The sequence below is a fragment of the Streptomyces sp. NBC_01317 genome (genome assembly GCF_035961655.1).
In the GTDB taxonomy this organism is placed as follows: Bacteria; Actinomycetota; Actinomycetes; order Streptomycetales; family Streptomycetaceae; genus Streptomyces.
The window spans coordinates 2680778-2736812 of record NZ_CP108393.1 but is presented as its reverse complement, the minus strand read 5'-3'; the positions used below and the strand labels follow the sequence as shown (position 1 = coordinate 2736812).

57 protein-coding genes, 1 tRNA gene and 3 pseudogenes (2 of these 61 cut by a window edge) are annotated in these 56035 nt (G+C 69.9%); 40 read left to right on the top strand and 21 right to left on the bottom strand.

Translation table 11 applies throughout. The features are described 5' to 3' along the window. Positions 1-860, top strand: the 3' portion of a protein-coding gene (locus tag OG349_RS11425; RefSeq protein WP_327234508.1) for a nuclease-related domain-containing protein. 4 nt of this gene lie to the left of the window's left edge; 860 of the gene's 864 nt are visible here — the last part of the coding sequence; the start codon falls outside the window, past its left edge; it ends in the stop codon at positions 858-860. Positions 861-894: 34 nt separating this feature from the next. Here the strand turns inward: OG349_RS11425 and ligD are convergent, their stop codons facing one another. Continuing rightward, positions 895-1791 carry a non-homologous end-joining DNA ligase gene (gene ligD / locus OG349_RS11420; RefSeq protein ID WP_327234507.1) on the bottom strand — a complete coding sequence of 299 codons (897 nt, stop codon included), beginning with the start codon at positions 1789-1791 and terminating at the stop codon, positions 895-897. Between the two features lie 68 nt (positions 1792-1859). On the opposite strand from ligD, the gene ku reads away from it, so the two are divergent. From ku to OG349_RS11405, 3 genes are all read left to right on the top strand, one after another. After that, a complete protein-coding gene (ku, locus tag OG349_RS11415; protein ID WP_327234506.1) occupies positions 1860-2834 on the top strand; it encodes a non-homologous end joining protein Ku in 975 nt (324 codons plus the stop codon). 51 nt (positions 2835-2885) lie between these two features. Next, positions 2886-3518 carry a LuxR C-terminal-related transcriptional regulator gene (locus tag OG349_RS11410; protein WP_442806378.1) on the top strand — a complete coding sequence of 211 codons (633 nt, stop codon included), beginning with the start codon at positions 2886-2888 and terminating at the stop codon, positions 3516-3518. A 77-nt stretch (positions 3519-3595) separates the two neighbouring features. Then, positions 3596-3670: transfer RNA gene (locus OG349_RS11405), tRNA-Arg, on the top strand. Between the two features lie 115 nt (positions 3671-3785). On the opposite strand, the gene OG349_RS11400 is transcribed toward OG349_RS11405, so the two are convergent. Further along, complete coding sequence (locus tag OG349_RS11400) at positions 3786-4526, bottom strand: SDR family NAD(P)-dependent oxidoreductase (protein ID WP_327234505.1); 741 nt, start codon at positions 4524-4526, stop codon at positions 3786-3788. 94 nt (positions 4527-4620) lie between these two features. On the opposite strand from OG349_RS11400, the gene OG349_RS11395 reads away from it, so the two are divergent. After that, positions 4621-5238, top strand: a complete 618-nt coding sequence (locus OG349_RS11395) for a TetR/AcrR family transcriptional regulator (RefSeq protein ID WP_327234504.1) — start codon at positions 4621-4623, stop codon at positions 5236-5238. Between the two features lie 19 nt (positions 5239-5257). On the opposite strand, the gene OG349_RS11390 is transcribed toward OG349_RS11395, so the two are convergent. Further along, complete coding sequence (locus tag OG349_RS11390) at positions 5258-5656, bottom strand: hypothetical protein (protein ID WP_327234503.1); 399 nt, start codon at positions 5654-5656, stop codon at positions 5258-5260. An 88-nt stretch (positions 5657-5744) separates the two neighbouring features. On the opposite strand from OG349_RS11390, the gene OG349_RS11385 reads away from it, so the two are divergent. The 24 genes and pseudogenes from OG349_RS11385 (at position 5745) to OG349_RS11270 (ending at position 31514) form a co-directional block, all read left to right on the top strand. Continuing rightward, complete coding sequence (locus OG349_RS11385; protein ID WP_442806233.1) at positions 5745-6227, top strand: response regulator; 483 nt, start codon at positions 5745-5747, stop codon at positions 6225-6227. A gap of 238 nt (positions 6228-6465) precedes the next feature. Beyond that, positions 6466-8199 (top strand): ArgS-related anticodon-binding protein NrtL, encoded by a 1734-nt coding sequence (nrtL, locus tag OG349_RS11380; protein WP_442806232.1) that lies wholly within the window; start codon positions 6466-6468, stop codon positions 8197-8199. A 91-nt stretch (positions 8200-8290) separates the two neighbouring features. Continuing rightward, positions 8291-9682: a diaminopimelate decarboxylase gene (gene lysA, locus OG349_RS11375; protein ID WP_327234500.1), complete on the top strand. Its 1392-nt coding sequence runs from the start codon at positions 8291-8293 to the stop codon at positions 9680-9682. 95 nt (positions 9683-9777) lie between these two features. After that, positions 9778-11067: a homoserine dehydrogenase gene (locus tag OG349_RS11370; RefSeq protein ID WP_327238530.1), complete on the top strand. Its 1290-nt coding sequence runs from the start codon at positions 9778-9780 to the stop codon at positions 11065-11067. 7 nt (positions 11068-11074) lie between these two features. After that, positions 11075-12175 carry a threonine synthase gene (gene thrC / locus OG349_RS11365; RefSeq protein WP_327234499.1) on the top strand — a complete coding sequence of 367 codons (1101 nt, stop codon included), beginning with the start codon at positions 11075-11077 and terminating at the stop codon, positions 12173-12175. A gap of 296 nt (positions 12176-12471) precedes the next feature. After that, positions 12472-13398, top strand: a complete 927-nt coding sequence (gene thrB / locus OG349_RS11360; RefSeq protein ID WP_161309053.1) for a homoserine kinase — start codon at positions 12472-12474, stop codon at positions 13396-13398. A 437-nt stretch (positions 13399-13835) separates the two neighbouring features. Further along, positions 13836-15947, top strand: coding sequence for a transcription termination factor Rho (gene rho / locus OG349_RS11355; protein WP_327234498.1), 2112 nt, complete (start codon positions 13836-13838; stop codon positions 15945-15947). A gap of 229 nt (positions 15948-16176) precedes the next feature. Continuing rightward, positions 16177-17277 carry an LCP family protein gene (locus OG349_RS11350; RefSeq protein WP_327234497.1) on the top strand — a complete coding sequence of 367 codons (1101 nt, stop codon included), beginning with the start codon at positions 16177-16179 and terminating at the stop codon, positions 17275-17277. A gap of 204 nt (positions 17278-17481) precedes the next feature. Then, positions 17482-17703 (top strand): 50S ribosomal protein L31, encoded by a 222-nt coding sequence (rpmE, locus tag OG349_RS11345; protein ID WP_161309761.1) that lies wholly within the window; start codon positions 17482-17484, stop codon positions 17701-17703. A 120-nt stretch (positions 17704-17823) separates the two neighbouring features. Next, a complete protein-coding gene (gene prfA / locus OG349_RS11340) occupies positions 17824-18903 on the top strand; it encodes a peptide chain release factor 1 (protein WP_327234496.1) in 1080 nt (359 codons plus the stop codon). Positions 18904-19008: 105 nt separating this feature from the next. Continuing rightward, positions 19009-19848, top strand: coding sequence for a peptide chain release factor N(5)-glutamine methyltransferase (prmC, locus tag OG349_RS11335; protein ID WP_327238529.1), 840 nt, complete (start codon positions 19009-19011; stop codon positions 19846-19848). Between the two features lie 55 nt (positions 19849-19903). Next, complete coding sequence (locus OG349_RS11330; protein WP_327234495.1) at positions 19904-20551, top strand: L-threonylcarbamoyladenylate synthase; 648 nt, start codon at positions 19904-19906, stop codon at positions 20549-20551. Next, positions 20548-21213 carry an arsenate reductase/protein-tyrosine-phosphatase family protein gene (locus OG349_RS11325; protein WP_327234494.1) on the top strand — a complete coding sequence of 222 codons (666 nt, stop codon included), beginning with the start codon at positions 20548-20550 and terminating at the stop codon, positions 21211-21213. The genes OG349_RS11330 and OG349_RS11325 overlap by 4 nt, the downstream gene beginning before the upstream one ends. 215 nt (positions 21214-21428) lie before the next feature. Continuing rightward, a complete protein-coding gene (locus OG349_RS11320; RefSeq protein ID WP_327234493.1) occupies positions 21429-22760 on the top strand; it encodes an MraY family glycosyltransferase in 1332 nt (443 codons plus the stop codon). 273 nt (positions 22761-23033) lie between these two features. Beyond that, positions 23034-23471 carry a hypothetical protein gene (locus tag OG349_RS11315; RefSeq protein ID WP_161309766.1) on the top strand — a complete coding sequence of 146 codons (438 nt, stop codon included), beginning with the start codon at positions 23034-23036 and terminating at the stop codon, positions 23469-23471. Between the two features lie 213 nt (positions 23472-23684). Continuing rightward, a pseudogene (atpB, locus tag OG349_RS11310) lies at positions 23685-24524 on the top strand (F0F1 ATP synthase subunit A); the annotation flags it as partial. Positions 24525-24670: 146 nt separating this feature from the next. Next, on the top strand, positions 24671-24907 hold the full coding sequence (locus tag OG349_RS11305) for a F0F1 ATP synthase subunit C (RefSeq protein ID WP_327234492.1): 237 nt from the start codon (positions 24671-24673) through the stop codon (positions 24905-24907). A gap of 42 nt (positions 24908-24949) precedes the next feature. After that, the gene (locus OG349_RS11300) at positions 24950-25507 is read left to right on the top strand and encodes a F0F1 ATP synthase subunit B (RefSeq protein WP_327234491.1); all 558 of its coding nucleotides are present in this window, start codon (positions 24950-24952) and stop codon (positions 25505-25507) included. Beyond that, positions 25504-26319, top strand: coding sequence for a F0F1 ATP synthase subunit delta (locus tag OG349_RS11295; RefSeq protein ID WP_327234490.1), 816 nt, complete (start codon positions 25504-25506; stop codon positions 26317-26319). Before OG349_RS11300 ends, OG349_RS11295 begins: the two co-directional genes overlap by 4 nt. Before the next feature lie 137 nt (positions 26320-26456). After that, complete coding sequence (gene atpA, locus OG349_RS11290) at positions 26457-28049, top strand: F0F1 ATP synthase subunit alpha (protein WP_327234489.1); 1593 nt, start codon at positions 26457-26459, stop codon at positions 28047-28049. Positions 28050-28069: 20 nt separating this feature from the next. Then, positions 28070-28987, top strand: coding sequence for a F0F1 ATP synthase subunit gamma (locus OG349_RS11285; RefSeq protein WP_327234488.1), 918 nt, complete (start codon positions 28070-28072; stop codon positions 28985-28987). Continuing rightward, positions 28987-30429 carry a F0F1 ATP synthase subunit beta gene (atpD, locus tag OG349_RS11280; protein WP_327234487.1) on the top strand — a complete coding sequence of 481 codons (1443 nt, stop codon included), beginning with the start codon at positions 28987-28989 and terminating at the stop codon, positions 30427-30429. Before OG349_RS11285 ends, atpD begins: the two co-directional genes overlap by 1 nt. A gap of 134 nt (positions 30430-30563) precedes the next feature. Then, positions 30564-30938 (top strand): F0F1 ATP synthase subunit epsilon, encoded by a 375-nt coding sequence (locus OG349_RS11275; protein WP_327234486.1) that lies wholly within the window; start codon positions 30564-30566, stop codon positions 30936-30938. Between the two features lie 129 nt (positions 30939-31067). Next, the gene (locus OG349_RS11270; RefSeq protein WP_161309773.1) at positions 31068-31514 is read left to right on the top strand and encodes a DUF2550 domain-containing protein; all 447 of its coding nucleotides are present in this window, start codon (positions 31068-31070) and stop codon (positions 31512-31514) included. Between the two features lie 78 nt (positions 31515-31592). Here OG349_RS11270 and OG349_RS11265 read toward each other — a convergent pair whose 3' ends face one another. From OG349_RS11265 to OG349_RS11255, 3 genes and pseudogenes are all read right to left on the bottom strand, one after another. After that, entirely contained in the window at positions 31593-33365 is a 1773-nt protein-coding gene (locus OG349_RS11265; RefSeq protein ID WP_327238528.1) for a glycoside hydrolase family 18 chitinase, read from the bottom strand. 231 nt (positions 33366-33596) lie between these two features. Continuing rightward, positions 33597-33810: pseudogene (locus OG349_RS11260) on the bottom strand (response regulator transcription factor); the annotation flags it as partial. Positions 33811-33838: 28 nt separating this feature from the next. Continuing rightward, the gene (locus OG349_RS11255; RefSeq protein ID WP_327234485.1) at positions 33839-34411 is read right to left on the bottom strand and encodes a cob(I)yrinic acid a,c-diamide adenosyltransferase; all 573 of its coding nucleotides are present in this window, start codon (positions 34409-34411) and stop codon (positions 33839-33841) included. A gap of 225 nt (positions 34412-34636) precedes the next feature. On the opposite strand from OG349_RS11255, the gene OG349_RS11250 reads away from it, so the two are divergent. The 3 genes from OG349_RS11250 (at position 34637) to OG349_RS11240 (ending at position 38860) form a co-directional block, all read left to right on the top strand. Then, positions 34637-35485: a 3-hydroxyacyl-CoA dehydrogenase family protein gene (locus OG349_RS11250; protein WP_327234484.1), complete on the top strand. Its 849-nt coding sequence runs from the start codon at positions 34637-34639 to the stop codon at positions 35483-35485. A 172-nt stretch (positions 35486-35657) separates the two neighbouring features. Next, positions 35658-35981: an STAS domain-containing protein gene (locus OG349_RS11245; protein WP_327234483.1), complete on the top strand. Its 324-nt coding sequence runs from the start codon at positions 35658-35660 to the stop codon at positions 35979-35981. 287 nt (positions 35982-36268) lie between these two features. Continuing rightward, entirely contained in the window at positions 36269-38860 is a 2592-nt protein-coding gene (locus OG349_RS11240; protein ID WP_327234482.1) for an ATP-binding protein, read from the top strand. 94 nt (positions 38861-38954) lie between these two features. Here the strand turns inward: OG349_RS11240 and OG349_RS11235 are convergent, their stop codons facing one another. Both OG349_RS11235 and OG349_RS11230 read right to left on the bottom strand, forming a co-directional pair. After that, complete coding sequence (locus OG349_RS11235) at positions 38955-39197, bottom strand: hypothetical protein (RefSeq protein WP_327234481.1); 243 nt, start codon at positions 39195-39197, stop codon at positions 38955-38957. Next, complete coding sequence (locus tag OG349_RS11230; RefSeq protein ID WP_327234480.1) at positions 39194-39466, bottom strand: hypothetical protein; 273 nt, start codon at positions 39464-39466, stop codon at positions 39194-39196. Before OG349_RS11230 ends, OG349_RS11235 begins: the two co-directional genes overlap by 4 nt. 180 nt (positions 39467-39646) lie before the next feature. Here OG349_RS11230 and OG349_RS11225 point away from each other — a divergent pair, with 180 nt between their 5' ends. Then, complete coding sequence (locus OG349_RS11225) at positions 39647-40342, top strand: type 1 glutamine amidotransferase domain-containing protein (RefSeq protein ID WP_327234479.1); 696 nt, start codon at positions 39647-39649, stop codon at positions 40340-40342. An 18-nt stretch (positions 40343-40360) separates the two neighbouring features. Here the strand turns inward: OG349_RS11225 and OG349_RS11220 are convergent, their stop codons facing one another. Both OG349_RS11220 and OG349_RS11215 read right to left on the bottom strand, forming a co-directional pair. Beyond that, on the bottom strand, positions 40361-41074 hold the full coding sequence (locus tag OG349_RS11220) for an SDR family NAD(P)-dependent oxidoreductase (protein ID WP_327234478.1): 714 nt from the start codon (positions 41072-41074) through the stop codon (positions 40361-40363). Positions 41075-41212: 138 nt separating this feature from the next. After that, positions 41213-41680, bottom strand: a complete 468-nt coding sequence (locus OG349_RS11215; RefSeq protein WP_327234477.1) for a MarR family winged helix-turn-helix transcriptional regulator — start codon at positions 41678-41680, stop codon at positions 41213-41215. A gap of 62 nt (positions 41681-41742) precedes the next feature. On the opposite strand from OG349_RS11215, the gene OG349_RS11210 reads away from it, so the two are divergent. Next, positions 41743-42111 carry a VOC family protein gene (locus OG349_RS11210; RefSeq protein WP_327234476.1) on the top strand — a complete coding sequence of 123 codons (369 nt, stop codon included), beginning with the start codon at positions 41743-41745 and terminating at the stop codon, positions 42109-42111. Between the two features lie 342 nt (positions 42112-42453). Further along, positions 42454-42815 (top strand): annotated as a pseudogene (locus OG349_RS11205) (hypothetical protein); the annotation flags it as partial. A 25-nt stretch (positions 42816-42840) separates the two neighbouring features. Here OG349_RS11205 and OG349_RS11200 read toward each other — a convergent pair. Further along, the gene (locus tag OG349_RS11200; RefSeq protein ID WP_327234475.1) at positions 42841-43134 is read right to left on the bottom strand and encodes a hypothetical protein; all 294 of its coding nucleotides are present in this window, start codon (positions 43132-43134) and stop codon (positions 42841-42843) included. Between the two features lie 292 nt (positions 43135-43426). On the opposite strand from OG349_RS11200, the gene OG349_RS11195 reads away from it, so the two are divergent. Further along, entirely contained in the window at positions 43427-44206 is a 780-nt protein-coding gene (locus OG349_RS11195; RefSeq protein ID WP_327234474.1) for a hypothetical protein, read from the top strand. 569 nt (positions 44207-44775) lie between these two features. Here the strand turns inward: OG349_RS11195 and OG349_RS11190 are convergent. Next, a complete protein-coding gene (locus tag OG349_RS11190) occupies positions 44776-45342 on the bottom strand; it encodes an ATP-binding protein (RefSeq protein ID WP_327234473.1) in 567 nt (188 codons plus the stop codon). Positions 45343-45346: 4 nt separating this feature from the next. Continuing rightward, entirely contained in the window at positions 45347-45697 is a 351-nt protein-coding gene (locus OG349_RS11185) for a hypothetical protein (RefSeq protein WP_327234472.1), read from the bottom strand. 385 nt (positions 45698-46082) lie between these two features. Between OG349_RS11185 and OG349_RS11180 the strand changes: the two genes are divergently transcribed. Together OG349_RS11180 and OG349_RS11175 are read left to right on the top strand one after the other, a co-directional pair. Beyond that, positions 46083-46901, top strand: a complete 819-nt coding sequence (locus OG349_RS11180; protein WP_327234471.1) for a helix-turn-helix domain-containing protein — start codon at positions 46083-46085, stop codon at positions 46899-46901. A 14-nt stretch (positions 46902-46915) separates the two neighbouring features. Next, entirely contained in the window at positions 46916-47122 is a 207-nt protein-coding gene (locus OG349_RS11175) for a DUF397 domain-containing protein (RefSeq protein ID WP_327234470.1), read from the top strand. A 66-nt stretch (positions 47123-47188) separates the two neighbouring features. On the opposite strand, the gene nucS is transcribed toward OG349_RS11175, so the two are convergent. After that, a complete protein-coding gene (nucS, locus tag OG349_RS11170; protein ID WP_327234469.1) occupies positions 47189-47848 on the bottom strand; it encodes an endonuclease NucS in 660 nt (219 codons plus the stop codon). A 213-nt stretch (positions 47849-48061) separates the two neighbouring features. Between nucS and OG349_RS11165 the strand changes: the two genes are divergently transcribed. Continuing rightward, the gene (locus tag OG349_RS11165) at positions 48062-48454 is read left to right on the top strand and encodes an SCO5389 family protein (RefSeq protein WP_167027054.1); all 393 of its coding nucleotides are present in this window, start codon (positions 48062-48064) and stop codon (positions 48452-48454) included. A gap of 54 nt (positions 48455-48508) precedes the next feature. Here OG349_RS11165 and OG349_RS11160 read toward each other — a convergent pair whose 3' ends face one another. Then, positions 48509-49522, bottom strand: coding sequence for an LLM class flavin-dependent oxidoreductase (locus tag OG349_RS11160; RefSeq protein ID WP_327234468.1), 1014 nt, complete (start codon positions 49520-49522; stop codon positions 48509-48511). 211 nt (positions 49523-49733) lie between these two features. Here OG349_RS11160 and OG349_RS11155 point away from each other — a divergent pair, with 211 nt between their 5' ends. After that, complete coding sequence (locus OG349_RS11155; protein ID WP_327234467.1) at positions 49734-50063, top strand: ATP/GTP-binding protein; 330 nt, start codon at positions 49734-49736, stop codon at positions 50061-50063. 64 nt (positions 50064-50127) lie between these two features. On the opposite strand, the gene OG349_RS11150 is transcribed toward OG349_RS11155, so the two are convergent. From OG349_RS11150 to scy, 6 genes are all read right to left on the bottom strand, one after another. Then, complete coding sequence (locus tag OG349_RS11150) at positions 50128-50991, bottom strand: ABC transporter permease subunit (protein WP_327234466.1); 864 nt, start codon at positions 50989-50991, stop codon at positions 50128-50130. Further along, entirely contained in the window at positions 50988-52208 is a 1221-nt protein-coding gene (locus OG349_RS11145) for an ABC transporter ATP-binding protein (RefSeq protein ID WP_327234465.1), read from the bottom strand. Before OG349_RS11145 ends, OG349_RS11150 begins: the two co-directional genes overlap by 4 nt. 154 nt (positions 52209-52362) lie before the next feature. Further along, the gene (locus OG349_RS11140; RefSeq protein WP_327238527.1) at positions 52363-53142 is read right to left on the bottom strand and encodes an ABC transporter permease; all 780 of its coding nucleotides are present in this window, start codon (positions 53140-53142) and stop codon (positions 52363-52365) included. Positions 53143-53151: 9 nt separating this feature from the next. After that, entirely contained in the window at positions 53152-54102 is a 951-nt protein-coding gene (locus OG349_RS11135; protein ID WP_327234464.1) for an ABC transporter ATP-binding protein, read from the bottom strand. Between the two features lie 96 nt (positions 54103-54198). Continuing rightward, positions 54199-55137 carry a cellulose-binding protein gene (locus OG349_RS11130; protein ID WP_161310756.1) on the bottom strand — a complete coding sequence of 313 codons (939 nt, stop codon included), beginning with the start codon at positions 55135-55137 and terminating at the stop codon, positions 54199-54201. A 156-nt stretch (positions 55138-55293) separates the two neighbouring features. Next, a protein-coding gene (gene scy / locus OG349_RS11125; protein WP_327234463.1) for a polarized growth protein Scy crosses the window boundary here: on the bottom strand, positions 55294-56035 show its 3' portion. It continues 2975 nt past the right edge of the window; the window shows 742 of its 3717 coding nt (coding positions 2976-3717); its start codon lies beyond the right edge, outside the window; it ends in the stop codon at positions 55294-55296.

Genomic DNA, 56035 nt, shown 5'->3' with positions numbered 1-56035 from the left:
CCCGATTACGTGTCGCCCCGGCGCTGCGGCACAGCCAGGACCGGCTGTACGTGACGCTGCCGGACGGTACGGGCGTGGCCTGGTACGACAGGAGCGCCGGACGCGTCAGCCTCCTGCCGGGGGCGGGGCGCGAGGAGGTGCTGGCGGCGCTCGCGCCGTACCTGAGCGGTGAGGTGACCGTCGGGCCGCCGCCGGTTCCGACCCCCGCCGAGCTGGACCGGCTGGCGCTCCACCCCGACGACGACCTGGCGCCCAACCGGCCGGGGGAGGAGCTGTACGCCGCGCTGGACGGGCTGCCTCCGCCGGGGCGGGCTGCGCCGGGGCGGGCGGCGGTGCGGCGGGATCCGCGCCACGGGGAGCTGCTGGCGCGGCGGATCGTGGGGGATCAGCTGGACGGGCTCGACCGGTCGGCGGGGGCGGGTGCGCGGGTCCGGGTGCTCCACTCCGTACCGCTGCCGGGGGTGGATCCGGCCGTCCGGATCGACCATCTGCTGATCGGACCTGCCGGTGTCCTGGCGATCCGTACGCTGCCCGCCCGCAACCGGCGGATCCGCGTCGCCGACCCGATGGTCCGTACGGGCTTCTCGGCGCCCGTGCCCCTGCTCGGCCACCTCCGCGAGGCGGCCGAACGGGCCTCGGGGGCCCTGGCGACGGCGGTGCGGCCGGTGCTCGTGGTGGTGGGGGCGTCCCGGCTCGTGGCCGGTCCGCCGCCGTCGCGCGTACGGATCGTGCACGACACGGAGGTGGCGGCGCTGGCGGACCTGGCGGACCTGGGGGGCGTCCTGAAACCGGCCGACATCGAGTCCCTGTACGCGGCGGCGCGGGACCGGGGGACCTGGTCGGGGGGCCGGGGACGCTGAGGTTCCGGGGCCGGCGGGCGTACGCGGGCGCGCGTCATCCCGGTCCCGGGGGCAGCCGCCCCGCCCGCCCGGTGTCCAGGAGCGGGGCGAGGACGTCCCCGTACCGCTCCAGCCGTACCGCCAGATCGTCCAGCCGGAACACCAGCTGCTCCGCTTCCGTGCAGCCCTCGACCTCCTCCCAGGTCAGTGGGGTGGAGACGGTCGGCTCCTGCCGCGCCCGGAGGGTGTAGGGCGCGGCGGTCGTCTTCGCGGCGTTGTTCTGGCTGTGGTCGACGAAGACCTTCCCCGGCCGCAGGGAGCGGTTCATGCGGTGCAGCGCCAGCCCGGGCCGGGCGCTCTCCGCCTCGACCGCGAGGCGTTTCGCGTACGCGGACACCTCCTCGGAGTCCGTCGGCTCCAGCGCCACCAGCAGGTGCAGCCCCTTGGAGCCGGAGGTCTTCGCGTACGCCGTGAGCCCGTCCGCCGCCAGCCGCTCCCGCAGCCACAGCGCCACCGCGCAGCACTCGACGGCCGTCGCGGGCGCCCCGGGGTCGAGGTCGAACACCAGCCGGTCGGCGCGGCGGGGCGCCTCGACCTGCCACTGGGGGGTGTGGAACTCCACGACCAGATTCGCCGCCCACATCAGCGTGGGCAGGTCCCCGACCACCACCTGACGGCCGACCTGCGCGGTCGCCCGGGGCACGTCGGCGATCCGCACCCAGGCGGGCGTACCGGGCGGCGGATTTTTTGTGAAGAAGCGCTGGCCCTCGGGACCGTCCGGATAGCGCAGGAAGGAGACGGGCCGGTGCGCCAGATGGGCCAGCAGGGGGGCCGCCGTCCGGGCGTAGTAGTGCAGGACCTCGCCCTTGGTGGTGCCGGTGGCGGCGTACAGCACCTTGTCGAGGTTGCTCAGGCTCAGGCGCCGCCCCTCCACCTCTGTGATCGGCGTCATACGATGAGAATCCCACATGTTCCTCACATTCCGGTGAATCAAGAACATTCCGAAAGGGAGGGACCGACGTGCGGTCCATCTGGAACGGCGCGATCTCCTTCGGGCTGGTCAGCATCCCGATCAAGCTGGTGAACGCCACCGAGAACCACTCCATCTCCTTCCGCCAGATCCACAAGGAGGACGGTGGGCGCATCCGCTACCGGAAGGTCTGCGAGCTGGAGGAGCGGGAGGTGTCGTCGGCGGAGATCGGCAAGGCGTACGAGGACTCCGACGGGTCCATGATCCCGATCACGGACGAGGACCTGGCGTCGCTGCCGCTGCCGACGGCGAAGACGATCGAGATCGTGGCGTTCGTCCCGGCGGCCTCGATCGACCCGCTCCAGATGGACGCGTCGTACTACCTCTCGGCGAACGGGGTGCCGGCCGCGAAGCCGTACACGCTGCTGCGGGAGGCGCTCAAGCGCAGCGAGAAGGTCGCCATCGCGAAGTACGCGCTGCGCGGGCGGGAGCGCCTCGGCATGCTGCGGGTGGTCGACGACGTGATCGCGATGCACGGCCTGCTCTGGCCGGACGAGATCCGGGCCCCCGAGGGGGTGGCGCCGGAGGCCCCGGTGTCGGTACGGGACGCCGAACTCGACCTGGCCGACGCCCTGATGGACACCCTCGGCTCGGTGGACCTGAAGACCCTGCACGACGACTACCGGGAGGCGGTCGAGGAACTGATCGCGGCCAAGGCGTCGGGCGGGGCGGTGGCGGAGAAGGGGCCCGCCGAGCGGGGCGGCGGCAAGGTGCTCGACCTCATGTCGGCGCTGGAGAGCAGCGTACGGGCGGCGAAGGAGTCGCGGGGCGACGACGAGGAGGCGCAGGTGACCCAGCTTCCTCAGCGGAAGCAGGCGGCGAAGAAGACCCAGCCGGCGAAGAAGTCGACGACGAAGAAGGCGGCGGCCAAGAAGACGACGGGGGCGAAGAAGACCTCGGCGACAAAAAAGACCACCGAGGCGAAGAAGACGTCTCAGGCAAGGAACAGGCGGTCGTCGGCCTGATGAAAGACTGCGCGCGTGACCCGAATCCCTCCCGCCCGGCCTCTCCGTATCATCCTGGCGGAGGACAGCGTGCTGCTCAGGGAAGGCCTGATCGCCCTGCTGGACCGCTTCGGCCACCAGGTCGTGGCGGCGGTCGGCGACGCGGCCGCCCTGACGGCGGCGGTTGCCCGGCACACCTCCGACCTCGTGGTCACGGACGTACGGATGCCACCTGACTTCCAGGACGAAGGACTCCACGCGGCCGTGGCACTCCGTGAGAGCCGGCCGTCCCTCCCGGTCCTGGTCCTCAGCCAGTACGTCCAGCGCACCTACGCGGCCGACCTCCTCGACTCCGGCGACGGCACGGGCGTCGGCTACCTCCTCAAGGACCGCGTCGGCCAGGTCGAGGACTTCGAGGCGGCGCTCCAGGCGGTGGCGGCCGGCGGCACGGTCGTGGACCCGGAGGTCGTACGCCAACTGCTGCGCCGCCGCCGCGACCCCCTGGAACGCCTGACACCCCGCGAGCGCGAGGTGCTCGCCCTGATCGCGGAGGGCAGGTCCAACGCGGCGGTGGCCCGCCAACTCGTCGTCTCCGAGGCGGCGGTGGGCAAACACATCGGCAACATCCTCGCGAAACTGGACCTCCCCCCGGCGGACGACACCCACCGCCGGGTCCTGGCGGTCCTCACGTACCTCCGCGCCTGACACCGCCGGAAATACCTGTTCACGGCCACCCCACCGAAGCTGGTAGGGTTTCACTCGTCGCCACACAAAGTGACAACGCCCCCGTAGCTCAGGGGATAGAGCATCGGCCTCCGGAGCCGGGTGCGCAGGTTCGAATCCTGCCGGGGGCACCAACCGCTGTGATCAGCGGGGACGTGCCTTGAGAAGCCGTTTGGCAGCCTCAGCCGCAGAGCTGGGGAATCTGCCAAGCGGCTTTCTTATTGGGCCCGCCCCTGCGCGCCGTGCGCGTCAGGCGGTGTAGCCGCCGTCGACGGCGAGCGAGGTGCCGGTGATCCAGGCCGCGTCGGGGCCCGCGAGGAAGGCCACCGCGCCGGCGATGTCCGAGGCCGCGCCGAGGACCTTCGCCGCGGTCCGCAGGCGCTCCTCCTCCGCCTCCGCCGTCCCGTCCGGGTTCATGTCCGTGACGGTCGGGCCCGGGTCCACGATGTTGACCGTGATGCGCTGCGGCGCCAGGTCGTGGGCCAGTCCCTTGGTGAAGCCGATGAGGGCGGACTTGCTCATCGAGTAGAGCGTCACTTCCGGTACGGGGACGCGGGTGGCCCAGCAGCTGCCGATGTTGATCACACGGCCGCCGTCCGTCATGTGCGCGACGGCCGCCTGCGTGGCGAGGAAGACGGCCCGCACATGGACGGCGAGGGTCCGGTCGATCTCTTCGAGGGTGACGTCCTGGAACGGTCCGTAAGGGAAAACACCGGCATTGTTGACCAGGATGTCCAGGCCGCCGAACCCGGCCGCCGTACGGGCGACGGAGTCGGCGACCGCCACCGGGTCCGCGCTGTCGGCCTGGAGGGCGAGGCCCCGGCGGCCGAGATCTTCTATGGACTTGACAACGTCCTGCGCCTTGTCGGCGGCGTTCACATAGGTCAGGGCGACATCGGCTCCCTCCTGCGCCAATCGGAGGGCCGTGGCCGCCCCGATCCCCCGACTGCCACCGGTCACCAGCGCGGTCTTTCCCGCAAGTCGCGACATTTCGCTCCGCCTTGATTCCATTCTGGAATGGATGCTGCATAAAGTCCTAACAGGCGAACTGGGTTAGGGTCAACTCCCTTTGGAGGACGGAAATATGACAGAACGTGGCAGGCCGCTGACGTTCGACCGGGCGGCGGCGTTGCGGCGCGCGATGGAGACGTTCTGGGAGCTTGGTTACGAAGGCGCCAAGATGACCGATCTGACCGGCGCGATGGGCATCAACTCGACCAGCCTCTACAACTCCTTCGGATCGAAGGAGCAGTTGTTCTACGAGGCGGTGGCCCTGTACGACAGCACCGTCGGATCGGCCACCCACCGGGCGCTGAGCGACGAGCCCACCGTGCGGGGGGCGATCGAGGCGATGCTGCGCGGGAACCTCGACGCCTTCACTGACCCTCGTACGCCGAGCGGTTGCATGATCGTGCTCGCGGCGACCAATTGCGGTACGCGCAACAAGGGGGTGGGCGACCACCTGGCCTGGCGGCGGCGGAACGCGGTGGCGGCGCTGGAGGAACGGCTGGAACAGGCCGTGGACGAGGGCGAGTTGCCCCCGGACGCGAACGTCGAGGGCATCGCCGCCTTCTACTCCACGGTGCTCCACGGGCTGTCGGTCGAGGCGCGGGACGGGGTGGCGCCGCGGAAGCTGGAGTCGGCGGTGGACACGGCGATGTCGGCGTGGAATCTGCTGGTACGGCAGACGGCGGCGCCCTGACCGTCGCTCTGACTGTCCGTCAGTCGTCCTGCGGGGGGCGGGACATGCGCAGGGCGAGGTCGCGCAGGAGGTCCTCGGACGTGATGTCCGTACGGCCGGCGTCGTGGACCTCGGCCAGTTCGGAGTAGACGTACGTGAACGCCCCGATCAGCTGCATGATGGCCGGCAGCGCGGCCTCGGTGACCGCGTGGGCCGCCTCCAGGGGGGTCGCCTCGGACGACACCGCGAACGAAGGGAAGACCTCGGCGAGCAGCGACCCGATCTGCCCCTCGCCGGAGCCGCGTGGGGTGGCGGCGCCGGTCGTGTCGGTGCTGTCGGTGCTGTTGGTGCTTTCGGGGTGCCGCTCCGCCGTACGGATCCATTCCGCGGACTGGGTGAGGATGCCGATGGCCCTGAGGACAACTTCGTTCTGCTCCATGCGTGGAGCGTAGGCGGTACGGGCGGGGCGGACGGCGGTCCGCGCCCCCGGCCGACCGTCGCGTCGCGCCCGGCGTCGCGCCCGCCAATTGGCCAAAACCCGGACGCGGCGCGGAAGTCCGACCTACTCTCGATATGTGTCAGGCGCATCCGGCCGGGTGCTCGTTGTCGACGACAACCGAGTGATCAGGCAGCTGATCAGGGTCAATCTCGAGCTGGAGGGCTTCGAGGTCGTGACCGCGGCCGACGGTGCCGAATGCCTGGAGGTCGTGCACGAGGTCAGGCCGGATGTCATCACCCTCGATGTGGTCATGCCACGCCTGGACGGCCTGCGGACGGCCGCGCGGCTGCGCGCCGATCCGCGCACCAGTCGGCTGCCCCTCGCGATCGTCAGCGCGTGCACGCAGTACGAGGTCGAGGCGGGCCTCACGGCCGGCGTGGACGCGTTCCTGGCAAAGCCCTTCGAACCGGCCGACCTGATCCAGCTGGTCCGCCGCCTGACCCACCAGGAGGGCCCCCCGTCCATGGACGGCCGCTACGGCGCGGGCCACGCGGGCAGCGCGCGGGGCTGACGCCGGCCCCCCGGAGCCTGGCAGCCGCCAGCCGACGGCGTCACAGCAATCGCCCGCCCGCCCGCCGCCGCCGGGATCGTGGACGGTCGCGGCCGTCTCCTGCTCCTGCCGACGGCGTGGCGGACAGTTGCCACCGCCCCGCTGACCGGGTGGGCGGACTCCGCGCGGCCGTCCCAGCCGACCGGGTGGGCGGACATCCGCGGCCCGTCCCGCCGGCCGGCTGGGGAGGACATCCGCAGTGGTCCCCGCCGCCCGGCCGGCGGACAGCCCCGGTTGCCGCCTGCCGACCGCATCGCGGAACGACGGCGTCGCGGAGCCGCAGCCGTTCGTTGCCGGTCGCGGCGCGAACACCCCCAGGCGTCCCCTGCCGGTCGTGCCCCGGACACCGGCGGCCCCGCCCGCCGACCGCATCGCGGAACGAGGTCGCGGAGGGGACCCCCTCCTCCCCTACGCTGGTCCCGTGACCCCCGCCGATCTCTCCACGACCGTGCTGCGCGCCGTGCGCCGCGCGGTGGAGGACGGCGCGCTGCGCGTGGCCGTACCGGACCGCGTGACGGTGGAGCGGCCCCGCCCCGGCGGGAGCGGCGACTACGCGACGAACCTGGCGCTCCGCCTGGCGCCCGGCGCGGGGCTGGCGCCCCGCGAGGTCGCGGAGATCCTGCGCACCCGGGTCGCCACCGCCGAGGGCATCGCCCGGGTCGAGATCACGGGCCCCGGCTTCCTGAACTTCACGCTGACCGAGGACGACGCCACGGACCTCGCCCGTACGGTGCTGAGCGCGGGCCCCCACTACGGCCACGGCAACGCCCTGACGGGCACCACGGCGGTCTTCCCGCCCGCGCGGGAGACACGCGCCCGCGTCTGGACGGAAACGGTGGCCGCCCTGCTCCGAACCCAGGGAGCAACGGCGTCGATCGCACCTGCCGGTCCCGGCCCGGAGGCGCCTGTCGCCTTCGGCCCTGACGTGCCTGCGGCGCCGGGTCGGGGCGCTGCGCCCGCGTCTGCGGTCCCCGGCCGAGCTGGCGCGCCTACGGCCCCCGGCCCGGCCGTGGCGGCCGGCGCATGGCCGGACGTGCCGGTCGGCCTCAGGCCTGACGTGGCTGCGGCCGCCGGTCGGCGTGCCGCGCCCGCGCCTGCGCCCGCGGCGCCCGGGACGGACGCGCCGCTCGCGTCTGCCGGTTCCGGTCCGGACGTGCCGGTCGGCCTCGGGTCTGACGTGCCTGCGGCCCCCGACCGGCGGCCCGAGCCCGCGCCTGCGGCCCTCGGGCCGGACGCGGCGCTCGCGCCCGTCGGCCCCCGCCCGCACGCGACTGTGACGAACCCCACAGCCGCTCCGGCTGTGCCAGTCCCCGTGCCCGAGACTCTCCGGGTCGTGCCCGCGCCCGACGGCGACGATCTCTTCGCACGGCTGGGGGTCGACGCCGCCCGCTGGGCCCTGTTGCGGGCCGCCGCGCACGACCGGGCGCCCAGCGGCGGCGCCGCCGACGCGCTGCTCGTGCAGCGCGAGAGCAATCCCCTCTTCCGGGTGCGGTACGCGTACGCCCGTACCCGCGCCCTCAGTCGCGCCGCCGAGCGGCTGGGCATGCCCCCGGCCGATCCCGCCGGCGGGGGTCCCACCCCGGGCACGCGCTCGGGGGCGGCCCCGGGCGATCCCGGGGGAGCGGGCTCCCACCGGAGCGTGAGCCCAGGCGCGCCCCACCCCACCCAAGCCGCCCTCACCCGCCTCCTCCGCGACCACCCCGCCGTCCTCGAAGCCGCCGCGCGGCACCGCGCGCCCGATCGGCTCGCCCGGGGGCTCGAACAGGTCGCCGACGCCGTGCTGCGTTTCCAGGAGAGCGGCCGGCCGTTGCCCCTCGGGGACGAGAAACCCTCGGCCGCCCACCGCTCCCGGGTCGCGCTCGCCGAGGCCGCCGGGGCCGTGCTGGCCGGTGGCCTCTTCCTCCTCGGCATCGATGCCCCGGAATTCCTTTAGATGGATCCAGATGGATCCAGATGGATCCAGATGGATCCAGATAGATCGTCCAGATCGTCGTGAGACCTGAGAGACCTGAAAGAGCCACGTCATGAGCCGTTCCGCACACCCCGCAGGGCCCCGCCACGCCGATGTCTTCCCCGACGGGCACTACTCCGCCCCCGCCGCCGACCTCAACGTCCTGGACGAAAAGGTCTGGTCGCGTACGGTCCGGCGCAACGACGACGGCGTCGCGACCGTCGCCGGGATCGAGGTGACGCGGCTGGCCGAGGAGTTCGGCACCCCCGCCTACTTCCTCGACGAGGCCGACTTCCGGGCCCGCTGCCGCGCCTGGTCCGACGCCTTCGGGCCGAACGCCGACGTGTTCTACGCCGGCAAGGCGTTCCTCTCCCGCGCCGTCGTGCGCTGGCTCACCGAAGAAGGGCTCAATCTCGACGTCTGCTCCGGCGGCGAGCTGGCCACCGCCCTCGCCGGCGGCATGCCGCCCGAGCGCATCGCCTTCCACGGCAACAACAAGTCCACCGAGGAGATCGAGCGCGCCGTCTCCGTCGGCGTGGGCCGCATCGTCCTCGACTCCTTCCAGGAGATCGTCCGCGTCGCGCACATCGCGCAGCGCCTGGGCCGCCGCCAGCCCGTCCAGATCCGTGTCACCGTCGGCGTCGAGGCCCACACGCACGAGTTCATCGCCACCGCCCACGAGGACCAGAAGTTCGGCATCGCGCTCGCCGACGGCCAGGCCGCCGAGGCCGTCAGGCGGGCCCTCGAGCTCGACGGCATCGAGCTGATCGGCATCCACTCGCACATCGGCTCGCAGATCTTCGACATGGCCGGATTCGAGGTCTCCGCCCGCCGGGTCGTCCAGCTCCTCGCCGAGATCCGCGACGAACACGGCGTCGAGCTGCCCGAGATCGACCTCGGCGGCGGCCTCGGCATCGCGTACACCTCCGAGGACGACCCCAAGGAGCCGTACGACATCGCGAAGTCGCTGCTGGAGATCGTCACGCGCGAGTGCGACGCCGCCCGCCTCACCACCCCCCGGATCTCCGTCGAGCCGGGGCGCGCGATCGTCGGCCCCACCGCCTTCACGCTGTACGAGGTCGGCACGATCAAGCCACTCGAAGGGCTGCGGACGTACGTCAGCGTCGACGGCGGCATGTCCGACAACATCCGTACGGCCCTCTACAACGCCGACTACAGCGTGGCGTTGGTCTCACGCCGCTCCGACGCGGAGCCCATGCTCTCGCGTGTGGTCGGCAAGCACTGCGAGAGCGGTGACATCGTCGTACGGGACGCCTACCTGCCCGCCGACCTGGCGCCTGGCGACCTGATCGCCGTCCCCGCCACCGGCGCGTACTGCCGTTCCATGGCCAGTAATTACAACCACGCGCTCCGCCCGCCCGTCGTGGCGGTCAGGGACGGCGAGGCCAGGGTCGTGGTCCGCCGCGAGACGGAGGAAGATCTCCTGCGGCTGGACATCGGATGATGGAATTGGTGTCTCGGGATCTGGACGGACGGTAGATACTTCCGTCCGGTGCGTGAGACTGGTTCACACTGAGTAAGAGGAAACGAGGTCGGATGATGCGTACGCGTCCGCTGAAGGTGGCGCTCCTGGGCTGTGGCGTGGTCGGCTCAGAGGTGGCGCGCATCATGACGACGCACGCCGACGACCTCGCCGCGCGGATCGGCGCCCCGGTGGAACTCGCCGGGGTCGCCGTCCGCCGCCCGTCCAAGGTCCGCGAGGGCATCGACCCCGCGCTGATCACGACCGACGCCACCGCCCTGGTCAAACGCGGCGACATCGACGTGGTCGTCGAGGTCATCGGCGGCATCGAGCCCGCCCGTACGCTCATCACCACCGCCTTCGAACACGGCGCGTCCGTCGTCTCCGCCAACAAGGCGCTGCTCGCCAAGGACGGCACAACCCTCTACGACGCCGCCGCGCTGCACGGCAGGGACCTCTACTTCGAGGCCGCCGTCGCGGGTGCGATCCCGTTGATCAGGCCGCTGCGCGAGTCCCTGGCGGGGGACACCGTCAACCGGGTCCTCGGCATCGTCAACGGCACAACGAACTTCATCCTCGACCGGATGGACACCGCGGGCGCCGGCTACTCGGAAGCGCTGGACGAGGCCACCGCCCTCGGGTACGCGGAGGCCGACCCGACCGCCGACGTCGAGGGCTTCGACGCCGCCGCCAAGGCCGCCATCCTCGCCGGGATCGCCTTCCACACCCGCGTACGCCTGGACGAGGTGCACCGCGAGGGCATCACGGAGGTCACCTCCGCCGACCTCGCCTCCGCCCAGCGCATGGGCTGCACGGTCAAGCTCCTCGCGATCTGCGAGCGCGCGGCCGACGGGAAGTCGGTCACCGCCCGGGTCCACCCCGCGATGATCCCGCTCAGCCACCCGCTCGCCTCCGTGCGCGAGGCGTACAACGCGGTCTTCGTCGAGGCCGAGGCCGCCGGGCAGCTGATGTTCTACGGCCCCGGCGCGGGCGGCGCCCCGACCGCCTCGGCCGTCCTCGGCGACCTGGTCGCGGTCTGCCGCAACAAGCTGGCCGGCGCCACCGGGCCCGGCGAGTCCGCCTACACCGGGCTGCCCGTCAGCTCCATGGGCGAGGTCGTCACGCGCTACCACATCAACCTCGACGTGGCCGACAAGCCGGGCGTGCTCGCCCAGGTCGCGACGGTCTTCGCCGAGCACGGCGTATCCATCGATACGGTGCGCCAGAAGGGAAAGGACGGCGAGGCCTCCCTCGTCGTCGTCACCCACTGCGCGCCCGACGCGGCCCTGTCCGGGACCGTCGAGGCGCTGCGCAAGCTCGACACCGTGCGCGGTGTCGCCAGCATCATGCGTGTTGAAGGGGAGTAAGGGACCCATGACCACCAGCATCGGCGCCATCGGCGCCCAGCGGGGCACCCATCAGTGGCGCGGCATCATCGAGGAGTACCGGGACCGCCTCCCGGTGACGGACGGGGCGGCCGTCATCACCCTCCGGGAGGGCGGTACGCCGCTGGTCCCCGCGCAGGTGCTGTCCGAGCGCACGGGCTGTGAGGTGCATCTCAAGGTCGAGGGCGCCAACCCCACCGGTTCCTTCAAGGACCGCGGCATGACCATGGCCATCACCCGGGCCAAGGAGGAGGGCGCGAAGGCGGTCATCTGCGCCTCCACCGGGAACACCTCCGCGTCGGCCGCCGCGTACGCGGTCCGCGCCGGGATGGTCTGCGCCGTGCTCGTACCGCAGGGGAAGATCGCCCTGGGCAAGATGGGCCAGGCCCTCGTCCACGGCGCGAAGATCCTCCAGGTCGAGGGGAACTTCGACGACTGCCTGACGCTGGCCCGCTCGCTCTCCGACAACTACCCGGTGGCGCTGGTCAATTCGGTCAATCCGGTCCGTATAGAGGGCCAGAAGACCGCCGCGTTCGAGATCGTGGACGCGCTCGGCGACGCCCCGGACATCCACGTACTGCCCGTCGGGAACGCCGGCAACATCACGGCCTACTGGAAGGGCTACACCCAGTACGCCGCGAACGGGCCCGCCGCCCGCACCCCGCGCATGTGGGGCTTCCAGGCGTCCGGTTCGGCGCCGATCGTGCGCGGCGAGGTCGTCAAGGACCCGCACACCGTCGCCACCGCGATCCGGATCGGCAACCCGGCGTCCTGGCAGTTCGCGCTCAACGCCCGTGACGAGTCGGGCGGGTTCATCGACGAGGTGACGGACCGCCAGATCCTGTCCGCCTACCGCCTGTTGGCCGCGCAGGAGGGTGTGTTCGTGGAGCCCGCCTCGGCGGCGTCCGTCGCCGGACTGCTCAAGGCCGTGGACGAGGGCAAGGTCGACCCGGGCCAGCGCATCGTCTGCACGGTCACCGGCAACGGCCTCAAGGACCCGGAATGGGCCACCGCCGGGGCGCCGCAGCCGTCGGTCGTACCGGTCGACGCGGTGGTCGCCGCCCGCCGCCTGGGCCTGGCGGACGCGTAGGACACGGCGGTTGGGACACTCCCCGGCAGATCCTTGATCACGGGCGCACACGCAGGCACGCGACACGCATCGTGCGCCTCCTGTGCGCCCTATGTCGCCATGGAACCTTCCTTCGATAAGCTGGGTCCAACCCGCAGTGCCGCAACGTGCTGCCGCGCTGTCGACCCCGCGGCTCGGGCGTCCGGTATACCGTCGTACCGCCGAATCCCGCCGTACCGCAGATCCCCACGCACATGCCCCCGCAGGCCCCGCCGATCCCCCCGCACGTCCCGCAGTCAAGGAGAGTCGTCAGAACGATGGCCGGTCCCTCGTTCCGCGCCGCCGCCGTACGGGTGCGCACCCCCGCCACCAGCGCCAACCTCGGTCCTGGCTTCGACGCCTTCGGCCTGTCGCTGGGGCTGTACGACGACGTGGTCGTCCGCGTCGCCGACTCCGGCCTGCACGTCGACATCGCGGGAGAGGGCGCCGAGACGCTTCCCCGCGACGAGAACCACCTGCTCGTACGGTCCCTGCGCACCGCGTTCGACCTGCTCGGCGGACAGCCGCGCGGCCTGGAGGTCGTGTGCGCCAACCGCATCCCGCACGGCCGCGGGCTCGGCTCGTCCTCGGCGGCCATCTGCGCCGGCATCCTCGCCGCCCGCGCGGTGACGATAGGCGGCGACGCCCGCCTGGACGACGCCTCGTTGCTGGAGCTGGCGAGCGAGATCGAGGGGCACCCCGACAACGTCGCGGCGTGTCTGCTGGGCGGTTTCACCCTGGCCTGGACGGATGGGGGAGCGGCCCGCGCCATCAGGATGGAACCGGCCCGTTCCATCGTTCCGGTGGTTTTTGTGCCCGGCCGGCCCGTGCTGACGGAGACGGCGCGCGGGCTGCTCCCGCGCTCCGTCCCCCATGTGGACGCGGCGGCCAACGCGGGGCGGGCCGCCCTGCTCGTCGAGGCGCTGACCAGGCGTCCCGAGCTGCTGCTGCCCGCCACGGAGGACCGGCTGCACCAGGACTACCGGGGCCCGGCGATGCCGGAGAGCATCGCACTCGTCAACCGGCTGCGCGCGGACGGCGTCCCCGCGGTCATCTCCGGCGCGGGCCCCACGGTGCTCGCGCTGGCCGAGGACGGTGCGGCCGACAAGGTCGCACGACTGGCGGGCGAGGGCTGGGCGGCGAACCGGCTGTCCCTCGACGCCGGAGGCGCGTGTGTACTGCCGCTCGGGCCGGACAGGGCCTAGGGGAAGCGCGTACGGGACCCGGAGGAAACACGTACAGGGCCCAGAAGGCCGGTAAGCCGGGATTGCCGGTGAGTGAGAGGGGGAATGTTTGTTGGAGCCGGTAGTGTTAACCTCAAGTCTGCAACCGACGTCTTTCAGGCGCGGTGCATCGTGTCCCGTTTCGGGACCACCTTTCTTCCGGGAGCCTCCCCAACTGCCTGAGCAGCCTGCCTGAGCAGTTTTGAGCACGCACCGGAACCGGCACGACACCCCCCGTTTTTCCCAGCGGTGGGCCGAGCAGGGGGACCTCGGGCCGGACCCATGGCACGTACGCATGTTTCTCCGCCGTACCCGGCGGGACCACCGCCCCGGCACGGTCCACAAGATGGGACCGCAGCCGGCAGCACAACCGGTCGCCGAGCCAGAAGGCCGACGTCCGCTCCAGGGAAGGACCCTTCGTGAGCGACACCACCGATCTGATGGGCGTGACTGCCGACAACAGCGTCGACACGACCGCGCCCGCCGAAGGTGCTGCCACTGGCACCACCGCACGGCGCCGCCGCTCCGGCACCGGCCTTGAGGGCATGGTCCTGGCCGAGCTTCAGCAGGTCGCGTCCGGCCTCGGCATCAGGGGCACCGCGCGGATGCGCAAGAGCCAGCTGATCGAGGTCATCAAGGAGACGCAGGCCGGCTCCCCGTCCGCGCCGAAGAGCGCCGCCGGCGCCTCCGAGGCCGCCGGCGCCTCCGACGCCGAGACCAAGCCGAAGCGCCGCGCCACCTCCAAGGCCCGTACGGGCGAGGCCGCCGCTGCCGCCGCCGCGCAGGAGGCCGGCCCGGCCGAGCAGGCCGTGGCCCAGCAGCAGATCGACATCCCCGGTCAGCCGGCCAGCGACGACCAGCCCGCGGGCGAGCGCCGCCGCCGCAGGGCCACCGCCCAGGCGGGCAGCCCCGAGGGCGCCCGTTCCGAGGCGAGGACCGACACCAGGACCGAGGCCGCGCCGGCCGACGTCAAGGTCGAGGCGCAGCCCGACACCAAGGCCGAGGCCGCCGTCTCCGTGTCCGCCCAGGGGGGCGCGCAGGGCGACGCCGACGGCCGCCGCGACCGCCAGGACCGCGGCCAGCGCGGCGAGCGTGACCGCGGTGAGCGCGGCGACCGCCGTGACCGCCAGCGCGACCGCCGGGGCAAGGGCGACGAGCAGGGCGGCCAGCAGCAGGGCGGCCAGGGCCAGCAGCGCCAGCAGCGCGACAACCGGGGCGCGGGCGCCCCGGCCCAGACGGGCCCGCAGAACAGCGGCCCGCAGAACAACGGTCCCCAGGACGACTACGACGACGAGGCGGGCGGCCGCCGCGGCCGCCGCGGGCGCTACCGCGACCGCCGGGGCCGTCGTGGCCGCGAGGAGTTCGGCCCCGACCAGCCGCAGGTCGCCGACGACGACGTGCTGATCCCCGTCGCGGGCATCCTCGACATCCTCGACAACTACGCGTTCATCAGGACCTCCGGCTACCTGCCGGGCCCCAACGACGTGTACGTGTCCCTCGCCCAGGTCCGCAAGAACGGCCTGCGCAAGGGTGACCACGTCACCGGCGCGGTGCGCCAGCCCAAGGACGGCGAGCGCCGCGAGAAGTTCAACGCGCTCGTCCGGCTCGACTCCGCGAACGGCATGGGTGCCGATTCCGGCCGCGGCCGCCCGGAGTTCCAGAAGCTGACCCCGCTCTACCCGCAGGACCGGCTCCGCCTGGAGACCGACCCCGGTGTGCTGACGACGCGGATCATCGACCTCGTCGCCCCCATCGGCAAGGGCCAGCGCGGTCTGATCGTGGCCCCGCCGAAGACCGGTAAGACCATGATCCTCCAGGCCATCGCCAACGCGATCACGGTCAACAGCCCCGAGTGCCACCTGATGGTCGTGCTCGTGGACGAGCGGCCCGAAGAGGTCACCGACATGCAGCGGTCGGTCAAGGGCGAGGTCATCTCCTCGACCTTCGACCGCCCGGCCGAGGACCACACCACCGTCGCCGAGCTGGCCATCGAGCGGGCCAAGCGCCTGGTCGAGCTGGGTCACGACGTGGTCGTCCTGCTGGACTCCATCACCCGACTGGGCCGTGCGTACAACCTCGCCGCGCCCGCCTCGGGACGCATCCTGTCCGGTGGTGTCGACTCGACCGCGCTCTACCCGCCGAAGCGCTTCTTCGGCGCGGCGCGCAACATCGAGGACGGCGGCTCGCTGACCATCCTCGCCACCGCGCTCGTCGAGACCGGCTCGCGCATGGACGAGGTGATCTTCGAGGAGTTCAAGGGCACCGGCAACATGGAGCTCAAGCTCGACAGGAAGCTCTCCGACAAGCGCATCTTCCCGGCGGTGGACGTGGACGCGTCCTCCACCCGTAAGGAAGAGATCCTGCTCGGCAGCGACGAGCTGGCCGTCGTCTGGAAGCTGCGCCGGGTGCTGCACGCGCTCGACCAGCAGTCCTCGATCGAACTGCTGCTGGACAAAATGAAGCAGACGAAGTCGAACGCGGAGTTCCTGCTCCAGATCCAGAAGACGACGCCGGGCAACGGCAACGACTGACGGATCCGCCGCTCCGAGGCGCTCATACGCGCTCGTACGCTCCCCAGAACCGCCCCGGCACTGCGTGCCGGGGCGGTTCTGTACGTTCCGCCCGGGTTGTGGAACCCCGCTCGGTCCTTCACCGTCTGTATATGTGACGATAAACAGCCCGGTGACGAGAAACGGTACGTTTCGGGCCTCGATCCCGGCGGGAGGTAGCGGTACCGGCACCACGGACTGAGGGAGATCCATGACCGAACCGAGCGGAGGGCCCGTGGGGGCCGGCGGCAGACGCCACAGGGCGCCCGGCGGGCACCGCCGGCCGGTCGTCGTCCTGGTGTGGTGCCTGGCCGTTCTGCTCGTGCTCTGCGGCGGCGGTCTCACGTACGTGTATTTCAAGCTCAACGGCAACATCAAGGGCGTCGACATCAACGCCCAGCTGGGGACCGGCCGCCCCCACGACGTCGACAACGGCTCCGAGGACATCCTGGTCCTGGGCTCGGACTCGCGGGCCGGCAAGAACGACGAGTACGGACGCGACAGCGGTACGGCCCGTTCGGACACGGCGATGGTCGTGCACGTCTACAAGGGCCACAAGAAGGCCAGTGTGGTGTCGATACCGCGCGACACCCTGGTGGACCGGCCCGCGTGCACCGACTCCAAGGGCCGCCCGGTCCCGGCCGCGCACCTCGCCATGTTCAATTCGGCGTACGAGGTCGGCGGCCCCGCGTGCGCGGTCAAGACCGTCGAGTCGCTGTCCGGCATCCGCATGGACCACTACATCGAGGTCGACTTCACCGGCTTCAAGAAGATCGTCGACGAGCTGGGCGGGGTGAAGATCACCACCACGCGGGCCATCGACGACCCCAAGAGCCACCTGAAGCTCGCGGCCGGCACCCACACGCTCCACGGCGAGCAGGCGCTCGGCCTGGTCAGGACCCGGCACAGCGTCGGCGACGGCAGCGACCTGGGCCGTATCCAGCTCCAGCAGATCTTCATCAAGTCGCTGATCAGCCAGATCAAGAGCGTCGGGGTGTTCAGCAATCCCAAGAAGCTCTTCGACCTCGCCGACACGGCCACCAGCGCGATCACTCCCGACTCCCAGCTCGACTCGGTGAACAAGCTGATCGGCTTCGCGGGGGGCCTCAAGGACATCGGCGGCAAGAACCTCAAGATGATCACACTGCCGGTGCGGTACGACCCGGCGGACGGGAACCGCGTACTGCCGCTCCGGAAGGAGTCCGGACAGGTCTGGACCGCCCTCGCGCACGACCGCCCGATCCCGGCGTCCGCGACGAAGGACTCGGCGGGCGACAAGGAGAACGTGGGCCGGGTGGTCGAGGGCGGCTGACGTCCATCGCCTCGGGGGAGTGCATCCCCCCGGGGAGTACGTCCGCCCGTACGCCCCCGGAATACAACCGGGCGCCCCCCGGTTTGGGCAGATGCGGCCCGTCCTGGCAGACTGGTCCGTCGGCCCCGGTTCACGTACGAGCACTCCGCACGTGCGACCCGGCGCCTTCCCCGCCCCCGGCGGGGATGTTCCCTAGGAGACACCTTGAAGCGCGACATCCACCCCACGTACGTCGAGACCCAGGTCAGCTGCACCTGCGGTGCGTCGTTCACCACCCGGAGCACGATCGAGTCGGGCACCATCCGCGCCGACCTCTGCTCCGAGTGCCACCCGTTCTACACGGGCAAGCAGAAGATCCTCGACACCGGTGGCCGCGTGGCCCGCTTCGAGGCCCGCTTCGGCAAGGCCGCCGCCGCCAAGAAGTAGCGAGCATCCCGCGCCGGTCCTCGGTGCCCTCTCCCGGGCGCCGAGACCGGCGCTTTGGCGTCCCGAAGCACCTTCGAAGCCCGTGTGCAGCACCTTCGCATCAACCCAGGAGAGACCCCGATGTTCGAGGCGGTCGAGGAACTGATCGGCGAGCACGCCGATCTGGAGAAGAAGCTCGCCGACCCGTCGGTCCACTCGGACCAGGCCAACGCGCGCAAGCTCAACAAGCGTTACGCCGAGCTGACCCCGATCATCACCACGTACCGCTCCTGGAAGCAGACCGGGGACGACATCGGGACGGCCCGCGAGTTCGCGCTCGACGACCCCGACTTCGCCGCCGAGGTCAAGGACCTGGAGAAGCAGCGCGAGCAGCTCACCGAGAAGCTCCGCCTGCTCCTGGTGCCCCGCGACCCCAGCGACGACAAGGACGTCATCCTGGAGGTCAAGGCCGGCGCGGGCGGCGACGAGTCGGCGCTCTTCGCCGGCGACCTGCTCCGCATGTACCTGCGGTACGCGGAGCGCGTCGGCTGGAAGACCGAGATCATCGACGCCACCGAGTCGGAGCTGGGCGGCTACAAGGACGTCCAGGTCGCGGTCAAGACCAAGGGCGGCAACGGCGCCACCGAGCCCGGGCAGGGCGTCTGGGCACGGCTCAAGTACGAGGGCGGCGTGCACCGGGTGCAGCGCGTGCCCGCCACCGAGTCGCAGGGCCGTATCCACACCTCCGCCGCCGGTGTCCTCGTGACCCCGGAGGCCGAGGAGATCGAGGTCGAGATCAACCCCAACGACCTGCGGATCGACGTCTACCGCTCCTCGGGGCCCGGCGGCCAGTCCGTCAACACCACCGACTCCGCCGTGCGCATCACCCACGTGCCGACCGGGGTCGTCGCGTCCTGCCAGAACGAGAAGAGCCAGCTCCAGAACAAGGAGCAGGCCATGCGCATCCTGCGCTCGCGGCTGCTCGCCGCCGCGCAGGAGGAGGCCGACCTCGCCGCTTCGGACGTCCGTCGCAGTCAGGTACGCACGGTCGACCGCTCCGAGAAGATCCGTACGTACAACTTCGCGGAAAACCGGATCTCGGACCACCGTGTCGGCTTCAAGGCGTACAACTTGGACCAGGTGCTCGACGGGGAGCTGGACGCGGTCATCCAGGCCTGTGTGGACGCCGATTCCGCCGCGAAGCTCGCCGCCGCCCAGTAACCCGTCCCCGACCCACTCTCGCAGTCCGGAGGAACCAGCGTGCAGCCATCATCTGGGGGGCCCAGCGACCCTCAGCGGCTCCGCCGCGGGCCCGCGCCCCGCAGTCTGCTGCTCGCCGAGGTGGCCCAGGCCACCCAGCGGCTGGCGGACGCGGGCGTGCCCTCACCGCGCTTCGACGCGGAGGAGCTCGCCGCCTACGTGCACAGCGTCAAGCGGGGAGAGCTGCACCACGTCAAGGACACGGACTTCGACGCCCGGTACTGGGAGACGATCGCCCGCCGCGAGGCCCGTGAGCCGCTCCAGCACATCACCGGCCGCGCCTTCTTCCGCTACCTGGAGCTCCAGGTGGGCCCCGGCGTCTTCGTGCCACGCCCGGAGACCGAGTCGGTCGTCGGCTGGGCGATAGACGCCGTACGGGCCATGGACGTCGTCGAGCCGCTCATCGTGGACCTCTGCTCGGGCTCCGGCGCGATCGCGCTCGCCATGGCGCAGGAGGTGCCGCGCTCGCGCGTGCACGCCGTGGAGCTGTCCGAGGACGCCCTCACGTGGACGCGGAAGAACGCCGAGGGGTCCAGGGTCATCGTGCACCAGGGAGACGCCCTGACGGCCCTCCCGGAGCTCGAAGGCCAGGTCGACCTGGTCATCTCGAACCCGCCGTACATCCCGCTCACCGAGTGGGAGTACGTCGCCCCCGAGGCCCGGGACCACGACCCGGAGATGGCGCTCTTCTCCGGCGAGGACGGCCTCGACACGATCCGCGGCATCGAGCGCACCGCGCACCGCCTGCTGCGGCCCGGCGGGCTCGTCGTGATCGAGCACGCGGACACCCAGGGCGGCCAGGTGCCCTGGATCTTCAGCGAGGAGTCCGGCTGGGCGGACGCCGCCGACCACCCCGACCTGAACAAACGCCCCCGCTTCGCCACGGCCCGCAAGGCCATGCCGTGAGCGTGCGGACCCCCGGCGGCACCCACAGAGCTTCGAAGAACGAGGAGTCAGGCTGATGGCACGGCGATACGACTGCAACGACGCGACCGACCGTACGACGGGTCTGCGTGAGGCCGCGTCGGCGATTCGCCGCGGTGAGCTGGTCGTGCTGCCCACCGACACCGTCTACGGGCTCGGCGCGGACGCCTTCAGCGCCGAGGCCGTCGCCGACCTGCTCGACGCCAAGGGGCGCGGCCGCAACATGCCCACCCCTGTGCTCATCGGCTCCCCGAACACCCTCCACGGCCTCGTCACGGACTTCTCCGAGCAGGCCTGGGAGCTGGTCGACGCCTTCTGGCCGGGCGCCCTCACGCTCGTCGCCAAGCACCAGCCGTCCCTCCAGTGGGACCTCGGCGACACCCGGGGCACGGTCGCCATCCGCATGCCGCTGCACCCCGTCGCGATCGAGCTGCTCACGGAGGTCGGCCCGATGGCCGTCTCCAGCGCCAACCTCACGGGACACCCGGCTCCCGAGGACTGCGACGCCGCCCAGGAGATGCTCGGGGACTCCGTCTCCGTCTACCTCGACGGCGGCCGGACGCCCGGCATCGTCCCGTCCTCGATCGTGGACGTCACCGGCAAGGTCCCCGTGCTGCTGCGGGCCGGATCGCTCGACGCGGCCGAGCTCCGCAAGGTGGTACCCGACCTCGAGGTGGCCAATTGACCGCCCCTGAGGGGCGTGGCATAGCGGAGACCGCATACACCGGCAGCAACATCGACACCTTCCGCATCCTCCACGTCAGTACCGGCAACGTCTGCCGCTCGCCCATCACCGAGCGGCTGAACCGGCATGCCCTGAGCGTGCGCCTCGGCGCGCGCCTCACCGACGGGCTGATCGTGGAGAGCGCGGGCACCTGGGGCCACGAAGGGGCCCCCATGGAGTCCAACGCCGAGGCGGTCCTCGCCGACTTCGGCGCCGACGCGTCCGGGTTCGTCGGCCGCGAACTCCTCGACGAGCACGTCATCCGGGCCGACCTGGTCCTCACCGCGACCCGCGACCACCGCGCGCAGGTGATCTCCATGGGCCACTCCGCGGGGCTGCGCACGTTCACGCTCAAGGAGTTCACCCGGCTGGTACGGGCCATAGACCCGGCCACCCTGCCCGACCCGCTGGACGAGGGCATGGTGGAACGCGCCCGCGCCCTGGTCCGCGCCGCGGCGGCCCTGCGGGGCTGGCTGCTGGCGCCCAGCGCGGAGGCCGACGAGGTCTACGACCCGTACGGCGCCCCCATCACGTTCTTCCGCTCGATCGGCGACGAGATCAACCAGGCGCTGGACCCGGTGGTCACGGCCCTCACCGGGGTGCCGGCCCGCCGCGTCTTCTAGGACCCCGCACCGGCTCCGCCCGGGTACGGGAACCGGCCGAACGCTTTCCGCCGTGCGGCCCTCTTTCCTGAATGGAATTGGTGTCGACACGAAGCCGTGCAACCATCTGCCAGAACCATGTGTCCTCCTCCTGGGGGGACGCGGTATCCGTCCGCGCTTCCGGCGCGGGCTAATGTGTGGGCCTCGGATGGCCAGCGATTCCTGTGGGGCAGCCTGTGCGTGATTACCTGCTGACGCTCTGTGTGACGGCCGCGGTTACCTACCTGCTGACCGGCCCGGTGCGGAAGTTCGCGATCGCGACCGGCGCCATGCCGGAGATCCGCGCCCGCGACGTGCACCGGGAGCCGACACCGAGGCTCGGCGGGATCGCCATGTTCCTCGGGCTCTGCGCCGGTCTGCTCGTCGCGGACAACCTCCAGAACCTGAGCGGGGTCTTCGAGCGCTCCAACGAGCCCCGCGCGCTGCTCTCGGGCGCCGCGCTGATCTGGCTGGTCGGGGTCCTGGACGACAAGTTCGAGATCGACGCCCTGATCAAGCTCGGCGCGCAGATGATCGCCGCCGGCGTGATGGTGATCCAGGGCCTCACCATCCTGTGGATCCCGGTCCCCGGTGTCGGCACCGTCGCGCTGACCGCCTGGCAGGGCAATCTGCTGACCGTCGCGCTGGTGGTCATCTCGATCAACGCGGTGAACTTCGTGGACGGCCTGGACGGCCTCGCGGCCGGCATGGTGTGCATCGCGGCCAGCGCGTTCTTCCTCTACTCGTACCGGCTCTGGGTCGGGTACGGCATCGAGGAGGCCGCCCCCGCGACGCTGTTCGCTGCCATCCTCATGGGGATGTGCCTGGGGTTCCTGCCCCACAACATGCATCCCGCGCGGATCTTCATGGGCGACTCGGGCTCGATGCTCATCGGCCTGGTGCTCGCCGCGAGCGCCATCTCCATCACCGGCCAGGTCGACCCGGACCGGCTGGGCCTGTTCGCCGGCTCCGAGCGGGAGGCCACGCACGAGATGCTGCCGGTCTTCATCCCGCTGCTGCTGCCGCTGACGATCATCGCCATCCCGTTCGCGGACCTGGTGCTGGCCATCGTGCGCCGTACCTGGAACGGCCAGTCGCCGTTCGCGGCCGACCGGGGGCACCTGCACCACCGCCTGCTGGAGATCGGGCACTCGCACAGCAGGTCGGTCCTGATCATGTACTTCTGGTCCGCGCTGATCGCGTTCGGTGTGGTGCTCTACTCGGTGCACTCGACGGCGATGTGGATCCTGCTGCTCATCGTGCCGCTGAGCGCGATGGGTCTGGTGCTCCTGCTGCTGCCCCGGTTCACACCGCGGGCGCCGCGGTGGGCTGAGTCGTTCGTCCCGCCCCGCTACCGGCGCCGCCGGCGGGCCGGGATCACGGTGGAGGACATCGTGCCCGGACTCGCCCCCGACGCAGGGGAGATGCCGGAGGAACGTACGCCTGTTCCCGCCGGCGTCAACGGCGCGACCGCCCTCGGCGCTCGTTCGCGTCTTCCTGAACGCGGCAAGGCCGGTTCACGGCGATGACGCTTTTCCATTTACCGCGTTGAGGTCCAATACCACACAACATGCGCATTTCTCTGACGCACATGGGCGCGGTCACTCTCACGTGTGACAGGTGGCACACCACCTGGGTAAAGACCTCATCAAATAGTTTGTGATACTGTTCACGAGACCCGGCGACAGAGCCGAAGGACCGTAGTGCGACGGTTCGTTGGCCCGAGAAACCTTCTCTCGGACCGGGCCTACGCTCGTCCATGACGACACCATCTGCCCCACCCAGCAAGCGGAGCTGCCGCCATGCCGTCCAACGACGTCCGGAACCTCCTTCACACCGCCGTGCCCACTGCCGCCGCCGGTGCCGTCGCCGCTGTCGTCAGTGGTGTGGTCGCGGGGGGAAAGGGCGCTCTGGGCGCGGGTATCGGCGCGCTCGTCGTGATCCTCTTCATGGGGATCGGGATGGTGGTGCTCGAACGGACGGCGAAATCGCTGCCGCACCTGTTCCAGGCGATGGGCCTGATGCTGTACACGGCCCAACTCCTGCTGCTGTTCATCTTCGTGGCCGCGTTCAAGAACACCACACTGTTCAATCCGAAGGCCTTCGCCGCCACGCTCGTCGCCGCCACCCTCGTGTGGATCGGCGCGCAGGCGCGTGCGCACATGAAGGCCAAGATCCTCTACGTCGAACCCGAATCCTCGAAGGGCAGCGCGCCCCAGAAATCGGGGTCCTCGACGTGAGGGGTAGGGCCGGGATAAGCGACTGTTCGGGACCCTGCTATCGTCCGGTGCCAACTGCGGCATTGCGGGCGCGGGCATCCGAGCTGACGCCTGTTGTTTCGACGCGAGGCTCGAAACCCGACCGCCGCTCCCACATCCGTTCCACCTGTCCAGTGCCGAACCGCGGCTCCGCGCCGCGCCGACACAACGAGGTTGCCGTACCTATGCGCCATGCTGAAGGAGCCCGCGGTGAGTGCTGACCCGACGCAGGTGCTCGCCTTCGAGACCGACTGCCACATCTTCGACGGGTGTGGTTTCCCGGCACCCGGCCTGCACTCGTTCCTGTTCAAGCCCCTTGTGGGGCACGGCGGTAACGGCACCAGTTGGTACTTCGACAAGACCATGCTGCTCGCCGTTCTCGGCTCGATCATCATCGTCGCCTTCTTCTGGGCGGCGTTCCGCAAGCCGAAGCTCGTCCCCGGCAAGCTCCAGATGGTGGCCGAGGCCGGATACGACTTCGTCCGCCGCGGCATCGTCTACGAGACGCTCGGCAAGCGCGAGGGCGAGAAGTACGTTCCGCTCGTCGTCTCGCTGTTCTTCTTCGTCTGGATGATGAACCTCTGGTCGATCATCCCGCTCGCGCAGTTCCCGGTGACGGCGATCATTTCGTACCCGATCGGGCTCGCACTGATCGTCTACGTCCTCTGGGTCTCGCTGACCTTCAAGCGGCACGGCTTCATCGGCGCCATCAAGAACTTCGGCGGCTACGACAAGTCGCTCGGTCCCGTACTGCCGCTGGCCATGGGCATCGAGCTCTTCTCGAACCTGCTGGTCCGGCCCTTCACGCACGCGGTGCGACTGTTCGCGAACATGTTCGCGGGCCACACGCTGATCCTGCTGTTCACGATCGCCAGCTGGTACCTGCTGAACGGCATCGGTATCGCCTACGCGGCGGTGTCGTTCGTGATGGTCCTCGTGATGACCGCCTTCGAACTCTTCATCCAGGCGTTGCAGGCGTACGTGTTCGTCCTGCTGACGTGCACCTTCATCCAGGGTGCCCTCGCGGAGGGCCACGGTGAGTCCCACCCCGAGCCGGCCCGCGAGAAGCAGGGCGTGCTCGCCGAAGCCCACTGATCGTCTCCCCTTACCCCGACCTCCGCTCCCGTAATTTGTCCGGTGGCCAACCCCCACCGGTCCGTGAAAGAGAAGGAAGAACTGGCATGTCCCAGACTCTTGCTGCCGCCGCTGTCTCCGGTTCGCTCGGCTCCGTCGGCTACGGCCTCGCCGCCATCGGCCCCGGCGTCGGCGTCGGCATCATCTTCGGTAACGGCACCCAGGCCCTCGCCCGCCAGCCCGAGGCCGCCGGCCTCATCCGCGCCAACCAGATCCTCGGTTTCGCGTTCTGTGAGGCGCTCGCCCTCATCGGTCTGGTCATGCCGTTCGTCTACGGCACCTGATCTCCAGATCCGCCGCAGACTCACTAGACGAAAGGCACTGATGTGAGCCATCCCCTGGTTCAGCTCGCGGTCGAGGAATCGGAGAACCCGCTGGTTCCCCCGATCCCCGAACTCATCATCGGCCTGCTCGCCTTCATCATCGTCTTCGGTTTTCTCGCCAAGAAGCTCCTCCCGAACATCAACAAGGTTCTCGAAGAGCGTCGCGAGGCCATCGAGGGCGGCATCGAGAAGGCCGACGCCGCCAAGGCCGAGGCCGAGAGCGTCCTGGAGCAGTACAAGGCGCAGCTCGCCGAGGCACGTCACGAGGCCGCACGTCTCCGCCAGGAGGCGACCGAGCAGGGCGCCGCGATCATCCAGGAGATGAAAGCGGAAGGCCAGCGGCAGCGTGAGGAGATCATCGCCGCAGGTCACTCGCAGATCGAGGCGGACCGCAAGGCCGCGGCCGGCGCCCTGCGCCGCGACGTGGGCAAGCTCGCCACCGATCTCGCGGGCAAGCTCGTCGGCGAGTCCCTGGAGGACTCCGCCCGGCAGAGCCGCACGATCGACCGCTTCCTCGACGAGCTCGAGGACGGCGCGTCCAAGACGGAGGCCAAGCGATGAACGGAGCGAGCCGCGAGGCGCTGGCTGCCGCTCGTGAGCGTCTGGACGCGCTGACCGACAGCACGTCGGTCGACGCGGCGAAGCTCGCGGACGAGCTGGCCGCCGTCACGGCGCTGCTCCAGCGCGAGGTTTCGCTGCGCCGGGTCCTGACCGACCCGGCGCAGGACGGCGAGGGCAAGGCCCAGCTGGCGGCGCGGCTGCTGGACGGGCAGGTGGGCGGCACGACCGCCGACCTGGTCTCCGGCATGGTCCGCTCCCGCTGGTCCCAGCCGCGCGACCTGGTCGACGCGGTCGAGGAGCTGGCGGCCGTCGCCGACCTCACCGCCGCGCAGCGGACCGGTTCGCTGGACAACGTGGAGGACGAGCTGTTCCGGTTCGGCCGGATCGTCCTCTCCAGTCCCGACCTGCGAGCCGCGCTGACCGACAGGTCGGCCACCGTCCAGGCGAAGACCGCGCTGCTCAGGACCCTGCTCGGCGGTCGCGCCGAAGCGGTGACCGAGCGCCTGGTCGTGCGACTCGTCGCACAGCCGCGGGGACGTAGCCTGGAAGCGGGAATCCACACCCTGTCCAGGATCGCCGCGGAACGGCGCGACCGGCTGGTCGCCGTCGTCACGTCGGCGGTCCCGCTCAACGACAGCCAGAAGCAGCGCCTCGGCGCCGTACTGGCACGGCTCTACGGCCACCCGATGCACCTGAACCTGGACGTGGACCCCGAGGTCCTCGGCGGGATCTCGGTACGCGTCGGCGACGAGGTCATCAACGGCACGATCGCGGACCGTCTCGACGAGGCGGCCCGGCGACTGGCCGGCTGACCCGCACCACAGCAGAACAGCAGGACGAGCGGCCCGGTTGGGCCGTGCAGAGATTGCAGAAGATTCCTGGGGGTCGCCCCCAGACCCGCAGACCCCCAAAGAAACTTCGGGCCCAACAAGGAGAGCAGGGAACCCAGATGGCGGAGCTCACGATCCGGCCGGAGGAGATCCGGGACGCGCTGGACACTTTTGTCCAGTCGTACCAGCCGGACGCGGCCTCGCGCGAGGAGGTCGGTACGGTCAGCGTGGCCGGCGACGGTATCGCCAAGATCGAGGGACTTCCCTCGGCCATGGCGAACGAGCTGCTCAAGTTCGAGGACGGCACCCTCGGTCTCGCCCTCAACCTTGAGGAGCGCGAGATCGGTGCCATCGTCCTCGGCGAATTCAGCGGCATCGAGGAGGGACAGCCGGTCAGTCGTACCGGCGAGGTCCTGTCCGTCGCCGTGGGCGAGGGATACCTGGGTCGCGTCGTCGACCCGCTCGGCAACCCGATCGACGGCCTCGGCGAGATCGCGACCGAGGGCCGCCGCGCCCTCGAGTTGCAGGCCCCTGGCGTCATGGTCCGCAAGTCGGTGCACGAGCCGATGCAGACCGGCTACAAGGCCGTCGACTCCATGGTGCCCATCGGCCGTGGCCAGCGACAGCTGATCATCGGCGACCGCCAGACCGGCAAGACCGCTCTGGCCGTCGACACGATCATCAACCAGCGCGACAACTGGCGCTCGGGCGACGTGAACAAGCAGGTGCGCTGCATCTACGTTGCCATCGGCCAGAAGGGCTCCACCATCGCGTCCGTGCGCGGTGCGCTGGACGAGGCCGGCGCCCTGGAGTACACGACCATCGTCGCGGCCCCCGCGTCCGACCCGGCCGGCTTCAAGTACCTGGCGCCGTACACCGGCTCGGCCATCGGCCAGCACTGGATGTACCAGGGCAAGCACGTCCTGATCATCTTCGACGACCTCTCGAAGCAGGCCGACGCGTACCGCGCCGTGTCCCTGCTGCTGCGCCGTCCGCCGGGCCGCGAGGCCTACCCGGGCGACGTCTTCTACCTGCACTCGCGTCTCCTGGAGCGCTGCGCGAAGCTCTCCGACGACCTGGGCGCCGGTTCGATGACGGGTCTGCCGATCGTCGAGACGAAGGCCAACGACGTCTCGGCGTTCATCCCGACCAACGTCATCTCCATCACCGACGGCCAGTGCTTCCTGGAGTCCGACCTGTTCAACGCCGGCCAGCGGCCCGCGCTGAACGTCGGTATCTCGGTCTCCCGCGTCGGCGGTTCCGCCCAGCACAAGGCCATGCGCCAGGTGTCGGGACGACTGCGCGTGGACCTCGCCCAGTTCCGTGAGCTGGAGGCGTTCGCGTCCTTCGGTTCCGACCTGGACGCGGCGTCCAAGGCGTCGCTCGCCCGTGGCCAGCGCCTGGTCGAGCTGCTGAAGCAGTCGCAGTACGCGCCGATGCCCGTCGAGGAGCAGGTCGTCTCCGTGTGGGCCGGTACCACCGGCAAGCTGGACGACGTACCGGTCCTGGACATCCGCCGCTTCGAGTCGGAGCTGCTGGAGTACCTGCGCCGCGAGCGCAAGGACCTCCTCACCAGCATCGCCGAGGGCGGCAAGATGTCCGACGACACGATCCAGTCGATCGGCGACGCGATCACCGCCTTCAAGCAGCAGTTCGAGACCTCGGACGGCAAGCTGCTCGGCGAGGACGCCCCGGCCGGCGCGGCCAAGTGACGACGGAAGGGACCTGACTCATGGGAGCCCAGCTCCGGGTCTACAAGCGTCGCATCAAATCCGTCACCGCGACCAAGAAGATCACCAAGGCGATGGAGATGATCGCCGCCTCGCGCATCGTCAAGGCGCAGCGCCAGGTGGCGGCCTCCACCCCGTACGCGACCGAGCTGACCCGCGCGGTCACCGCGGTGGCCACGGGGTCCACGACCAAGCACGCCCTGACCACCGAGGCCGAGTCCCCGGTCCGGGCCGCGATCCTGCTCGTCACGAGCGACCGCGGTCTGGCCGGCGGCTACTCCTCGAACGCCATCAAGGCGGCGGAGCGGCTGACCGAGCGGCTCCGCGGTGAGGGCAAGGAGGTCGACGCGTACATCGTCGGCCGCAAGGGTGTCGCCTACTACGGCTTCCGTGAGCGCAAGGTCACGGAGTCGTGGACGGGCTTCACCGACAACCCGACGTACGCGGACGCCAAGAAGGTCGCGGCTCCGCTGATCGCGGCCGTCCAGCAGGACACGGCCGAGGGCGGCGTGGACGAGCTCCACATCGTCTTCACCGAGTTCGTGTCGATGCTGACGCAGACGCCGGTGGCGAACCGGCTCCTGCCGCTCAGCCTCGACCAGGCGGCCGAGGAGGCGGGCACGAAGGGCGAGATCCTTCCGCTGTTCGACTTCGAGCCGTCGGCGGAGGACGTCCTCGACGCCCTGCTGCCGCGGTACGTCGAGAGCCGTATCTACAACGCGCTGCTCCAGGCCGCCGCTTCCAAGCACGCGGCCACCCGACGCGCGATGAAGTCGGCGACCGACAACGCCGGGGATCTCATCAAGAGCCTTTCCCGGCTCGCCAACGCGGCCCGCCAGGCCGAAATCACCCAGGAAATCAGCGAGATCGTCGGAGGCGCGAGCGCCCTCGCCGACGCGACCGCGGGGAGTGACAACTAATGACGACCACTGTTGAGACGGCCGTAGCCACGGGCCGCGTCGCCCGGGTGATCGGCCCGGTCGTCGACGTGGAGTTCCCCGTCGACGCGATGCCGGAGATCTACAACGCGCTGCACGTCGAGGTCTCCGACCCGGCCGAGGCCGGCAAGAAGAAGATCCTGACCCTGGAGGTCGCCCAGCACCTGGGTGACGGTGTGGTCCGCGCGATCTCGATGCAGCCCACCGACGGTCTGGTCCGCCAGGCCCCGGTGACCGACACGGGCTCCGGCATCACGGTGCCGGTCGGCGACGTGACCAAGGGCAAGGTGTTCAACACCCTCGGTCAGATCCTGAACCACCCCGAGGCCGAGTCGGAGATCACCGAGCGCTGGCCGATCCACCGCAAGGCCCCGGCCTTCGACCAGCTCGAGTCGAAGACCGAGATGTTCGAGACCGGCCTCAAGGTCGTCGACCTGCTGACCCCGTACGTCAAGGGCGGCAAGATCGGTCTGTTCGGAGGTGCGGGCGTCGGCAAGACGGTCCTCATCCAGGAAATGATCATGCGTGTCGCCAACCTGCACGACGGTGTGTCCGTCTTCGCGGGTGTCGGTGAGCGTACGCGTGAGGGCAACGACCTCATCGACGAGATGACCGAGTCGGGCGTCCTGGACAAGACCGCGCTGGTCTTCGGCCAGATGGACGAGCCGCCGGGCACCCGTCTGCGGGTCGCCCTGTCCGCCCTGACCATGGCGGAGTACTTCCGCGATGTGCAGAAGCAGGACGTGCTCCTCTTCATCGACAACATCTTCCGTTACACCCAGGCCGGTTCCGAGGTCTCCACGCTGCTCGGCCGTATGCCGTCCGCGGTGGGTTACCAGCCGACCCTGGCCGACGAGATGGGTGTGCTCCAGGAGCGCATCACCTCGACGCGTGGCCACTCGATCACCTCGATGCAGGCGATCTACGTCCCCGCGGACGACCTGACCGACCCGGCCCCGGCCACGACCTTCGCGCACCTCGACGCGACGACCGTGCTGTCGCGTCCGATCTCGGAGAAGGGCATCTACCCGGCGGTGGACCCGCTGGACTCGACGTCCCGCATCCTGGACCCGCGCTACATCTCGCAGGACCACTACGACACGGCCAGCCGCGTCAAGGGGATCCTCCAGAAGTACAAGGACCTCCAGGACATCATCGCGATCCTCGGGATCGACGAGCTGGGCGAGGAGGACAAGCTCGTCGTCCACCGCGCCCGTCGTGTCGAGCGCTTTCTGTCGCAGAACACCCACGCCGCCAAGCAGTTCACCGGCGTGGACGGCTCCGACGTACCGCTCGACGAGTCGATCACCGCGTTCAACTCGATCTGCGACGGGGACTACGACCACTTCCCCGAGCAGGCGTTCTTCATGTGCGGTGGCATTGAGGACCTCAAGGCCAACGCCAAGGAGCTCGGCGTCTCCTGACCCGGTCTTCCGACCTGGTGGACGCTCGGAGGGGGGCGGGTCATCCTGCCCCCCTCCGACGCATCCACCGGTACCCCATAGAATCAATACCAACACCCGGCCGCAGGGCCGGGTGGTGACCCGAGGAGCCACCCTTGGCTGCTGAGCTGCATGTCGAGCTGGTCGCCGCCGACCGTAGTGTCTGGTCCGGCGAGGCCACCCTGGTCGTCGCGCGCACCACGTCCGGCGACATCGGCGTCATGCCCGGTCACCAGCCCCTGCTGGGTGTGCTGGAATCGGGCCCGGTGACGATCCGTACGAGCGACGGCGGCACCGTCGTCGCCGCGGTGCACGGCGGTTTCATCTCGTTCGCCGACAACAAGCTCTCGCTGCTGGCGGAGGTTGCCGAGCTGGCGGACGAGATCGACGCCCAGCGCGCGGAGCGTGCGCTGGAACGCGCGAAGTCCGGTGACGACGATGCCGCCGAGCGGCGCGCCGACGTCCGGATGCGCGCGGTGTCGGTGCGCTGAGAAGCGCGCTGCCACCACGGAATTACCCTCAGCCGCGGCCCTGGCTGGACTTCCAGACCGGGTCGCGGCTGAGGCGATGCAGGTGCGGTTCTGGGTCCGGTACTGGATATGGCGAGGAGGTCGGTGTTGATGGTCCTCGCTCTGCTCGTAAGCGGACTGGTCGTCGTACTGGTTGCGGTGGGGCTCTTCGTCTTCGGTCTGCGCCGGCGGCTGATCCAGCGCTCCGGAGGGACCTTCGACGCCAGCCTGCGGTGGGACGTGCCGGAGGAGACCGACCTCTCCGGCAAGGGCTGGGTGTACGGCGTCGCCCGCTACAACGGGGACAGCGTCAACTGGTTCCGCGTCTTCTCGTACGCCCCCCGGCCCCGCCGCACGCTGGACCGCGCGTCGATCGAGGTGACGGCCCGCCGGGGACCGCAGGGTGAGGAGGAACTCGCGCTGCTCTCCGACGCGGTGGTCCTCGGCTGTGTGCACCAAGGGGTACGGCTGGAGCTGGCGATGAGCGAGGACGCGCTCACGGGCTTCCTGGCGTGGCTGGAGGCGGCGCCTCCCGGCCAGCGGGTGAACGTGGCGTAGGCGTGCGGGACATGGTGAAGGGGGCGGCGCTCGAAGCGCCGCCCCCTTCATTCATGCGGGTGTGTCACATGCCAGGCTCTACTGGAGACCGTTGCTGATCGCCGTGATCAGTTCACCGTTGGTGGTGTCACCGGTGAAGTCCCAGAAGAACGCGCCGCCCAGGCCCTGCTGCTTGGCCCAGGTCATCTTGCCCGCGATGGTGGCCGGGGTGTCGTAGCTCCACCAGTTGTTGCCGCAGTAGGAGTACGACGTCCCGCCGACGGTGCCGGTGGGCGGGCACGAGGTCTTGAGGACCTTGTAGTCCTCGATGCCGGCCTCGTACTTGCCGGGCGCCGCGCCCGTCGCCGAGCCGCCCGGGGCGGCCTGGGTGACGCCGGTCCAGCCGCGGCCGTAGAAGCCGATGCCGAGCAGCAGCTTGGCCGCCGGGACTCCCTGCGCCTTGAACTTGGCGATCGCGTCGGCGGAGGTGAAGCCCTGCTGCGGGATGCCGGTGTAGGAGTTCAGCGCGGAGTGCGGGGCCGTCGGGCCCGCCGCGTTGAAGGAGCCGAAGAAGTCGTACGTCATGACGTTGAACCAGTTCATGTACTGGGCCGCGCCGGCGTAGTCCGTCTTCTCGATCTTGCCACCGGCCGAACCGTCGGCCGTGACGGCGGCGGTGACCAGGTAGTTGGCGCCGAACTTCGCGCGCATGGCCTGCATCATGTTCTTGAAGGCGGCCGGGCCGCTGGTGTCGCAGGACAGACCGCAGGAGTTCGGGTACTCCCAGTCCAGGTCGATGCCGTCGAACACGTCGGCCCAGCGCGGGTCCTCGATCAGGTCGTAGCAGGACTGCGCGAACGCGGTCGGGTTCTTCACGGCGTCGGTGAAGCCACCGGACCAGGTCCAGCCGCCGAAGGACCAGAGAACCTTGATGTTCGGGTTCGCGGCCTTGAGCTTGCGCAGCTGGTTGAAGTTGCCGCGCAGCGGCTGGTCCCACGTGTCGGCGACCCCGTCGACGGCCTGGTCGGCGGTGTACGCCTTGTCCGTCGCGGCGTACGCGTCACCCATGACGCACTTGCCGCCGGTGACGTTGCCGAAGGAGTAGTTGATGTGCGTGATCTTCGAGGCGGACCCGGAGCTCACGATGTTCTTGACGTGGTAGTTCCGGTCGTAGACACCCCACTCGGTGAAGTATCCAAGCTTGATCTTGCTGCCGGTGGGAGGGGTGCCGGGGTCCGTGCTGCCACCGGTGGTGCGGACCGCGCGGGCGCCGCTGACGGGGCCCACCTGGTCGATGGTGTCACGGGCCTGGACGGTGTACGAGTAGTCCGTACCGGCGGTGAGGCCGGTGTTGGTGTAGGAGGTGCCGGTGACCGTGGCGACCTTCGTACCGTTGCGGAAGACGTCGTAGTTCTTGACGCCCTTGTCGTCGGTCGCCGCCGACCAGTTCAGCGTGACCGCCGTGTTGGTGATGTTGCTGGCGGTCGGGGTGCCGGGGGCCGAGGGCAGCGCGTCGCCGGGGACGCTGGGGCCGCCGTCGCAGGAAGCGCCGTTGAGCTTACAGCCGGACGGCGATCCCGGGCCGGTGCCGTTGAATCCGAAGGATATGGACGCGCCGGGGGCCAGCGTGCCGTTCCAGGTCTTGTTCTTGCCCGTCCAGTGGTTGCCCGAGCCGGTGACGTCCGCGTCCCACGCGGAGGTCACGGCGGTGCCGGAGGGGAAGTCCCACTCGACGGTCCAGGAGCTGAGGGTCGTGGTGCCGGTGTTCTTCACCGTCCACTTGCCCTCGAAGCCCGTGCCCCAGTCGGAGGGCTTGGTGAAGGTGGCCGTCGCCGACGCGGCGGCTTCGGCGGGGGCGGCGAGGCCGACCATCGCGGCCAGCGGCAGCAGCAGCGCGGTGAGGCCCGCGACCGCTCTGGATCTGAATCTGGCCTTGAGAGGCTGGATGTTCAAAGGTGCTCCTCGATGGAGTGAGTACCGGACAATTCGGGGGTGGTCCGTGCACTGGGCACACCACGTCGGCTCACCGCAGTGTGTGCGGTGAGAGTAGGAAGGTCTGGACCAATCGTCAATAGGTCCAGACCACCGACGCCGATAGGTGGCCTAGACACCCAACTCCTGGGCGAGCACGGCCGCTTGTACCCGGCTGCGCAGCGAGAGCTTGGCCAGCACCCTGCTGACGTGCGTCTTCACCGTAGCCTCCGCCATGTCGAGGCGTACCGCGATCGCCGCGTTCGACAGCCCCTCACCCGGACATGACAGCACTTCACCGCTCCCGCCGGGTAAGCGCTTCCCGTACGGCCGGGTCTGCCGCGCCCGCCGGGACGGCTGGCCGCGCTCCCGTACTACCGCTCCCCGCCCGGCACCCACAGCACGTCCCCGACCTCCTTGTTGGCGACCCGCGCCAGGATGAAGAGCAGGTCGGAGAGGCGGTTCAGGTACGTGGCCGTCAAGGCGTTCATGATGTCGCCGTGCACCTCCAGCGCCGCCCACGTCGAGCGCTCCGCGCGCCGTACGACCGTGCACGCCTGGTGCAGCAGCGCCGCGCCGGGGGCGCCGCCCGGGAGGATGAAGCTGCGGAGCTTCTCCACCTCCTCCAGGTAGCGGTCGCAGTCCGCCTCCAGCTTGTCGACGTACGCCTGCTCGACCCGCAGCGGCGGGTACTCGGGGTTCTCCACCACCGGGTTGCACAGGTCCGCGCCCACGTCGAAGAGGTCGTTCTGGACCCGGACGAGGACCTTCACGATCTCCTCGGGGAGCCGGCCCAGCGCGATCGCGGTCCCGATGCACGCGTTCGCCTCGTTGGCGTCGGCGTAGGCCGCGATCCGCAGATCGGTCTTGACCGTACGGGTCATGTCGCCGAGCGCCGTCGTGCCCTTGTCGCCGGTGCGGGTGTAGATACGCGTCAGATTGACCATACGACCAGCGTAGTGAGGACCCCGGAGGTGCTACGCCGTACGGGGGAGAACCCGCTCAAGTGCCCGGTACGGGGCCCTGATGGGCCCCTGCGGTGTGATGTCCGTCATGTGAGACGTGACGCGCATCTCTTCGCCGCCATCCGGCCGCCCGCGAACGCTAACCTCCGGCAGAGCAGGCAAATGTAAACCCGGCGTTAAGACCGGGGGCGATTCAAGGGGTGTGTCGTGGCCAGGAAGCTCGCCGTCATCGGGGCCGGACTCATGGGGTCAGGGATCGCGCAGGTCTCGGCCCAGGCCGGCTGGGACGTCGTCCTGCGTGACGTCACCGACGCGGCCCTGGCCCGGGGGATCGACGGCATCAGAGCCTCGTACGGCAGGTTCGTGGCCAAGGGCAAGCTCGAAGAGGCCGACGCCGACGCCGCGCTGGGCCGGATCACCACGACCACCGACCTGGACGCCGTCGCCGACGCGGACCTCGTGGTGGAGGCCGTGTTCGAGCGGCTGGACGTCAAGCACGAGATCTTCCGTACGCTCGACAAGCTCGTACGGGACGACGCCGTCCTCGCCTCCAACACCTCGGCCATCCCGATCACGAAGATCGCCGCCGTGACGGACCGTCCGGAGCGTGTCGTCGGTACGCACTTCTTCTCGCCGGTGCCGATGATGCGGCTGTGCGAACTGGTCCGCGGGTACAAGACCAGCGACGAAGCGCTCGCCACCGCGCGGGAGTTCGCCGAGTCCGTCGGCAAGACGTGCGTGGTCGTCAACCGCGACGTGGCGGGCTTTGTGACCACCCGGCTGATCTCCGCGCTCGTCGTGGAGGCCGCCAAGCTCTACGAGTCGGGCGTCGCGTCCGCCGAGGACATCGACACCGCCTGCAAGCTGGGCTTCGGACACGCCATGGGCCCGCTCGCCACCGCTGATCTGACGGGTGTCGACATCCTGCTCCACGCCACGGAGAACATCTACACCGAGTCGCAGGACGAGAAGTTCGCGCCGCCGGAGCTGATGCGCCGGATGGTGGACGCGGGTGACATCGGACGCAAGAGCGGGCAGGGGTTCTACAAGCACTGAGCCGTACCTGAGCCGCACCGACCGTCACGACCTCACCCCACCGGGTGAATTCGGTATCGGTTCGCTCACGGACGGCAACTTCCACGGCTGCGTGACAGTCAGGCTGCGTGACAGTCAGTGGGTTGCGGGACCGAACAGGCCATGGAGCACTGACCACTCTCGGGGAGCGCATATGTACATCAGGGGCGACCACGCCGAGCTGGTCGTCGAGGGCCGCCTCGACGTACGCAGCGCGGCGGACGCCCGTACGGTCCTGCACTCGGCCGTCGACGGCGGAGCCGGCGATCTCGTGCTCGACCTGACCGCTCTGGACTCCTGGGACGCCACGGGACTCGGCGTCATCATGGGGGCCCACCGACGGGCGGGACGGTGCGGACGGAGACTCGTCCTGCGCCATGTCCCGCCGCAGATGCAGCGGCTGCTCGTGGCCACCCGGCTGCACCGCATTCTCGCGATCGAGGGCGGGATCGCGGCGGAGTCGCTGCCGCGGGTATGAGGCGTGAGGTGTGCGGGCGTGAGGCCTTCGGGCGTGAGCGCGTGAGGTCTGCGCGCCCCGCGCGCCTCGGTGCGCCGTACGTACTCCCCAATGCGCCGCACAATCCTCACGAGAACGTGACTTCCTGGGCAGGCCACCACCCCGCCTGTTCGTAGATACTGGCCGGAGCTTAGGGTTTCGGCCGTCTGCGGATCGACCGACCCATGGAGCAGGCACCGGACCGGAGCGACAGACAAGCGTGCGAGGCCGGGGGGCAACCGCACGCCACGATCTGGGGGACTTTCACGATGGACCCGATGAGCCGGGGAGCGGAAGAACACGGCCACGACGGCGAACCCGCCGCCGCGAGCACCGACGAGCAGCCGCCCGCGCGCGAGCCCCTCACTCCGGCGCTCGGACACATCAAGGGCGCCGGCGCGATCACCCCCGCGCGCGCCCGTACCGTCCAGTTGATATCGGGTGACTTCCTGCTCACCGTCAACCCCGTGGACGGCACCGAGATAGAGCCCTGCCCGCCGGGCCGTAAACCCGCCGCACCCATCCGGCGCAGCGCCACCGAGCGCACCGACCTCCAGCGCGCCGGCCGCCCGCCCGTACCGGCGGGGCCCGCCGCACCGCCCCTCCCGCTCCTGGAGCGCGGCGCCGAGCACAAGGAACTGGTCGGGCTGCTCGGCCGCGGCCGTTCCGTACGCCTCACCGGACAGCCCGGATCCGGCCGCTCCGCGCTGATCGAAGCCGTCGGCGCCGAGTGCGCGGACCTCGCGCCGGACGGAGTCGTACGGCTCTCCGGCCACCGCCGCACCACCACCGAGCTGCTGTACGACCTGTACGCGGCGGTCTACCGCATCGAGCTGTCCCGCCCCGACCGGGCCGCCCTGCTCGAACGGGTCCGCGACATCGGGGCCGTCGTCCTCCTGGACGACCTGGAGATCGGCGGCGAAGCCCTCGACGAGCTGCTCGCCGCGACCCCCGAATGCGCGTACCTGCTCGCCACCGCGCCCGACGCCGACCCGCCCTCCGCCACCGCGCGCCTGCACGAGGTCCTCCTCGGCGGCATCGGGCGCGGGGGCTCGCTGGAGCTGATGGAACGCGCCGTCGACCGCCCCCTCACCGACGAGGAGGCGAACTGGGCGGGGGACCTCTGGTTCGAGTCCGAGGGCCTGCCCCTGCGCTTCGTCCAGGCCGGTGCGCTGCTGCGCCAGCGCGATGTCCTGCGCGGTGAGTCGGCCGAGGCCCTGGACGAGTTCGAGCCCTTCGCGGAGACCACGGGTGACGTACCGCTCGTCGTCCGGCTCGGCGCTCCCGACGGGTACGACCCGCCCCTGCCCACCGTCGGCGAGGGCGCCGCGCCCGCCGCCCTGCTCGCCTCCCGGCTGAGCGAGTCCGCCCGCGCCACCCTGCGCTTCGCCGTCGCGCTCGGCGGGGAGGTGCCGCACCAGGCGCACCTGCCCGCGCTGATCGGCGACACCCACGCGGACGCCGCTCTCGGCGAGCTGATGGCCTGCGCGCTGATCTCACCGGTCGGCACCCGCTACCGGCTGGCGACCGGCGTCGCCGCGCAGCTGGAGGCGGTGGGGTACGGGGAGGACGCGGTGTCCCACGCCCACACGGCGGCCCAGCACTACGCCTGGTGGTCGGCGCACCCCTCCGTCACGCCGGAGCGCGCCGCCGCGGAGGCCGACGCCATCCTCGCCGCGATGGCGCCGCTCGTCACGAGCCAGGAGCCGGGGCACGCCAGCGCGGCCGTCCTGCTGGCCCGCAGCGCCACCCCCGCGTTCCTGGCCGGGCTCCACTGGGGCGCGTGGGAGCGGGCCCTGCGGTCCGGCTCCGAGGCCGCGAGGCTGGCGGGCGAGGTCGCCGAAGAGGCGTACTTCCACCACGAGTTGGGCGTCCTCGCGCTGTGCGTGGGGAACCTGGAGCGGGCCCGCGCCGAGCTGGAGGCCTCGATCGGCATGCGGGGCGCCGTCGCCGACCGCAGCGGTACGGTCGCCGGGCGCCGCGCGCTGGCGCTCGTCACGGACCGCGAGGGCGGACTGACCGGGATCCCCGGCCTCTCGGGCTTCGGGGTGGCGGGGAACGCGTTCGGCGGCCGTACGACTCCGCAGGGCGACGCGACGCCCCCCACCCCGAAGGCGCTCGCGCCGGGCGGCGGCTCGGCGGCGGTGGCGGCGCTGCCCGCGCTGCCTCCGGGCGGGGGGAACAACCTGGCCGGCGGGAACAACATGCTGGTCACCCGCCAGGACACCCCGGTGGGCGGCACCCCGTCCGTCGCCGTCCCACCCGCGCCGCACCGCCGCCGGCGCCGCTCGGTCCTGGGCGGCGCGCGCCGCAACCTGGTCGCGGCGGGCACGGGCGCGGTGCTGGCCGCCGTACTGGGCACGGTCGTGACTCTGGGCGCGGCGTCCAACAACGACAACAACCAGCTCGACCACGGGACACCGGGACAGTCGGTGGAACCGGAGGACGGCGACGGCGGCGTACCGCAGGACCAGCCGGACGCGGGCTCGACGAACATCCCGGGCGGCGGAAACGCGGCGGTCCCGGGCGAGGCGGGCCCCCCGTCCCCCACGGGCACAGGCACCACGTCAGGCTCCCCCACCACCTCGGACAGCCCGTCCCCGACGACAAGCTCCACATCAACGGACCCGGGCGACGACGACCCGTCCACCCCCACCAAGTCACCCACGAAGTCCCCGTCGCACCCGACGACCCCGTCGGACACCCCCACGGACCCCCCGAGCGAAACCCCGTCGGACACTCCGTCGGAAACCCCCACGGAAACCCCGTCGGCGGACGCCACCCCGCCGACGGCCAGCTCCTCCCAGCCCAGCCTCAGCGCGGGCACGCCCACAGGAACCCCCGCCGGCGTCATCGCCTGACCCACCCACATACGCGACCGCCCGGCCCACCGAGAACCACGGCGGACCGGGCGGTCCGGCGCGCACACTCCACCGCCCTCGGGCATCGGAGCCGTCAGACGTAGACGACGCGAACAACGGTCACCACGAGCACAGCCGCGCTGATGTAGTAGCGGACGACAACTCCACCGACGGCGGCCTCGCGGCGATCGGCGTCCGCTTTGACCGGCGTGGAGCCGTGCCCGTACGGATCGGTGGTCAGGCGTCGTATGCCGGCGTCGAAGACGGTCTGTAACGAACGAGGCATTGCGCTGCGGGCCTGGTCAGCGGGCGGCGCGTACTGAAGCCGGTAGCTCATGCGACCTCCGAGCCGGGCGCGGCATCCGTCGCACCGACGTCCTCGCCGCGGGCCAGCCTCTCGAAGAGGGCGTCGTCCTCGTCGTCCGCACCGGTGCCGGCCAGTGCCCAGCGCACCAGGGTCGCGGAGAGTTCGTCGGCGGGTGCGTGCTCGATCTCGCGATCGAACTCGGCAGCCGTGCCCGCGTCCATGGCCGCGCGCACGGCCGCGATCGTGCCGGGCAGCTCCACGAGCTCCCCGCCGATGACGGTCTTGAGGGTGGCATCCACGATGTACTCCTTCCCGCGTCGTACGGTACGCGCGCCGGTACAGCGGGTGGCCTTCTCCTCACTGAAATCCACTCGTCCGGGTCGGCCCACGGTCTCTGAACACATGCGTCCGATCGGGCACCTGATTAGGCTGAAAGAGGGGTAAATCGGCCTGATCGTTCGGATGGAGGCGCATGAGTGATGGCGAAGATCCTTTTCATAGTGAGCGGAGCGACGTACTGGGTGCTCAAGGACGGCAGCAGGTACGCCACCGGCTACTGGGCCGAGGAGTTCGCGAACCCGTACAAGGAGATCACCGACGCCGGGCACGAGGTGGTGGTCGCGACGCCCGGTGGCGTGACCCCGAACGTCGACATGATGAGCCTGCGCCCCTCCATGGTGGGCGGTGAACAGGAAGCCCTCGATCTTGAGGCCGTCATTCGCGATGCCGAGGTGATGCGGCGACCGATCAAGCTGTCCGACGTACGGCTGGAGGACTACGACGCGGTCTACCTGCCGGGAGGCCACGGCCCGATGTCGGACCTCGCGTTCGACGCGGACGTCGGCCGCCTGCTGACGGCCCAGCTGGCCTCGGGCAACCCGCTCTTCATCGTTTGCCACGCCCCCGCCGCACTGCTCGCCACCAGGATCCACGGCGAGTCGCCGTTCAAGGGCTACAAGGTCACCGGCTTCACCAACGAGGAGGAAGAAGGCGTCGGACTGGCCTCCAGGGCCACCTGGCTGCTGGAGACCGACCTCAAGGACAAGGTCGGCGTCCAGTTCAGCCGCGGCCCGGCCTGGGAGCCGTACATGGTGGAGGACCGCAACCTGGTCACGGGGCAGAACCCCCACTCGGCGGCGGTCCTGGGGGAGCGGCTGCTCAAGGTCCTGGTCTGAGGCACACGGCCCCCCACCTCAGTGCCCCGCGCTCTGCCCCCCGTCGACGTGCGAGATCTCACCGGTGACAAACGGGGCCCGCTCCAGATACAGCACGGCCCGTACGACATCGTCGACCTCGCCCATCCGCCGGACCGGGTGGCGCGCGGCCTGGACCCCGCCGGGGTCCGTCGGGTGCATCGGGGTCCGGATGACGCCGAGCGAGACGGCGTTCACCCGGACACCGCGGGTGGCGTACTCGATGGCGAGCGATTTCGTGACCCCGTTCAGGCCGCCCTTGGTGAGGGCCGTAAGGGCCCCGCTCACGTCGGCGTCGGCGTTCTCGACAAGGGTGCTTGAAATATTCACCACATGCCCCCCACCCTCCCGGGAGAGCATTGCGTCGATCACGCTGCGCGAGACCTCGAAGAACCCACGCACGTTCACCCCGACCACCAACTCGAAGTCCTCGTCGGTGTACTCGGTGAACGGCTTGGAGATGAACACCCCGGCGCAGTTGACCAGTGTGTCGACCCGCCCGAACCGGTCGAGGGTCGCGCCGACGACCCGCGCCCCGGCACCCGCCTGGGTCACATCGGCGGCCACCGCGAGCACCCCGGAATCCCCCGACACCGGGGCGCCCCGGTCGGTGGCGGTGACCGCGTACCCCAGCCCGCGATAGGCCGCGACGAGGGCCCCGCCGATGCCTCCCGACGCCCCCGTGATGATGGCGACCTTCTGCTCGCTGCCCATGAAGTCTCCCGCCCTCCGAATCACATCCAACCCGCGCCGGACGCCCCCACCCTTCCCCACACGGCCCGACCGCCAGAGCCACTCCGCCGGGACCGCGGAGCATGGGAACCATTCGGCGTACGCGCCCACCGCGCCGAGCTATGCGCTGTCGCTGCCGCCGCTGCCGTCGCGCAGGGACCGAACCATGCTCCGCAGGATCCGGAACGCGTCCGACTGCTCGGTCTCGCTCATGCCGGCCAGCATTCTGACCTCGACGGACCGGACCGCCACGGTCGCCTTCTCCAGGCTCCGCCGGCCGCGAGGCGTGAGCCGCGCGGGAAGGGCCTTCCCGACGGGCGCCTCCGCGGGCCTGGTCACGTAGCCGTCTCGTTCCAGGGCCTGGAGCAGTACGTTCATCGACTGCCGCGTCACGAACGCGCCCCGCGCGAGCTCGGAGTTCGACAAGCCCGGTCGTTGAGCCAGCAGTTCGAGGCACGAGTAGTGCGTCACGCTCATCCCGAGTGGCCGCAGCACCTCCTCCATGGCTGCGCGCAGAGCGCTCGAAGCCTCTTTCAGCAGGTAGCCCAGTGATGTGTCCAGGTCGACGCCCACACGTATTTGACTCATGTCAGGATTCTGACATACGTTGGCTGGTGTCAGTAAACTGACACGAAAAGAAGGAGCGCCTCATGCCCGCCACCGGCCCCGACTTCCTCTCACTCCAGGCGCGCGACCTCGACGCTTCGCAGGCGTTCTACGAGCAGTACCTCGGCCTCGTCCGCTCGCAGGCCGGACCTCCGCACGCCGTCGTCTTCGAGACGAAGCCGATCGCGTTCGCACTCCGCGACGTCGTCCCCGGCACCGATCTCGCATCCGTCACCCAGCCCGGCATCGGCGCCGCGATCTGGCTCCACGCCACCGACGTCCAGGCCATCCACGACGCTCTCGTCACCGACGGCCACACCATCGTCGCCGCACCGATCGACGGCCCCTTCGGCCGGACCTTCACCTTCGCCGACCCGGACGGCTACCACATCACCCTCCACGACCGCGCCTGACACGCCGCCCCCCCAGCTGTAGCCGTCCTGCGGACCTGTTCCCCTGCGTTCATCAGTCAGGGGAAAGTGGGTGAAGCGGCAGGACCGGAGCCGCCGGGCAGCGCGATGACAGTCCGCAGGTCGAGCCGTCCTGAACGCGATCGGGATGCCTCGCCGGCCCTGTCGGCCGGCCGGGAAGCCGCCCGCTGCGGGTGCGAGGCGACAAGGCGTACCCTCGGCAAACTTGCGTTTCGGTTCGAGGTGACGATCCAGGTCCCGGCGATTCATCAGTGGCTGTGAACCCTCGGCCTGCCGTCGTGCGGATGCCCCAGCAGAAAACGACGGCCCTGCGGTCATTACGGAGGGGCGGCTTCCGCCGGTATGGACAGCGGAGACGGTATCGCGGACATCCTGGAGCGGTTGGAACAAACCCTCGCCGAGCAGGAGGCGACAGTGCCTGCGTCAGGCGGACCTGGACAGTCCGCTGGTCACTGAGCGGATCTTCGGCCCGCTCGGCGCGGCCTGTCCAGGCCATCCGCTTCGTCGCCCTGGCCAGGCGTCCCACGCTGCGGAAGGATTCCGACCGCATCGATGACGCCGAGGAGGCGGACTCCATGAGCGCGTTCGAAGCCATCGGCGTGATGCCCTACGACGTCTCCCCAGCCCGCCTGCGCTCTACGGAACCGGCCGAAGAACCGTCCGCCCAAGACTCACCCGTTACTTGAAACACGGCCCAGTCGCCGCAACGGATCAGAACCCGGCCATGGACTTGTCGAGCACTCCGCCCAGCGCACCGTACGCGCTACAGCGAACCGAGTGCCTCTTCCTGCGGCGCAGCCCGAACCCCACAACGAACGACACGGCGAAAAGCCCACCAATGACCGTCGTCACGACCGGGTTGTAGACGATGTACGCGAAGCACGCGACGCCAGTCCAGACAAGAATCGGCAGGAGCGAGCCGCGCAGGACTGCCCAGAACCGGATCCGACCCGGTCCCGATGGCAGTAGCCGGTCGTGCCACACCTCGATGTGGTTCCTGGTCACGCAATGCTCAGGTCGCATCAAGCCATCACAGCATCGGCAGCTGGGCGCTTGTGCGGTGACGTCCAAGAAGACATCTCATGTGGCGAGTTGGGTAGCCTTCGGTTGCGGGATTGTTGAACGGCTGGTGCCGCCGGCTCCGGTGCGACCGCAGGGAGGCGGTCGGCGACCGCCGTACGAACGCTAAGCAGAAGACTTGCTCGCCTTCGCCGGGATCGCGGCAACCCTCATCTGCTACCGCCGACTTGCAAAATGAGATGTCCTCCAACTCCGGCAGCAGGGAGCTTTTCTTCCGATGACCGCACAGCCAGCACGCCCTGAACGCAACGGTCCCGAGACCGCCTCGGTCATGGATGTCTCGCCGTTCAAGCCCTCTCTCGTCAAAGCGGTGTTCAGGGATGTGACCCCGATGCACGTCTCTCGATCGGCCGCGTGGGCCGCCGCGTCGGTGACGCGGACCGTGCTGACGGAGATCATCGCCGGTGCGAGGACAGCGGCCGGGGCGGAGGCCCGGAAGAAGCTGATTCCCGGGGATCTTCTCTTCGCGATCGACCGGAACGTCGAGCTTGAGGTGGGGGACAAGTGGTACGGCCACAGCCCCACGTTTCGAGCCCTACCCGGTGTCCTGTACGACGCCGAGGGTGTCCTCGTGCCTCCTCGTAAGCGCAGCAGGTCACGCAAACCGAGTGCCGTGGTCGGCGCCCACAGGTTCGAGGCCGGGGTCAAGAAGCTGCTGCGGAGCCAGGGGGCGACGGCCGTCCCGGCGATGGTCCGCGACCTGGACGGAATCGCGAGCGTGTTTCTGACGGACCTCGCCCGGGACGCGGCCATGGTCGTCCGCGAGGGCGGGGTCAAACGTTTCGGTACGGTCACCCTGGTGATGCCGGGCGAACCGGACCCACCCCCGTTCCGCAAGGATTCCTTCCGGGCCCTGTCCGACCGAAGAGGGGACAGGCGGACCATCGGCAGCGATGACATCCTGGCCGCCACCACGATTCAGCTGTTCGGCGGCAACCTCAGGCAGCGAGCCCTTACCGAGGCGCGCGAGGCGACACAGAACACTTCGGCCGACTGAGCGGGTGCGACCAACAGCGCCGCCTGCACACTCATCTACTAGCGCGGACTCGCCAAATGAGATGGCCTCTGAGTTGGATGCGTGCCCGGACTTGCTTCACAGGGTGTCCAAGTGCATGGGCGAGTGAGGTCAGTTCCTCGTCGCTGAACCGGGCACGCCCGGGGTTCCGTATGGCGATTTCGAAGCGAGCGAAGCCGCAAGGCCACTCATACTCCAGCGCATCGAGCGTTGTCGCGGTCCGGCAGCAGGGGACCTCCACGGCGAGGGAGGCGAACCCATCCCCGTCGTGCGCATCCATGAAGTCACCCCACCATTTGGTGTCGATCTCGGCGCCACAGTGTGGGCAGCCGATCCGTTCCAGGTTCTGCCCGCCCCGGAGGCGGGGTCGAGCGGTGCTATCGCTCATATGCTCGGGCCGATCACTCCCGCTTGGGTGGCTGCCGAGGGTTCAGCCGGCGCAGAGATCCGAGGGTCGCGCTCACCCCGTACGAGGGGGGAACACCCCGTGCCCGTTGTGCGCAGGGGTGTTCTTCCTTTTCGGTTGTCGTCCACCACCTCCGTACTCCGAACTACAGCCTGCGCAGGCCTTCCAGGACGCGTTCCATCAGCGCGGTCTCGACCTGTTCCTTTGCCTTGCCCTCGGGGGCGCGGATATCGCTCGGTACGCGGTGAGGGAGCGGCGGGGTCTCGGGGGTAAGGTCGGGGGCTTTGGCGAGCGGTAACTCGGCCCACACGATCTTGCCCCCGGCCGGCGGGTGGAAGGTGCCCCACCTTCTGGTGAGCGACTGGACCAGCAGGAGGCCACGTCCGCCTTCGTCGTCTGCTGACGGTGCCTTGGTCGCGGGGATCTCGCTGCCTCTGTCCCACACCTCGACGTACAGGTTCATGTCCACGACGCGGAGCTGTACGCCGAGGACATGCTCTGCCTTGACGTCCGACCACGTCGGATCCGGGATGTTCGGGCCGGTTGCCTTGACGGCGTTCGTCACCAGTTCGGAGATGATCAGCAGCGCGTCGTCCATGACGTCGGTCGCGCCCCACCAGCGCAAGGTGCACCTGGTGAAGGTACGGGCGCAGCACGCCGCCGTGGGAACAGCCGCCAGCGTCAACCGATCCCAAGCGCGAAGTCGCGACATGCCACTACCTCTTGTCTGCCGACGGGAGGTTGTCTTGGGTCGTGCGGGTCGCGAGCACGTGGACGTGTGCCTGAAAGCGGTCCTCCAGGCAGTCGAGCAGCGCGTCTTGAAGCACGTCGCTCGTGGACAGATGGCGTAGCGACGGCAGTACGACGTCGTGCACGTCCGCACGTCGTAACGCGACTCCCAGTTCGTAGAAGGCTTCATGCGAGCCGGACTCGACGTCGTGGAAGACGGCCGCCAGCTGGAAGCCGGCCGCTTGGGCGAAGTGCCGCATCTCTTGTTCCGTTGCGTACACCTGCTGATCGGTGACGTCAGAGAAGAGCCGCATGTAGCCGTAGATGAGTGGTTTCACAACGTGCCTCCCTTGCATCGGAAGCCGTGCGGATTCACACGCTGCCGCACCGGCCGGGTAAGTCGGCACGTTCTTGTGACCCTCGGTCGTCATTGATGACCAAGCGTGTTCATGGCCGGACATGCCGCGCCGAGGTGCGTACCGCATCTGGGTGCACCTTCGTCACTCCACCACCGGCCGGAACTGATCGTGCCAGGCTTGCGTTTGCTCAGCATGCCTCAGCCTGGCAGTACTGTGCAAGGTCATCGAATGCATACCGTGCATACGCAATCTGACTTGCTGCGATGGGTGCGGTTCGGTCAAACTCGTCCGTGACAGCCGTGCACATGAAGGGATGGGGCGAGTGGCGCCGAAACGGCAAGCACCCCCGATTCGTCTCCGCCGCTTGGCGGCCGAACTGCGACGGCTGCGTGAGATAAGCGGTCTGACCAGGGATGACATCGCCGAACGGACAGGTATCAACGCCGCGACGCTCTACCGGATCGAGACGGCCAAGGTGCGTCCGCAGCAGCGGACGTTGGTCGGACTGCTGGATCTGTACGGAGTTGCCGACCCGCAGCGCTCGGAGATCTTGGCGCTTTCGCGTACCGCGGACGAACAAGGGTGGCTGCGGCCGTATCACGCCGATCTGCCCAATGAATACACTGCGTACATCAGCTTCGAAGCCGAAGCGCGTGGTGTCCGGAACTACGAATCATTGTTCGTTCCTGGTCTGCTCCAGAGCGAGGATTACGCGCGCGCCGTGATCCGGGGCGTGCTTCCGATGGCCACTCCCAAGGAGGTTGACCAACGGGTACAGGCGCGTGTCGAACGGCAGGCCGTCTTCGAGAAGGAGCATCCTCTTGAACTGTGGGCGATCTTGGATGAAGCCGCCCTGCGGAGAGAAGTTGGCGGCCCCGGGGTCATGGCCGACCAGTTGAACCGTTTGACCAAGGCGGCGATCGATCCGCACATCACGCTCCAGGTCATTCCCTATGCCACGGGCGCGCACCCTGGGATGCCGGGCAGCTTCGTGCTGATGGACTTCCCGGAGGCTGTGGACCCTTCGGTCGTCTACATCGACAGCATGGCCGGCGATCTCTTCCTGGAAGCCGAGGAAGACATCCGGCGCTACAGCCAGATCTTCGATCACCTGCGTGCCCAGGCGCTGAGTCCGAACGACTCAGTTGCCCTCATAGGGGCGTTGGTTCGAGAAACCACATGAGAGAAGGTTGCAGGATGAAGCAGGTGGATCTTTCCAACGCTGCGTGGCAGAAGAGCAGTTACAGCAGCGGCAACGGACAGTGTGTCGAAGTCGCCTACGTCAGCGACGTGGTGGCCATGCGGGACAGCAAGGACCCAACCGGCCCGGCGCTGGTCTTCACCCCCGGCGAGTTCGACGCGTTCGTGTGCGGAGTTGTGGGTGGCGAGTTCCGCCGACCGTAGCCGTCCCGTCAGCAGCCGCGCGACAAAAGGGCCCGACCTGATGCTGAGGTCGGGCCCTTCCGCGCGTCAGAACAGGCGCAGTTTGTCGTCCTCGATGCCTCGCATCGCGTTGTAGTCCAGGACCAGGCAGCCGATGCCTCGGTCCGTGGCCAGGACTCGGGCCTGGGGTTTGATCTCCTGGGCCGCGAACACGCCCTTCACCGGGGCCAGATGGGGGTCGCGGTTCAGCAACTCCAGGTAGCGGGTCAGTTGTTCCACGCCGTCGATGTCGCCTCGGCGTTTGAGTTCCACCGCCACCGTCGCGCCGTCCGCGTCCCGGCACAGGATGTCCACCGGGCCGATCGCTGTCGGGTACTCGCGGCGGATCAGTGTGTAGCCCTCGCCCAGTGTCTCGATGCGGTCGGCGAGGAGTTCCTGGAGGTGTGCCTCCACGCCGTCCTTGATCAGGCCGGGGTCGACGCCCAGTTCGTGGGACGAGTCGTGGAGGACCTCCTCCATCGTGATGATCAGTTTCTCGCCCGCTTTGTTCACCACCGTCCAAGAGCCGTCATCCTCTTTGAGGGTGCAGGGCGGGGACATCCAGTTGAGGGGTTTGTACGCCCGGTCGTCGGCGTGGATCGACACACTGCCGTCGGCTTTGACCAGGATGAGACGGGGCGCGGAGGGCAGGTGGGCGGTGAGCCGGCCCGCGTAGTCCACGGAGCAGCGGGCAATGACGAGACGCATGGTCGGCAACGCTACTCGACCGCCCAGGTCGCGCGCGATTCGCCCCGGAAGCCCCGTTCGTTATTGGCCGGTTGTGTTCCCATTCGCCTGGTGCGGGCCCGACCACACGCCTAACGTGGATACCTGAGGTCGCCGGTCGTGCACGCTGCGTCGTCGGCGCCTCTTTTCCGTGCCCGCAAGACCCCGGTCTTCGGGGTCGCGAGAGGAGAACTCATGTCGCTCGACGTCTCACCGGCACTGTTGGAACAGGCCGAGCGAGGCGAGGTCGACGAAGCTGCTTTCGTCGACTGCGTCCGGACCTCCCTGCCCTACGCGTGGGAGATGATCAGTTCTCTGGTGGCTCAGCTGAAGGTGGACGGTGGACAGTTCGCCGACAACCAGACGCCGCCGCCGGACGAGCAGGCACGTGGTCAGTTGTTGCGCGCCCTCGCGAGTGATGCCATTCGCGGTGCGTTGCAGCGGCACTTCGGAGTGCGTCTCGCCTTCCAGAACTGCCACCGTGTCGCGGTGTTCCCGCTGGATCCCTCGGTCGACGAGCGGCTGGCCCGATTCACCTCGATCCGTGGCCAGTTGCTCAACCAGTCCCCCGAACTCCGGGACTGCTGACGTCCCCCGCCGCCACTCCGCCGCCTGAATCGGCGGAGTGGCGGCGGTCAGCGGTCAGTTCACCAGGGGGAGTACGTCGGTTCCCAGCCGCCGTACGTTCTCCTCCGTCGCCGCCAGGTCGCCCGAACCCTCGACGAGCAGCGCGAAGCGCGTGATGCCCGTACGTTCCGCCGTGGCGGCCAGGCGGTCCGCGGCGAGCCGGGGGGAGCCCACCGGGTGCAGGCCGCACAGCAGTTCCGTATAGGCGACGGGGTCGCGCATGGGCCGCTCCCGGCCGTCCACCGTCACATGGGCACCGAGCCCCTGCCGCAGCCAGCCGGGCATCGCCTTCACCAGGCTCTCCCTCGCCTCCGCGGCGGTGTCGGCGATCTGGGCGACCCCCACCGACACGTGGGACAAGCGCGGATCGTGACCGGCCGCGTGGGCGTACGTACGCCACAACGCGACCATCTCCGCCTTCTCGTCGTCCCCCGCGTGCATGCCCAGCAGCATCGGCAGCCCGCGCTCGCCCGCCAGCCGGACGCTCCGGGGTGAGGTGCACGCGACGACCACCTCGGGGCCCGCCGTATCCAGCAACTCGTCCGGCCGGGGCACCACCGCGACCTCACGGAAGGTGAAACGCTCGCCCGCCGCCCCGACCCGGCTCTCGCGCAGCCAGCGCAGGAGCAGGTCGAGGGATTCGGGGAAGTCCTCCTCGAAGGCGCGCAGGCCGCCGCCGAACACCTCCAGGTCCACCCAGGGCCCGCCCCGGCCCACCCCGAGCGAGAACCGGCCGCCGGAGACGAGATGCAGCAGCGCGGCCTGCTCGCCGAGGGCCACCGGATGCACGTTCGGCAACACACTGACCGCCGTACCCACCCTGAGGCACCGGGTCCTGCCGAGCAGCAGCCCGGCCAGGGTCACGGCCGACGGGCACACGCCGTACGGCACGAAGTGGTGTTCGGCCAGCCAGACCGCGTCCAGCCCCGACTCCTCGCCGACCTCGGCGGTACGCACCGCCCGGTGCAGCGCCTCCCCCTGTCCCTGGCCCGGAAACTGGGCCGCGAGCACAAAAGCTCCCACACGCATCGCTCTCTGCCTCCTTGCGGCCGACGCGACTCCCCCTTACCGGCAACAACGTCTGACACGTGCCAAAGGCACGGCTCTCCACAAAGTTCTTGCGATTGTCCGGTAAGTCCCTCTTGGGGTGGGAGTCGTCCTGGGCCGTGTGCGACGTCTACCCGGGGGCGCGGGCCGTAGGCTGGACGGGAACCGTGCTGCCTGCCCCGTGAGGTGTCCTGTGTCCCCGCGCCGCAACCGCCCCCGAGGCGGCGAGAAACCGACCGGTCCCACCGGTGACGAGGGGGACCGGTACGGCGGTTTCCAGCGCTCGGAGGGGTGGCAGGGCGAGCAGTGGTCCGTGCGCCACGTCGCGGGGGCGAGCGCCGCGGGCAAGCGCTACCGCTGCCCGGGCTGCGACCAGGAGATCCCCTCGGGGGTCGCGCACGTGGTGGCCTGGCCCGAGTACGGCGGGGTGGAGGACCGGCGGCACTGGCACCAGGCGTGCTGGAACGCGAAGGACCGCCGCACCTCGCGGGTGCAGCGGTCCCGTAACGCGCCTCGGTACTGAAGCCGGCGACTGGAGTCCGAGGACCGAAGCCCGGGACCGGAGCCCGGGACCGAAGCCCCGCGACTCACACGTCGCGGCGGTCCAGTGAGAAGAAGGCGCCCGTCATCGCGACCGCCGTCACCCCGATCATGATCCACAGCGGCTCCCAACCGGACGGCCCCGCGCCGTTACCGGAGACCCCCGCGTTGTCGTAGAAGACGGCGAGCTGGTTGGGGATCGAGTAGTCGAACAGCCCGTCGCGCAGCGTGCCGAGCGAGTCGGCGAACATGAACATCGCCAGCACCAGCGGCATCAGGACCACGCCGATCATGATGGTGATCGCGCCCGCCGAGTGCCGGATCAGCGCCCCGACGGCCAGCGCCAGCAGCCCCAGCGTGGCCAGGTAGAGGCTGACGCCGACGGTCGAGCGGAACCACACCTCCCCGGACGGCGAGTCCGCGTCGGTGATCGCCACCTGGAGGGCGCCCACGAGCGCCGTGGTGACCACGGTGAGCACGAAGATCAGCAGAAAGAAGACCAGCGACTTGGCGCCGAGCACCCGGACGCGGCTGGGGCACGCGGTCAGGGTCGTACGGATCATGCCGGTCGTGTACTCCGACGAGATCGTCAGCACGCCGAGCGTGATCACACAGATCGAGCCGAGCAGCACCCCGAAGAAGCCGAGGGTCAGCACGTCGTCGTTGAGCGAGTCGGTGGAGGTGGAGACCACCAGGGCGGTGAGCGTCCCGATGCCGACCATCAGGACGAGCATCACCCCGAGCGTCCACATCGTGGACCGTACGGACCGGATTTTGGTCCACTCGGAGGCGACGGCGTCGCCGAGCGTGGCCCGGCGTACGGGGATCGGGGAGACGTAGCCGCCCACCGGGCCCGTGCCCCACTGGGGGGCCGGCGGCTGCGGAGCGGGCTGCTGGTACGGGGTCGTCATCGGGCGTCCTCGTTGCTGTCGCTGTCACGCGGTGTCGTCTGAACGGCCGGGGCGGGGGCCGGGGCCGCTGCTGGGGCGGGAGCGGAAGCCTCTGCCGGAGCCGGAGCCGGAGCCGGAGCCGGAGCCGGTACGGGAGCGGCCGCCGGCGCCGCCGGAGTCGCGTACGGGTTCTGTCCGGGCGGCGGTGGTGCGTACCACCCCTGCTGCGGCGCCTCCCGGACCACCGGCGGTACGGGGGCGCCGTACCCCTGGCCCTGTCCCCAGCCCTGCGGCGGCGGCTGGAAACCCTCCAGCGCGTCCGCCGTCGACCGGTAGTCCACCGCGCCCTGCGTCATCCGCATGTACGCCTCCTCCAAAGAGGCCTGGTGCGGGGACAGTTCCCAGATCCTTACGTCCGCGTCGTGCGCGAGATCGCTGATCCGGGGGAGCGGCAGCCCCGTGACCCGCAGCGCGCCGTCCGGCTCGGACAGCACCTGGCCGCCCGCCTCCGCCAGCGCGGACATCAGCTTCTCCCGCCGCGGCGGGTCGACCGGCGCGGTCCGTACCCGCGCGAAGTCCGCGGAGTTCGCGGAGATGAAGTCCGTGACGCTCATGTCGGCGAGCAGCTGCCCGCGTCCGATCACGATCAGATGGTCGGCGGTGACGGCCATCTCGCTCATCAGGTGCGAGGAGACGAAGACCGTACGGCCCTCGGAGGCCAGCCGCTTCATCAGGTTGCGGACCCAGAGGATGCCCTCGGGGTCGAGCCCGTTGACCGGCTCGTCGAACAGCAGCACCTGCGGATCGCCCAGCAGCGCCGCCGCGATGCCGAGCCGCTGGCCCATGCCGAGCGAGAAGCCCTTGGAACGCCGCCGCGCCACGTCCTGGAGGCCGACGACCCCGAGCACCTCGTCCACCCGGGCCGCCGGGATGCCCGACAGCTGGGCCAGGGAGAGCAGGTGGGTACGGGCCGTACGGCCGCCGTGCACGGCCTTCGCGTCGAGCAGCGCGCCGACCTGGCGCGGCGCGTTCGGCAGCCGGCGGAAGGGATGGCCGCCGACCGTGACGCTGCCGGCCGTGGGCTGGTCGAGGCCGAGGATCATCCGCATCGTCGTGGACTTGCCGGAACCGTTGGGGCCCAGGAACCCGGTGACGGTGCCGGGCCGTACCTGGAAGGAAAGGTTGTGCACGGCCGTCTTGGCGCCGTAGCGCTTCGTCAGGCCGATCGCCTCGATCATTCGCCAGCCCCATCGACAGGTCAGGTCGTCGGGGCAGTGGCCGCTTCCGGACCGAAGGCCCCCCGTTTGAGTTAGGAGGATATCCGGGCCTTGACGGTTCCGGCCAAGTCGTTACAACGGTGCGGCGCGCCCGGCAACACTGCGGCGAGCCCGGTCAGGCGTCGCGCTTCTTGATCACGATCCAGCCACCGACCAGCGCCGCCGCGACCCACAGGACCAGGATCCCCAGGCCCTCCCAGGGCCCGTACGGCGCCCGGTCCGAGTTCATGGCGTCGGGCACCACCTGCAAGATCTTCCGGCCGGCCTGGTCGGGGAAGTATCGCGCGACGTCCTTGGCGCCCGGGACCGCCGCCAGGATCTGCGAGACCAGGAAGAAGAACGGCATCAGGATGCCCAGCGACAGCATCGAGCTGCGCAGCATCGCCGCCACGCCCATCGAGAAGACGGCGATCAGCGCCATGTACAGCCCGCTGCCGATGACCGCGCGCAGGACGTCCGGCTCGCCGATGGTCGTGCTGTGGTCGCCGAGCAGCGCCTGGCCGAGGAAGAAGGAGAGGAAACCGGTGAGGAGCCCGACGATCAGGGCCAGCACCCCGGCCACGAAGATCTTGGAGAAGAGGAAGAGGGAGCGCCGGGGCACGGCGGCCAGTGAGGTACGGATCATGCCCGACGAGTACTCGGAGCCGACCACGAGCACCCCGAAGACCACCATCGCGAGCTGGCCCAGGACCATCCCGGAGAAGCTGGCGAACGTCGGGTCGAAGGTGGCCCGCTGGGCGTCGTCGAGATCGTCGAACGTCGCGTTGTACACCGCGCAGAGGACGGCGCCCAGGGCGACGGTCACCACCAGGGCGCTGATCAGGGTCCAGGTGGTGGAGGAAACCGTACGGATCTTGGTCCACTCGGACTGGAGAACCGCCGGTGCCGTGGTCAGTGCCATGCGTCAGGCTCCCTTGCCCTCGAACTCCCGGGGCGGGCCGCCGTCGGCCGCCGCGTGGGCGTGGTACTCGACGGACTCCGCCGTCATCTGCATGAAGGCGTCCTCCAGCGAGGCGCGCTGCGCGCTCAGCTCGTGCAGCACGATGCCGTGGCGCGCGGCCAGCTCGCCCAGCTCCTCGGTCTCGGCGCCGTCGATCTCCAGGACCCCGCCCTCCGTCTCGACCGGCGTGTACCCCTCCGCCGCGAGGACGTCGCTCAGCCGCTCGCGCTGCGGGGAGCGCAGGCGCGCGTAACTGCGGGAGTTGTCGTGGATGAACCGGGCCATCGAGGTGTTCGCGAGTAGCCGTCCCTGGCCGATCACGATCAAGTGATCCGCTGTCAGGGCCATTTCACTCATCAGATGGCTGGAGACGAAGATCGTACGGCCCTCCGCCGCAAGGGCCTTCATGAGATTGCGGATCCAGTGAATTCCTTCCGGATCCAGGCCATTGACGGGTTCGTCGAACATCAGGATCTCGGGATCACCGAGCAGCGCCGAGGCGATTCCCAGCCGTTGGCCCATACCAAGGGAGAAACCCTTGGACTTTTTCCGCGCCACGGCCGTCAGCCCGACCATGTCCAGTACCTCGGACACCCGGCGCTCCGGGATCCGATTGCTCTGCGCCAGACAGAGGAGGTTGTGGTACGCGCTCCGGCCGCCGTGCATGGCCTTGGCCTCCAGCAGCGCCCCTATGTGCTTGAGCGGTTCGGTGAGGTCGCGGTAGCGCTTGCCGTCGATCCTGACCGAGCCGCCGCTCGGGTTGTCCAGATCGAGCATCATCCGCATCGTGGTCGACTTGCCCGCGCCGTTGGGCCCCAGAAAACCCGTCACCACACCGGGTCTGACCTCGAAGGAGAGCTGATCGACGGCGACCTTGCGGCCGAAGCGCTTGGTGAGACCCTCAACCTCGATCATGCGGACAACCTAAAGGCACAAAAAGCCCCCCGCCACCGGAGTGGCAGGGGGCTTACGCGATCGTTACGCGCCGGGGGCGCGTGTCCGCGAAGTGGGTCAGCGCGACTGCTGCGCCGGCACCCCGCGGGAGATCGGCTCGTCGTCGGCCGGGGAGCCGGCGGCGGCCACCGCGGCACCGGTCAGCGTGGCCAGCATCTCGCGGACGTTGGTCAGCTGGGCGTTGATCGAGTCGCGGCGGTTGGTGAGCGCCGCCAGCTCGCGCTCCGACTCGCTGCGGATCCGGTCGGCCTTGGCGTTCGCGTCGGCCACGATGTCCTCCGACTGACGCTGAGCGGTCTCCACCGTCTGACGGGCGCGGCGCTCCGCGTCCGTACGCAGCTTCTCGGCCTCCAGGCGCAGCTGCTCGGCGCGGTGCTCGATCTCCGCCAGGCGCTTCTCGGCCTTCGCCTGACGCGTCGCGAGGTCACGCTCGGACTGCTCACGCCGCTTGGCGAGGTTCGTCTCGAAGTCCGCGGCGGCCTGGGCGGCCTTGGCGCGGGTCTCCTCGAAGAGCGCGTCCGCCTCCTCGCGCTTGGCCTGCGCGTCCTTCTGCGCCTCCGAACGCAGGGTGGAGGCGTCGCCCTTCGCCTTCTCGACGATGCGCGTGCCCTCGTCCTCGGCCCGTGCCTTGCGCTCCGTCGCGAACGACTCGGCGTCGTTACGGACCTGCTGGGCCGCCGACTCGGCGAGCTCACGGTGCTGTTCGGCCGCGCGACGGGCCTCCTCGCGCAGGTCCTTGGCCTCCTCCTCGGCGAGGCGGAGGATCTTCTCTACGCGGGCGCCGAGGCCGGCGTACGACGGCTCCGCGTCGCTGACCTGGGCCTGAGCATTCTGCGTTTCGAGATGCAGCTCCTCGATGCGCTTTTCCAGCGCGGTGATACGGGCCAGGGCGCTGTCACGGTCGGCGACGAGTTTGGTAATGCGGTCGTCCACCTGACCACGGTCGTAACCACGCCGCACGAGCTCGAAGCCGAATGGGGAGGATGTGTCACTCATGGGGTTCCTGTCGAATGAGACCGGTGAGGTGATAGGGGGAATCCTAGGGGCCGGAGCGGCGTGTCATCGTGTTGATGCCGGTTTAATATGGAGAATGTCCAGCCTTTTGAGTGGCTCGAAGCGGTTTCCCGGAGCCCAGGGGCCGGTGGTCCGGCCCTAGCCGTCGGAAGACTTGCCACCCGAACGATTCGTTCCGGCCGCCGCACCCGCCTTGACCGGGTTGTCCTTCGCCGGGCCCGACGGTGCCTCCAATGACCCCAACGCTTCGAGCACGTCCTGGACACGGGAGATCTCCGTCTGGATGTCCGCGCGTCTGCGGGTGAGAACATCCAGGTCCCGCTCGCCGTCCTCGACCATCTGCTTGGCGGCCTGCTGGGCGTCCGCGCGCAACTTCTCGCCCTCCTTGGTCAGTTCGGCCTTCTTCAGCTCGGCCTCCTTGAGGAGACCCTCCGCCTTGCGCACGGCGGCGATCCTGACCCTGCTCGCCTCGGAGTTGGCCTCGGAGACCAGCTCCTCCGCCTTCCGCGCGGCCTCGGCACGCTGTTCCTCCGCGGCCTTCATCAAGGCGTCGACCCGCTCGCCCGCCGTCCGCAACTGCTCGGACGTCTCGCGCCGGGCCCGCTCGTGCAGTTGCTCGATCTCGGACTCGACGCGCTGGCGCAGTTCCTCGCCCCGCTCGCGTATGGCCGTGGCATCGCGCCGGGCCCCCACGAGCAGGTTGTCCGCGTCCGTACGGGCCTTCTCCACCAGGGAGTTGCCCTCGATCGTGGCCTCCGCGTCGATGCGCTCGGCCTCCTTGCGGGCGGCGGCGACCATCCGGTCCGCCTGCTCCTCGGCCTCGGTGGCGGCGCGCAACGCCTCCTCCTGGGCCTTGTTAATGAGCTGGTCCGCCTGCTCG

Coding starts and splice junctions, on each gene's coding strand:
- OG349_RS11305 (WP_327234492.1), top strand. CDS start 24,671: ATGTCCCAGACTCTTGCTGCCGCCGCTGTCTCCGGTTCGCTCGGCTCC.
- OG349_RS11225 (WP_327234479.1), top strand. CDS start 39,647: ATGGCGAAGATCCTTTTCATAGTGAGCGGAGCGACGTACTGGGTGCTC.
- OG349_RS11395 (WP_327234504.1), top strand. CDS start 4,621: ATGACAGAACGTGGCAGGCCGCTGACGTTCGACCGGGCGGCGGCGTTG.
- OG349_RS11175 (WP_327234470.1), top strand. CDS start 46,916: ATGAAGCAGGTGGATCTTTCCAACGCTGCGTGGCAGAAGAGCAGTTAC.
- OG349_RS11350 (WP_327234497.1), top strand. CDS start 16,177: ATGACCGAACCGAGCGGAGGGCCCGTGGGGGCCGGCGGCAGACGCCAC.
- OG349_RS11135 (WP_327234464.1), bottom strand. CDS start 54,102: ATGATCGAGGTTGAGGGTCTCACCAAGCGCTTCGGCCGCAAGGTCGCC.
- OG349_RS11285 (WP_327234488.1), top strand. CDS start 28,070: ATGGGAGCCCAGCTCCGGGTCTACAAGCGTCGCATCAAATCCGTCACC.
- atpA (WP_327234489.1), top strand. CDS start 26,457: ATGGCGGAGCTCACGATCCGGCCGGAGGAGATCCGGGACGCGCTGGAC.
- OG349_RS11195 (WP_327234474.1), top strand. CDS start 43,427: ATGACCGCACAGCCAGCACGCCCTGAACGCAACGGTCCCGAGACCGCC.
- OG349_RS11235 (WP_327234481.1), bottom strand. CDS start 39,197: ATGAGCTACCGGCTTCAGTACGCGCCGCCCGCTGACCAGGCCCGCAGC.
- OG349_RS11130 (WP_161310756.1), bottom strand. CDS start 55,137: ATGAGTGACACATCCTCCCCATTCGGCTTCGAGCTCGTGCGGCGTGGT.
- OG349_RS11370 (WP_327238530.1), top strand. CDS start 9,778: ATGCGTACGCGTCCGCTGAAGGTGGCGCTCCTGGGCTGTGGCGTGGTC.
- OG349_RS11270 (WP_161309773.1), top strand. CDS start 31,068: ATGGTCCTCGCTCTGCTCGTAAGCGGACTGGTCGTCGTACTGGTTGCG.
- lysA (WP_327234500.1), top strand. CDS start 8,291: ATGAGCCGTTCCGCACACCCCGCAGGGCCCCGCCACGCCGATGTCTTC.
- OG349_RS11145 (WP_327234465.1), bottom strand. CDS start 52,208: ATGATCGAGGCGATCGGCCTGACGAAGCGCTACGGCGCCAAGACGGCC.
- OG349_RS11215 (WP_327234477.1), bottom strand. CDS start 41,680: ATGAGTCAAATACGTGTGGGCGTCGACCTGGACACATCACTGGGCTAC.
- thrC (WP_327234499.1), top strand. CDS start 11,075: ATGACCACCAGCATCGGCGCCATCGGCGCCCAGCGGGGCACCCATCAG.
- OG349_RS11190 (WP_327234473.1), bottom strand. CDS start 45,342: ATGTCGCGACTTCGCGCTTGGGATCGGTTGACGCTGGCGGCTGTTCCC.
- OG349_RS11315 (WP_161309766.1), top strand. CDS start 23,034: ATGCCGTCCAACGACGTCCGGAACCTCCTTCACACCGCCGTGCCCACT.
- OG349_RS11265 (WP_327238528.1), bottom strand. CDS start 33,365: ATGGTCGGCCTCGCCGCCCCCGCCGAAGCCGCCGCGTCGGCGACGGCC.
- OG349_RS11220 (WP_327234478.1), bottom strand. CDS start 41,074: ATGGGCAGCGAGCAGAAGGTCGCCATCATCACGGGGGCGTCGGGAGGC.
- OG349_RS11295 (WP_327234490.1), top strand. CDS start 25,504: ATGAACGGAGCGAGCCGCGAGGCGCTGGCTGCCGCTCGTGAGCGTCTG.
- OG349_RS11330 (WP_327234495.1), top strand. CDS start 19,904: ATGGCACGGCGATACGACTGCAACGACGCGACCGACCGTACGACGGGT.
- OG349_RS11165 (WP_167027054.1), top strand. CDS start 48,062: ATGTCGCTCGACGTCTCACCGGCACTGTTGGAACAGGCCGAGCGAGGC.
- OG349_RS11240 (WP_327234482.1), top strand. CDS start 36,269: ATGGACCCGATGAGCCGGGGAGCGGAAGAACACGGCCACGACGGCGAA.
- OG349_RS11245 (WP_327234483.1), top strand. CDS start 35,658: ATGTACATCAGGGGCGACCACGCCGAGCTGGTCGTCGAGGGCCGCCTC.
- nucS (WP_327234469.1), bottom strand. CDS start 47,848: ATGCGTCTCGTCATTGCCCGCTGCTCCGTGGACTACGCGGGCCGGCTC.
- OG349_RS11390 (WP_327234503.1), bottom strand. CDS start 5,656: ATGGAGCAGAACGAAGTTGTCCTCAGGGCCATCGGCATCCTCACCCAG.
- thrB (WP_161309053.1), top strand. CDS start 12,472: ATGGCCGGTCCCTCGTTCCGCGCCGCCGCCGTACGGGTGCGCACCCCC.
- atpD (WP_327234487.1), top strand. CDS start 28,987: ATGACGACCACTGTTGAGACGGCCGTAGCCACGGGCCGCGTCGCCCGG.
- OG349_RS11150 (WP_327234466.1), bottom strand. CDS start 50,991: ATGACGACCCCGTACCAGCAGCCCGCTCCGCAGCCGCCGGCCCCCCAG.
- OG349_RS11255 (WP_327234485.1), bottom strand. CDS start 34,411: ATGGTCAATCTGACGCGTATCTACACCCGCACCGGCGACAAGGGCACG.
- OG349_RS11160 (WP_327234468.1), bottom strand. CDS start 49,522: ATGCGTGTGGGAGCTTTTGTGCTCGCGGCCCAGTTTCCGGGCCAGGGA.
- OG349_RS11400 (WP_327234505.1), bottom strand. CDS start 4,526: ATGTCGCGACTTGCGGGAAAGACCGCGCTGGTGACCGGTGGCAGTCGG.
- ligD (WP_327234507.1), bottom strand. CDS start 1,791: ATGACGCCGATCACAGAGGTGGAGGGGCGGCGCCTGAGCCTGAGCAAC.
- prfA (WP_327234496.1), top strand. CDS start 17,824: ATGTTCGAGGCGGTCGAGGAACTGATCGGCGAGCACGCCGATCTGGAG.
- OG349_RS11210 (WP_327234476.1), top strand. CDS start 41,743: ATGCCCGCCACCGGCCCCGACTTCCTCTCACTCCAGGCGCGCGACCTC.